Annotated in this window: 49 protein-coding genes and 1 pseudogene (1 of these 50 only partly in view); 34 read left to right on the top strand and 16 right to left on the bottom strand. The window is 63.4% G+C overall.

Annotation, left to right across the window (positions count from 1 at the left end):
• The 14 genes from ftsL to lpxC all read left to right on the top strand — a co-directional run.
• On the top strand, positions 1-227 hold the 3' portion of the coding sequence (gene ftsL, locus AC05QJ_RS26530) for a cell division protein FtsL (RefSeq protein WP_009396658.1). 67 nt of this gene lie to the left of the window's left edge; the window shows 227 of its 294 coding nt (coding positions 68-294); the start codon falls outside the window, past its left edge; the stop codon is at positions 225-227.
• Positions 227-1,960, top strand: a complete 1,734-nt coding sequence (locus tag AC05QJ_RS26525; protein WP_476748012.1) for a peptidoglycan D,D-transpeptidase FtsI family protein — start codon at positions 227-229, stop codon at positions 1,958-1,960. The genes ftsL and AC05QJ_RS26525 overlap by 1 nt, the downstream gene beginning before the upstream one ends.
• Positions 1,960-3,423, top strand: a complete 1,464-nt coding sequence (locus tag AC05QJ_RS26520; protein ID WP_476744194.1) for a UDP-N-acetylmuramoyl-L-alanyl-D-glutamate--2,6-diaminopimelate ligase — start codon at positions 1,960-1,962, stop codon at positions 3,421-3,423. Before AC05QJ_RS26525 ends, AC05QJ_RS26520 begins: the two co-directional genes overlap by 1 nt.
• A complete protein-coding gene (locus AC05QJ_RS26515; RefSeq protein WP_476744193.1) occupies positions 3,416-4,783 on the top strand; it encodes a UDP-N-acetylmuramoyl-tripeptide--D-alanyl-D-alanine ligase in 1,368 nt (455 codons plus the stop codon). Before AC05QJ_RS26520 ends, AC05QJ_RS26515 begins: the two co-directional genes overlap by 8 nt.
• The gene (mraY, locus tag AC05QJ_RS26510; RefSeq protein ID WP_476744192.1) at positions 4,783-5,865 is read left to right on the top strand and encodes a phospho-N-acetylmuramoyl-pentapeptide-transferase; all 1,083 of its coding nucleotides are present in this window, start codon (positions 4,783-4,785) and stop codon (positions 5,863-5,865) included. Before AC05QJ_RS26515 ends, mraY begins: the two co-directional genes overlap by 1 nt.
• A 5-nt stretch (positions 5,866-5,870) precedes the next feature.
• Entirely contained in the window at positions 5,871-7,217 is a 1,347-nt protein-coding gene (gene murD / locus AC05QJ_RS26505) for a UDP-N-acetylmuramoyl-L-alanine--D-glutamate ligase (protein ID WP_476744191.1), read from the top strand.
• A complete protein-coding gene (gene ftsW, locus AC05QJ_RS26500) occupies positions 7,214-8,431 on the top strand; it encodes a putative lipid II flippase FtsW (RefSeq protein ID WP_476744190.1) in 1,218 nt (405 codons plus the stop codon). The genes murD and ftsW overlap by 4 nt, the downstream gene beginning before the upstream one ends.
• Positions 8,421-9,500, top strand: a complete 1,080-nt coding sequence (murG, locus tag AC05QJ_RS26495) for an undecaprenyldiphospho-muramoylpentapeptide beta-N-acetylglucosaminyltransferase (RefSeq protein ID WP_476744189.1) — start codon at positions 8,421-8,423, stop codon at positions 9,498-9,500. Before ftsW ends, murG begins: the two co-directional genes overlap by 11 nt.
• A gap of 28 nt (positions 9,501-9,528) precedes the next feature.
• Positions 9,529-10,947, top strand: coding sequence for a UDP-N-acetylmuramate--L-alanine ligase (gene murC, locus AC05QJ_RS26490; RefSeq protein WP_476748011.1), 1,419 nt, complete (start codon positions 9,529-9,531; stop codon positions 10,945-10,947).
• Positions 10,944-11,903, top strand: coding sequence for a D-alanine--D-alanine ligase (locus AC05QJ_RS26485; protein WP_476744188.1), 960 nt, complete (start codon positions 10,944-10,946; stop codon positions 11,901-11,903). The genes murC and AC05QJ_RS26485 overlap by 4 nt, the downstream gene beginning before the upstream one ends.
• A 4-nt stretch (positions 11,904-11,907) precedes the next feature.
• Positions 11,908-12,777, top strand: a complete 870-nt coding sequence (locus AC05QJ_RS26480; protein WP_476744187.1) for a cell division protein FtsQ/DivIB — start codon at positions 11,908-11,910, stop codon at positions 12,775-12,777.
• 15 nt (positions 12,778-12,792) lie between these two features.
• Positions 12,793-14,046, top strand: coding sequence for a cell division protein FtsA (ftsA, locus tag AC05QJ_RS26475; RefSeq protein ID WP_009396676.1), 1,254 nt, complete (start codon positions 12,793-12,795; stop codon positions 14,044-14,046).
• A gap of 55 nt (positions 14,047-14,101) precedes the next feature.
• The gene (ftsZ, locus tag AC05QJ_RS26470) at positions 14,102-15,301 is read left to right on the top strand and encodes a cell division protein FtsZ (RefSeq protein ID WP_476744186.1); all 1,200 of its coding nucleotides are present in this window, start codon (positions 14,102-14,104) and stop codon (positions 15,299-15,301) included.
• Between the two features lie 112 nt (positions 15,302-15,413).
• A complete protein-coding gene (gene lpxC, locus AC05QJ_RS26465) occupies positions 15,414-16,325 on the top strand; it encodes a UDP-3-O-acyl-N-acetylglucosamine deacetylase (protein WP_476744185.1) in 912 nt (303 codons plus the stop codon).
• A 151-nt stretch (positions 16,326-16,476) separates the two neighbouring features.
• On the opposite strand, the gene AC05QJ_RS26460 is transcribed toward lpxC, so the two are convergent.
• On the bottom strand, positions 16,477-16,953 hold the full coding sequence (locus AC05QJ_RS26460; protein WP_476744184.1) for a DUF721 domain-containing protein: 477 nt from the start codon (positions 16,951-16,953) through the stop codon (positions 16,477-16,479).
• Between the two features lie 280 nt (positions 16,954-17,233).
• On the opposite strand from AC05QJ_RS26460, the gene secA reads away from it, so the two are divergent.
• The 3 genes from secA to AC05QJ_RS26445 all read left to right on the top strand — a co-directional run bounded on the left by secA (position 17,234) and on the right by AC05QJ_RS26445 (position 22,347).
• Complete coding sequence (secA, locus tag AC05QJ_RS26455; RefSeq protein WP_476744183.1) at positions 17,234-19,969, top strand: preprotein translocase subunit SecA; 2,736 nt, start codon at positions 17,234-17,236, stop codon at positions 19,967-19,969.
• Positions 19,970-20,096: 127 nt separating this feature from the next.
• Positions 20,097-21,314 carry a bifunctional glutamate N-acetyltransferase/amino-acid acetyltransferase ArgJ gene (argJ, locus tag AC05QJ_RS26450; RefSeq protein ID WP_476744182.1) on the top strand — a complete coding sequence of 406 codons (1,218 nt, stop codon included), beginning with the start codon at positions 20,097-20,099 and terminating at the stop codon, positions 21,312-21,314.
• An 88-nt stretch (positions 21,315-21,402) separates the two neighbouring features.
• Complete coding sequence (locus AC05QJ_RS26445; RefSeq protein WP_476744181.1) at positions 21,403-22,347, top strand: Nudix family hydrolase; 945 nt, start codon at positions 21,403-21,405, stop codon at positions 22,345-22,347.
• 105 nt (positions 22,348-22,452) lie between these two features.
• On the opposite strand, the gene AC05QJ_RS26440 is transcribed toward AC05QJ_RS26445, so the two are convergent.
• From AC05QJ_RS26440 to AC05QJ_RS26430, 3 genes are read right to left on the bottom strand one after another with little or no spacing between them, the layout of a single operon-like run.
• On the bottom strand, positions 22,453-23,013 hold the full coding sequence (locus tag AC05QJ_RS26440; RefSeq protein ID WP_476744180.1) for a cob(I)yrinic acid a,c-diamide adenosyltransferase: 561 nt from the start codon (positions 23,011-23,013) through the stop codon (positions 22,453-22,455).
• A gap of 3 nt (positions 23,014-23,016) precedes the next feature.
• Positions 23,017-25,053, bottom strand: a complete 2,037-nt coding sequence (locus tag AC05QJ_RS26435) for a sensor histidine kinase (protein WP_476744179.1) — start codon at positions 25,051-25,053, stop codon at positions 23,017-23,019.
• A gap of 45 nt (positions 25,054-25,098) precedes the next feature.
• Positions 25,099-26,016, bottom strand: coding sequence for a putative 2-dehydropantoate 2-reductase (locus tag AC05QJ_RS26430; RefSeq protein WP_476744178.1), 918 nt, complete (start codon positions 26,014-26,016; stop codon positions 25,099-25,101).
• Positions 26,017-26,130: 114 nt separating this feature from the next.
• Here AC05QJ_RS26430 and AC05QJ_RS26425 point away from each other — a divergent pair, with 114 nt between their 5' ends.
• The 3 genes and pseudogenes from AC05QJ_RS26425 to AC05QJ_RS26415 all read left to right on the top strand — a co-directional run bounded on the left by AC05QJ_RS26425 (position 26,131) and on the right by AC05QJ_RS26415 (position 28,990).
• Complete coding sequence (locus tag AC05QJ_RS26425) at positions 26,131-26,616, top strand: YajQ family cyclic di-GMP-binding protein (RefSeq protein WP_476744177.1); 486 nt, start codon at positions 26,131-26,133, stop codon at positions 26,614-26,616.
• Positions 26,617-26,729: 113 nt separating this feature from the next.
• Positions 26,730-27,575, top strand: coding sequence for a mechanosensitive ion channel family protein (locus tag AC05QJ_RS26420; protein ID WP_476744176.1), 846 nt, complete (start codon positions 26,730-26,732; stop codon positions 27,573-27,575).
• A gap of 159 nt (positions 27,576-27,734) precedes the next feature.
• Positions 27,735-28,990, top strand: a pseudogene (locus AC05QJ_RS26415) (MFS transporter).
• A gap of 1 nt (position 28,991) precedes the next feature.
• Here the strand turns inward: AC05QJ_RS26415 and AC05QJ_RS26410 are convergent.
• Positions 28,992-30,569, bottom strand: coding sequence for an AmpG family muropeptide MFS transporter (locus AC05QJ_RS26410; RefSeq protein WP_476744175.1), 1,578 nt, complete (start codon positions 30,567-30,569; stop codon positions 28,992-28,994).
• 43 nt (positions 30,570-30,612) lie between these two features.
• A complete protein-coding gene (locus AC05QJ_RS26405; protein ID WP_476744174.1) occupies positions 30,613-30,966 on the bottom strand; it encodes an MGMT family protein in 354 nt (117 codons plus the stop codon).
• A 144-nt stretch (positions 30,967-31,110) separates the two neighbouring features.
• On the opposite strand from AC05QJ_RS26405, the gene AC05QJ_RS26400 reads away from it, so the two are divergent.
• From AC05QJ_RS26400 to groL, 5 genes are all read left to right on the top strand, one after another.
• A complete protein-coding gene (locus AC05QJ_RS26400; RefSeq protein WP_476744173.1) occupies positions 31,111-32,118 on the top strand; it encodes a DUF481 domain-containing protein in 1,008 nt (335 codons plus the stop codon).
• A 99-nt stretch (positions 32,119-32,217) separates the two neighbouring features.
• On the top strand, positions 32,218-32,949 hold the full coding sequence (locus tag AC05QJ_RS26395; protein ID WP_476744172.1) for a HugZ family pyridoxamine 5'-phosphate oxidase: 732 nt from the start codon (positions 32,218-32,220) through the stop codon (positions 32,947-32,949).
• A 65-nt stretch (positions 32,950-33,014) separates the two neighbouring features.
• Positions 33,015-33,497, top strand: a complete 483-nt coding sequence (locus AC05QJ_RS26390; protein WP_476744171.1) for an FxsA family protein — start codon at positions 33,015-33,017, stop codon at positions 33,495-33,497.
• A 253-nt stretch (positions 33,498-33,750) separates the two neighbouring features.
• On the top strand, positions 33,751-34,044 hold the full coding sequence (locus AC05QJ_RS26385; RefSeq protein ID WP_196177224.1) for a co-chaperone GroES: 294 nt from the start codon (positions 33,751-33,753) through the stop codon (positions 34,042-34,044).
• A gap of 47 nt (positions 34,045-34,091) precedes the next feature.
• Positions 34,092-35,744, top strand: a complete 1,653-nt coding sequence (groL, locus tag AC05QJ_RS26380) for a chaperonin GroEL (RefSeq protein ID WP_476744170.1) — start codon at positions 34,092-34,094, stop codon at positions 35,742-35,744.
• Between the two features lie 176 nt (positions 35,745-35,920).
• On the opposite strand, the gene AC05QJ_RS26375 is transcribed toward groL, so the two are convergent.
• A complete protein-coding gene (locus tag AC05QJ_RS26375; protein ID WP_476744169.1) occupies positions 35,921-36,664 on the bottom strand; it encodes a phosphatase PAP2 family protein in 744 nt (247 codons plus the stop codon).
• Positions 36,665-36,846: 182 nt separating this feature from the next.
• Here AC05QJ_RS26375 and colR point away from each other — a divergent pair, with 182 nt between their 5' ends.
• The 5 genes from colR (at position 36,847) to AC05QJ_RS26350 (ending at position 40,566) form a co-directional block, all read left to right on the top strand.
• A complete protein-coding gene (colR, locus tag AC05QJ_RS26370; RefSeq protein WP_476744168.1) occupies positions 36,847-37,530 on the top strand; it encodes a two-component system response regulator ColR in 684 nt (227 codons plus the stop codon).
• The gene (locus AC05QJ_RS26365) at positions 37,520-38,812 is read left to right on the top strand and encodes a sensor histidine kinase (RefSeq protein WP_476744167.1); all 1,293 of its coding nucleotides are present in this window, start codon (positions 37,520-37,522) and stop codon (positions 38,810-38,812) included. Before colR ends, AC05QJ_RS26365 begins: the two co-directional genes overlap by 11 nt.
• A gap of 130 nt (positions 38,813-38,942) precedes the next feature.
• Positions 38,943-39,623 carry a class I SAM-dependent methyltransferase gene (locus tag AC05QJ_RS26360; protein ID WP_476744166.1) on the top strand — a complete coding sequence of 227 codons (681 nt, stop codon included), beginning with the start codon at positions 38,943-38,945 and terminating at the stop codon, positions 39,621-39,623.
• 5 nt (positions 39,624-39,628) lie between these two features.
• Positions 39,629-40,339: a lipopolysaccharide kinase InaA family protein gene (locus tag AC05QJ_RS26355; RefSeq protein ID WP_476744165.1), complete on the top strand. Its 711-nt coding sequence runs from the start codon at positions 39,629-39,631 to the stop codon at positions 40,337-40,339.
• On the top strand, positions 40,339-40,566 hold the full coding sequence (locus AC05QJ_RS26350; protein ID WP_476744164.1) for a hypothetical protein: 228 nt from the start codon (positions 40,339-40,341) through the stop codon (positions 40,564-40,566). The genes AC05QJ_RS26355 and AC05QJ_RS26350 overlap by 1 nt, the downstream gene beginning before the upstream one ends.
• Before the next feature lie 79 nt (positions 40,567-40,645).
• On the opposite strand, the gene AC05QJ_RS26345 is transcribed toward AC05QJ_RS26350, so the two are convergent.
• The 5 genes from AC05QJ_RS26345 to AC05QJ_RS26325 all read right to left on the bottom strand — a co-directional run bounded on the left by AC05QJ_RS26345 (position 40,646) and on the right by AC05QJ_RS26325 (position 48,532).
• Positions 40,646-43,693 (bottom strand): multidrug efflux RND transporter permease subunit, encoded by a 3,048-nt coding sequence (locus AC05QJ_RS26345; protein WP_476744163.1) that lies wholly within the window; start codon positions 43,691-43,693, stop codon positions 40,646-40,648.
• Between the two features lie 13 nt (positions 43,694-43,706).
• Positions 43,707-44,858, bottom strand: a complete 1,152-nt coding sequence (locus tag AC05QJ_RS26340; RefSeq protein WP_476744162.1) for an efflux RND transporter periplasmic adaptor subunit — start codon at positions 44,856-44,858, stop codon at positions 43,707-43,709.
• Positions 44,859-44,924: 66 nt separating this feature from the next.
• Complete coding sequence (locus AC05QJ_RS26335) at positions 44,925-46,022, bottom strand: DUF1513 domain-containing protein (protein WP_476744161.1); 1,098 nt, start codon at positions 46,020-46,022, stop codon at positions 44,925-44,927.
• A 2-nt stretch (positions 46,023-46,024) separates the two neighbouring features.
• Entirely contained in the window at positions 46,025-47,089 is a 1,065-nt protein-coding gene (locus AC05QJ_RS26330; protein WP_476744160.1) for an imelysin family protein, read from the bottom strand.
• 15 nt (positions 47,090-47,104) lie between these two features.
• The gene (locus AC05QJ_RS26325; RefSeq protein ID WP_476744159.1) at positions 47,105-48,532 is read right to left on the bottom strand and encodes a di-heme oxidoreductase family protein; all 1,428 of its coding nucleotides are present in this window, start codon (positions 48,530-48,532) and stop codon (positions 47,105-47,107) included.
• Between the two features lie 80 nt (positions 48,533-48,612).
• Here AC05QJ_RS26325 and AC05QJ_RS26320 point away from each other — a divergent pair, with 80 nt between their 5' ends.
• Positions 48,613-48,861 carry a hypothetical protein gene (locus AC05QJ_RS26320; RefSeq protein ID WP_476744158.1) on the top strand — a complete coding sequence of 83 codons (249 nt, stop codon included), beginning with the start codon at positions 48,613-48,615 and terminating at the stop codon, positions 48,859-48,861.
• On the opposite strand, the gene AC05QJ_RS26315 is transcribed toward AC05QJ_RS26320, so the two are convergent.
• From AC05QJ_RS26315 to AC05QJ_RS26300, 4 genes are all read right to left on the bottom strand, one after another.
• Entirely contained in the window at positions 48,862-50,202 is a 1,341-nt protein-coding gene (locus AC05QJ_RS26315) for an imelysin family protein (RefSeq protein WP_476744157.1), read from the bottom strand. It abuts the gene before it with no gap.
• 144 nt (positions 50,203-50,346) lie between these two features.
• A complete protein-coding gene (locus AC05QJ_RS26310) occupies positions 50,347-52,428 on the bottom strand; it encodes a putative bifunctional diguanylate cyclase/phosphodiesterase (RefSeq protein WP_476744156.1) in 2,082 nt (693 codons plus the stop codon).
• Positions 52,429-52,693: 265 nt separating this feature from the next.
• Complete coding sequence (locus AC05QJ_RS26305; protein WP_009394731.1) at positions 52,694-53,290, bottom strand: superoxide dismutase; 597 nt, start codon at positions 53,288-53,290, stop codon at positions 52,694-52,696.
• A gap of 191 nt (positions 53,291-53,481) precedes the next feature.
• Positions 53,482-54,081, bottom strand: coding sequence for a LysE/ArgO family amino acid transporter (locus tag AC05QJ_RS26300; protein WP_476744155.1), 600 nt, complete (start codon positions 54,079-54,081; stop codon positions 53,482-53,484).
• A gap of 173 nt (positions 54,082-54,254) precedes the next feature.
• Here AC05QJ_RS26300 and AC05QJ_RS26295 point away from each other — a divergent pair, with 173 nt between their 5' ends.
• The 3 genes from AC05QJ_RS26295 to AC05QJ_RS26285 all read left to right on the top strand — a co-directional run bounded on the left by AC05QJ_RS26295 (position 54,255) and on the right by AC05QJ_RS26285 (position 57,155).
• Positions 54,255-55,181: a LysR family transcriptional regulator ArgP gene (locus AC05QJ_RS26295; RefSeq protein ID WP_476744154.1), complete on the top strand. Its 927-nt coding sequence runs from the start codon at positions 54,255-54,257 to the stop codon at positions 55,179-55,181.
• 15 nt (positions 55,182-55,196) lie between these two features.
• The gene (locus tag AC05QJ_RS26290) at positions 55,197-56,192 is read left to right on the top strand and encodes an NAD-dependent epimerase/dehydratase family protein (protein WP_476744153.1); all 996 of its coding nucleotides are present in this window, start codon (positions 55,197-55,199) and stop codon (positions 56,190-56,192) included.
• A gap of 90 nt (positions 56,193-56,282) precedes the next feature.
• Positions 56,283-57,155 carry an ATPase gene (locus AC05QJ_RS26285; protein ID WP_476744152.1) on the top strand — a complete coding sequence of 291 codons (873 nt, stop codon included), beginning with the start codon at positions 56,283-56,285 and terminating at the stop codon, positions 57,153-57,155.
• Positions 57,156-57,165 lie beyond the last annotated feature (10 nt).

Below are 57,165 nucleotides of genomic sequence, written 5' to 3'. Positions count from 1 at the left end.
TGCTCGTTTCCTCGGTGGCGGTGTCCTACAGCGCCCACTGGAACCGGCAATTGCTCAATACCCTCTATGGCGAGCTCAACGAGCGCGACAAGGCTCAGGCCGAGTGGGGCCGGCTGATTCTCGAGCAGAGCACCTGGACGGCGCACAGCCGCATCGAAAACCTGGCCAGTGAACAACTGAAAATGCGCATTCCGGCCGCCGATGAAGTGCGGATGGTGGCGCCATGATGAAGCTCGAGGGCGCCCTCTACCCCTGGCGCTTCCGGGTCGTGCTCGGCTTGCTGGCATTGATGGTGGGCGCTATCGCCTGGCAGATCATCGACCTGCAGGTGGTCGATCGCGACTTCCTGAAAAGCCAGGGCGACGCCCGCAGCATGCGGCACATTCCCATTCCCGCGCACCGCGGCCTGATCACGGACCGCAACGGCGAGCCCCTGGCCGTCAGTACGCCAGTGACCACGCTGTGGGCCAACCCCAAGGAAATGCAGGCGTCCAAGGAGCGCTGGCCGGCCCTGGCCGTAGCGCTGGGGCAGAACCCCAAGCAACTGGCCGAGCGGCTCGAGCAGCAGGCAAGCAAAGAGTTCATCTATCTGGTCCGTGGCCTGACCCCGGAACAGGGCCAGGTCGTGCTTGACCTGAAAGTCCCCGGTGTCTATGGCATCGAGGAATTCCGTCGCTTCTATCCCGCGGGAGACGTGGCGGCGCACATGGTCGGATTCACCGACCTCGACGACCACGGTCGCGAGGGGGTCGAGCTCGCCTACGATGAGTGGCTGGCCGGCGTGCCCGGCAAGCGGCAGGTGATCAAGGACCGGCGAGGCCGCTTGATCAAGGATGTCCAGGTTACCAAGAACGCCAAGGCCGGGAAGACCTTGGCGTTGTCGATCGACCTGCGCCTGCAGTATCTCGCCACCCGCGAGTTGCGCAATGCCATCGCCGAGCAGGAGGCCAAGGCTGGCAGTCTGGTCATCATGGACGTCAAGACCGGCGAAGTCCTGGCCATGGTCAACCAGCCGACCTACAACCCCAACAACCGGCGCAGCATGTTCCCGGCTGCGATGCGCAACCGGGCGATCATCGATGTCTTCGAGCCAGGCTCGACGGTCAAGCCGCTGTCCATGAGTGCCGCCTTGCAGAGCGGGCGCTGGAAGCCGACCGACAAGGTCGAGGTCTACCCGGGCACCTTGCAACTGGGGCGTTACACCATTCGTGACGTGTCCAAGACCGAAGGTCCGATCCTCGACCTGACCGGCATTCTGATCAACTCCAGTAACGTGGGGATGTCCAAGATCGCTTTCGATATCGGTGGCGAAGCCATTTATCGCGTGATGGCGCAGTTGGGGCTTGGTCAGTACACCGGCCTGGGCTTCCCGGGCGAGCGCGTGGGCAACCTGCCGAACCATCGTGAATGGCGCAAGGCCGAGACCGCTACCCTTTCCTATGGTTACGGCGTATCGGTTACCGCATTGCAGTTGGTGCATGCCTACGCCGCACTGGCCAACGACGGCAAGATGGTGCCGCTGAGCATTCTCAAGGTGGACAAGGCGCCCGAATCTACCCAGGTGGTGCCAAAGGAAACTGCCGAAACCATCCAGCAGATGTTGCAGCAGGTGATCGAAGCGCCGCGTGGCGTGTTCCGCGCCCAGGTGCCGTCCTACCACGTTGCCGGCAAGTCGGGTACCGCCCGTAAGGCCACCATCGGCTCCAAGGGCTACACCGAGAACGCCTACCGCTCGCTGTTCGCTGGCTTCGGCCCCATGAGCGATCCGCGCTACGCGATCGTCGTGGTGATCGATGAGCCGAGCAAGGGCGGCTACTTTGGCGGCCTCGTTTCCGCGCCTGTCTTCAGCAAGGTCATGTCCGGCACCCTGCGCCTGATGAACGTTCCGCCGGATAACCTGCCGGCACCCGTACCCCAGCAGCAAGCCGACGCTGCGCCCGCCAAAGGAGGGCGTGGTTGATGACGATGCCACTGAGCAAACTGTTCGCCAACGCCAGCAGCGATCCCTTGATTCGCGAGCTGACCCTGGACAGCCGCAACGTACGTGCCGGTGATCTGTTCCTGGCAGTGCCCGGGGCCAGGGTCGACGGACGCGAGCATATCGCCGATGCTCTGAAGCGGGGGGCGGCTGCGGTCGCCTATGAAGTGGAAGGCGCCACCGTGCTGCCCATCACCAACGCTCCGCTGATTCCGGTGAAGGGCCTGATCGGCCAGCTCTCGGAAATCGCTGGCCGGTTCTACGGCGAGCCTAGCCGCCTGCTGGATCTGGTTGGCGTGACGGGGACCAATGGCAAGACCAGTGTCACGCAACTGGTCGCCCAGGCGCTCGACCTGCTGGGTCAACACTGCGGCCTGATCGGAACCCTCGGCACCGGATTCTATGGCGCACTGGAAAGCGGGCGACTGACCACGCCCGATCCGCTCGCCGTGCAGTCGACACTGAACAATCTGCAGAAGTCCGGCGCGCGCGCCGTGGCCATGGAAGTTTCTTCCCATGCGCTGGAGCAGGGTCGGGTGGCTGCGCTGGCGTTCGATATCGTGGTCATGACCAACCTGTCTCGCGATCACCTCGACTATCACGGCAGCATGGAGGCCTACAAGGCCGCCAAGGCGCGCCTGTTCGACTGGCCCAACCTGCGTTGCCGCGTGGTCAATCTGGATGACGACTTCGGTCGTGAACTGGCCGCGCAGGCGGGCGAGTCCCGTGTCATCAGCTACAGCCTGAGCGATCCCGAGGCCACCCTGTACTGCCGCGAGGCCACCTTCGATGACGACGGTGTGCGCGCCGTGCTGGTGACGCCACAAGGCGAACACATGCTGCGCAGCCGTCTGCTGGGTCGCTTCAACCTGAGCAATATGCTGGCGGCGGTCGGCACTTTGCTGGCGATGGAGCACCCGCTCGACGAGATCCTCAAGGTGACCGCGAAGCTGGAAGGCCCGATCGGGCGCATGCAGCGCCTGGGGGGCGGTGACAAGCCGCTGGTGGTGGTCGATTACGCGCACACGCCAGATGCGCTGGAAAAAGTGCTGCAGGCCCTGCGCCCCCACGCGAAGGGGCAACTGGCCTGCCTCTTCGGCTGTGGCGGCGATCGCGACCGTGGCAAGCGTCCGCTGATGGCGGAAATGGCCGAGCGACTGGCCGATCGGGTGATTGTCACCGATGACAACCCACGCACCGAGGATCCACTGGTGATCTTCGAGGATATTCGTCCCGGCTTTGCCGATCCCGATGCCGTGACCTTCATTTCCGGCCGGGGCGATGCGATTGCCCGGGCGATTGCCGATGCCACTGTGGACGACGTGATCGTGCTGGCAGGGAAAGGGCATGAGGACTACCAGGAAATAAACGGTCAGCGGCACGATTTCTCCGATCTCGTCGAAGCCGAAAAGGCGCTTGCAGTCTGGGAGGCTTCTCATGCTTGAACCCCTTTCCCTCAGCCAGCTCACCGGGCCATTGCAAGGTCGCGTGGTGGGGGGCGATGCACGCTTCGATGGCGTCAGCATCGACAGCCGCAAGATTGCGCCCGGCCAGTTGTTCGTGGCGCTGACCGGACCGCGTTTCGATGGGCATGACTACCTCGACGAAGTGGCCGCCAAGGGCGCAGTGGCGGCGTTGGTCGAGCGTGAAGTGCCAGGTGCGAAATTGCCGCAATTGGTAGTGGCCGATACCCGTGTCGCTCTGGGGCAATTGGGCGCGCTGAATCGTCGCGCCTTCACGTCCCCGGTGGCGGCGATCACTGGCTCCAGTGGCAAGACGACGGTCAAGGAGATGCTTGCGAGCATTCTGGCGACCCGCGGGCCGGTCCTGGTCACCCGGGGCAATCTGAACAATGACCTCGGTGCGCCGCTGACCCTGCTGGAACTTGCGCCGCAGCACACTGCGGCGGTCATCGAGCTGGGTGCCAACCATGTCGGCGAAATTCGCTACACCGTCGGCCTGACCAAACCTCAGGTGGCCCTGATCAACAATGCGGGTACCGCTCATGTGGGCGAGTTCGGCGGGCCGGAGAAGATTGTCGAAGCCAAGGGCGAGATCCTCGAAGGTCTGGAAGAGGGCGGCACTGCGGTATTGAATCTGGACGACAAGGCCTTTGGCACATGGAAACGCCGCGCCGGTAATCATGCGCTGCTGACCTTCGCCCTGAGCGATACCGCTGCCGATTTCCACGCCAGCGACCTCCGCCAGGACGAGCGCGGCTGCCCCTCTTTCATCCTGCATTCGCCAAAAGGCAGCGTGCCCATCCAGCTCAACCTGCTGGGCACTCACAACATTGCCAACGCCCTGGCCGCCGCCGCCGCCGCCCATGCCTTCGGTGTGTCGCTGGAAGGCATCGCCGAAGGGCTGAACACCGTGCAGCCGGTCAAGGGGCGCAGTGTGGCGCAGATGACCGACAAGGGTGTGCGCGTCATCGATGACACTTACAACGCAAACCCCACCTCTATGTGCGCGGCCGTTGATATACTCGCCGGCTTTTCCGGTCGCACCGTCCTGGTGCTCGGGGATATCGGCGAGTTGGGCCAGTGGGCCGAGGAAGGTCACCGCCAGGTCGGGGACTACGCCAGAGACAAGGTGTCCGCGCTGTATGCCGTAGGTCCGATGATGGCCCACGCGGTCCAGGCATTTGGCAAGAATGCCCGCCATTTCGCAAATCAAGCTGACCTGATCGACGCCGTTCGCGACGAGCAGGCCACCAACACCACTATTTTGATCAAGGGTTCGCGCAGCGCTGCGATGGAAAACGTCGTGGCGGCTTTGTGTGGTTCCAGCGGGGAGAAACATTAATGCTGCTGCTGTTGGCTGAGTATCTGCAACAGTTCTACAAAGGCTTCGCGGTCTTCCAGTACCTGACCCTGCGCGGGATCCTGGGCGTACTGACCGCGCTGTCGCTGGCCCTGTGGCTGGGGCCCTGGATGATCCGTACCCTGCAGATCCGCCAGATCGGCCAGGCGGTCCGTAACGACGGGCCGCAATCGCACCTGTCCAAGTCCGGCACCCCGACCATGGGCGGCGCACTGATTCTTTCCGCCATCGGCGTGAGCACTTTGCTCTGGGCCGACCTGAGCAATCGCTATGTCTGGGTGGTGTTGATCGTCACCCTGCTGTTCGGCGCCATCGGCTGGGTCGACGACTACCGCAAGGTGATCGAGAAGAACTCCCGCGGCCTGCCGAGCCGCTGGAAGTATTTCTGGCAATCGGTGTTCGGTCTGGGTGCCGCCATCTTCCTGTACATGACCGCACCGACCAGCGTGGAAACCACCCTGATCGTGCCGATGCTCAAGGATGTCACCCTTCCGCTGGGCATCGGCTTCGTGGTGCTGACCTATTTCGTTATCGTCGGCTCGAGCAACGCGGTCAACCTGACCGACGGTCTCGATGGCCTGGCGATCCTGCCGACCGTGCTGGTGGGCGGTGCCCTGGGCATCTTCTGCTACCTGTCGGGCAACGTGAAATTCGCTGAATACCTGTTGATTCCTTATGTGCCGGGCTCGGGCGAGCTGATCGTGTTCTGCGGTGCGCTGATCGGCGCCGGCCTCGGTTTCCTCTGGTTCAACACCTACCCGGCCCAGGTTTTCATGGGTGATGTCGGCGCACTGGCACTGGGTGCAGCGCTGGGCACCATCGCCGTGATCGTCCGCCAGGAAATCGTTCTGTTCATCATGGGCGGCGTGTTCGTCATGGAAACCCTGTCGGTGGTGATCCAGGTCGCCTCCTTCAAGCTGACCGGCAAGCGCGTGTTCCGCATGGCGCCGATCCATCACCACTTTGAACTCAAGGGCTGGCCCGAGCCGCGTGTGATTGTCCGTTTCTGGATCATCACCGTGGTACTGGTGCTGATTGGCCTCGCCACCCTGAAACTGAGGTAGAACGCGTGTCACTGATCGCATCTGACCACTTCCGCATCATTGTCGGCCTCGGCAAGAGCGGCATGTCCCTGGTTCGCTTCCTGGCGAACCGGGGCGTTGCGTTTGCGGTGGCCGATACCCGCGAAAATCCGCCGGAGCTGGAAACCCTGCGCCGTGATTACCCGCAGGTCGAAGTGCGCTGTGGCGAGCTGGATGTGGAATTCCTCTGCCGTGCCGACGAGCTGTATGTCAGCCCCGGCCTGGCGCTGGCCACCCCGGCCTTGCAGCAGGCCGCCGCGCGTGGCGTGAAACTGTCCGGTGATATCGAACTGTTCGCCCGCAACGCCAAGGCGCCGATCGTCGCCATCAGTGGTTCCAACGCCAAGAGCACCGTGACCACCCTGGTGGGCGAGATGGCTGCGGCTGCGGGCAAGCGTGTGGCGGTGGGCGGCAACCTCGGCACGCCAGCGCTGGACCTGCTCAGCGATGACGTCGAGCTGTACGTGCTGGAACTGTCGAGCTTCCAGCTGGAAACCACCGATCAGCTCAACGCTGAGGTCGCGACGGTTCTCAACGTCAGCGAAGACCACATGGACCGCTACAGTGGCCTGCCGGCCTATCACCTGGCCAAGCACCGGATCTTCCGTGGCGCACGCCAGGTGGTGGTGAACCGCCAGGACGCCCTGAGCCGGCCGATGCCGATCGAGGGCCAGCCATGCTGGACTTTCGGTCTGAACAAGCCGGACTTCAAGGCTTTCGGCCTGCGCGAAGAAGACGGCGAGAAATACCTCGCGTTCGAGTTCCAGAACCTCATGCCGGTGCGCGAACTGAAGATTCGCGGCGCCCACAACCAGTCCAACGCCCTGGCGGCATTGGCGCTGGGGCATGCTGTCGGCCTGCCGTTCGACGCCATGCTGGACAGCCTGCGCAGCTTCGGCGGCCTCGCCCATCGTTGCCAATGGGTACGCGAGCGCAACGAAGTGAACTGGTACGACGACTCCAAGGCCACCAACGTCGGTGCGGCCCTGGCTGCCATCGAAGGCCTGGGTGCGGATATCGACGGCAAGCTGGTGCTGATCGCCGGCGGTGATGGCAAGGGCGCCGATTTCTCGGCGCTGCGCGCCCCGATCGCGGCCCATTGCCGTGCCGTCGTATTGCTCGGCCGTGACGCCGAACTGATTGCCCAGGTTCTGGGGGACAGCGTGCCGCTGGTGCGCGTGCAGACCCTCGACGAAGCCGTGCAGCGCTGTGCCGAACTGGCCCAGCCTGGCGACGCAGTGTTGCTGTCCCCGGCCTGCGCCAGCCTCGACATGTTCAAGAACTTCGAAGAGCGTGGGCGCCTGTTCGCCCAGGCCGTGGGAGGGCTGGCATGATCTTCGGCGCCATCAAGCCCTACCCGTCGCCGCTGATCAGTGGCCGTGGCATCGACCTGGACTTCCCGTTCCTGGTCGGCTGCCTGGCGTTGCTCGGGCTGGGCCTGGTGATGATCACCTCGGCGTCCTCGGAAGTGGCCGCAGCGCAGTCGGGCAACCCGCTCTACCACATGATCCGCCACCTCATTTATGTGGGGCTTGGCGTAGGTGCGTGCATCGTCACCATGATGGTGCCGATCTCCACCTGGCAGCGCATGGGCTTCCTCATGCTGATCGGTGCGTTCGGCCTGTTGGTCGCGGTACTGATCCCCGGCATCGGCCGTGAAGTGAACGGTTCGATGCGCTGGATCGGCTTCAGCTTCTTCAACGTCCAGCCGTCGGAAATCGCCAAGGTCTTCGTGGTGGTCTACCTCGCCGGTTACCTGGTGCGGCGCCAGCAGGAAGTGCGCGAGAGCTGGATGGGCTTCTTCAAGCCATTCATCGTCCTGCTGCCCATGGCCGGCCTGCTGCTGATGGAGCCGGACTTCGGTGCCACCGTGGTCATGATGGGGTCGGCGGCAGCGATGCTGTTCCTCGGCGGGGTGGGGCTGTTCCGCTTCGGCCTGATGGTGGTGCTGGCCGTGGGCGCGGTGTTCGTGCTGGTGCAGGCACAACCGTACCGGATGGCCCGACTGATCACCTTTACCGACCCCTGGTCCGACCAGTTCGGTTCCGGCTACCAGTTGACCCAGGCGCTGATCGCCTTCGGGCGCGGCGAATGGTTCGGCGTTGGCCTGGGCAACAGCGTGCAGAAACAGTTCTACCTGCCGGAAGCGCACACCGACTTCGTGTTCTCGGTACTTGCCGAAGAGCTGGGCGTGGTCGGTTCGCTGCTGACCCTTGCGCTGTTCGTGTTCGTCACCGTGCGGGCTCTGTACATCGGTCTGTGGGCCGAGAAAGCCAAGCAGTTCTTCGCCGCCTATGTGGCTTTCGGCCTGGCGTTCCTGTGGATCGGCCAGTTCCTCATCAATATCGGGGTGAACGTCGGCCTGTTGCCGACCAAGGGTTTGACCCTGCCATTCCTCAGCTATGGCGGCAGTTCCCTGGTGATCTGCTGTGCCTGCGTGGGGCTATTGCTGCGCATCGAATGGGAGAGCCGCACGCACCTGGGCAGCGAAGAGCACGAATTCGACGAAAACGATTTTGCCGAGGAGCCGAATCATCATGGCCGCTGACGGCAAGAACGTATTGATCATGGCCGGCGGAACCGGCGGCCATGTGTTCCCGGCACTGGCCTGTGCCCGGGAATTCCAGGCGCGCGGCTACACCGTGCACTGGCTGGGAACGCCCCGCGGCATCGAGAACGAACTGGTGCCCCAGGCGGGTCTGCAACTGCACCTGATCAACGTCACCGGCCTGCGCGGCAAGAGCAAGCTGTCGTTGCTCAAGGCGCCGTTCACCCTGGTCAAGGCGGTGCTGCAGGCGCGCCGGATCATTCGTCAGCTCAAGCCGGTCTGCGTGATCGGTTTCGGTGGCTACGTGACCGGTCCTGGCGGCGTGGCCGCGAAGCTGTCCGGTGTGCCGGTGGTGATCCACGAGCAGAACGCTCGCGCCGGTACCGCCAACCGAATGCTGGTACCGCTGGCCGGTCGTGTCTGTGAAGCGTTCCCGGACACCTTCGGCAGCAGTGACAAGCGTCGCACCACCGGCAATCCGGTGCGCAGCGAACTGTTCCTGGAGCCTGCACGCGAATCCCTTGCCGGGCGCCGTGCACGGCTGCTGGTGCTGGGCGGAAGCCTGGGGGCCGAGCCGCTGAACAAGCTGTTGCCACAGGCGCTGGCACTGGTGCCGGAAGCGATCCGGCCCGAGGTGTTCCACCAGGCCGGCAGGAATCACGACCAGATCACCGCCCAGCGTTATCGCGAAGCGGGGATCGAGGCTCAGGTAGAGCCCTTTATCAAGGATATGGCCCAGGCCTATGGCTGGGCCGACCTGGTGGTGTGCCGCGCAGGCGCGCTGACCGTCAGCGAACTGGCGGCGGCTGGCTTGCCCTCGATGCTGGTGCCCTTGCCCCATGCGATCGACGACCACCAGACCCACAACGCCCATTATCTGGCTCGCGAAGGCGCCGCCTTCCTGATGCCGCAAGCGACAACTGGCGCAGCGCAGCTCGCTGAACGCCTGAACGAGGTGCTGATGCAACCGGAAAAACTCGACACCATGGCCGCCACCGCACGGCGGCTGGCCAAACCTGCTGCAACCCGCACCGTGGTCGATATCTGCCTGGAGGTGGCCCGTGGTTGAGAACCAGAAAGCCATTCCCCAACCCGAAATGCGCCGTATCCGCCGCATCCACTTCGTCGGTATCGGCGGCGTGGGCATGTGCGGTATCGCCGAAGTGCTGCTGAACCTGGGCTACCAGGTCTCCGGTTCAGACCTCAAGGACTCGCCCGTGACCGAGCGGCTGAAGTCCTTTGGCGCCGAGATCTTCATCGGCCACCGTGCCGAGAACGCTGCCAGTGCCGATGTACTGGTGGTGTCCAGTGCCATCAATACTGCCAACCCGGAAGTGGCCACAGCACTGGAGCGTCGTATTCCCGTGGTGCCGCGTGCCGAGATGCTCGCCGAGCTGATGCGCTACCGTCACGGCATTGCCGTCGCCGGTACCCATGGCAAGACCACCACCACCAGCCTGCTGGCCTCGGTGTTCGCCGCGGGTGGCCTGGACCCGACGTTCGTCATCGGCGGCCGCCTGAATGCCGCGGGCACCAATGCCCAGCTCGGCACCAGCCGCTACCTGATTGCCGAAGCCGACGAAAGCGATGCCAGCTTCCTGCACCTGCAGCCGCTGGTGGCGGTCGTTACCAACATCGACGCCGACCACATGGCGACCTACGAAGGCGACTTCAACAAGCTGAAGAAGACCTTCGTCGAGTTTCTCCACAACCTGCCGTTCTACGGGCTGGCCGTGGTCTGCCTGGACGATCCGGTGGTGCGCGAGATCCTGCCGCTGGTCAAGCGTCCGGCCGTGACCTACGGCTTCAGCGAAGAAGCCGACGTGCGTGCCATCAACGCGCGCCAGTCGGGCATGCAGACCCACTTCACCGTGCTGCGCCGCGACCGCGAGCCGCTGGACGTGTCGGTGAACATGCCGGGCAACCACAACGTGCTCAACGCGCTGGCGACCATCGCCATCGCTACCGATGAGGGCATCAGCGATGACGCCATCGTCCAGGGGCTGTCCGGCTTCCAGGGCGTCGGTCGACGCTTCCAGGTGTACGGCGAGCTGCCGGTGGAAGGCGGCAATGTGATGCTGGTGGACGACTACGGACATCACCCGACCGAAGTCGCGGCGGTGATCAAGGCCGTTCGCGGTGGCTGGCCTGAGCGCCGACTGGTGATGGTCTACCAGCCGCACCGTTACAGCCGCACCCGCGACCTGTACGACGATTTCGTCCAGGTATTGGCCGATGCCAACGTGCTGCTGCTGATGGAGGTCTACCCGGCCGGCGAAGAGCCGATCCCGGGCGCCGACAGTCGCCAGCTCTGCCACAGCATTCGTCAGCGCGGCCAGCTCGACCCGATCTACATCGAGCGTGGCATCGAATTGGCGCCGCTGGTCAAGCCGCTGCTGCGCGCCGGTGACATTCTGCTTTGCCAGGGCGCCGGTGATATCGGCGGGCTGGCGCCACAACTGTTGAAAAGTCCGTTGTTCGCTGGTGCGGTCGCCAGTCAGGGGAAATCGAAATGACTGCTGAAGCCTACGCCAAGCTGCATTCAACCCTCGCGCCGAAAGACTTCGGTCGCGTTGCCGTGCTCTACGGCGGCAAGAGCGCCGAGCGGGAAGTCTCGCTCAAGTCCGGCGCCGCGGTGATCGAGGCGCTGCAGAGCGCCGGCGTCGACGTGGTCGCCATCGACGTTGGCGATGATCTGCTGACCCGCCTGCAGAGCGAAAAGATCGACCGCGCCTTCATCATCCTCCACGGCCGTGGCGGTGAAGACGGCAGCATGCAGGGCCTGCTGGAGTGCCTGGGCATTCCCTACACCGGCAGCGGCATCCTCGCCTCGGCCCTGGCGATGGACAAGCTGCGCACCAAGCAAGTCTGGCAAAGCCTGGGCATTTCCACGCCGCGTCACGCCGTGCTGGCCAGTGAAGCCGACTGTATTTCTGCGGGCGCGGAACTGGGCTTCCCGTTGATCGTCAAACCGGCCCATGAAGGTTCCAGTATCGGTATGGCGAAAGTGAACAGCGTCGACGAGTTGGTCGCCGCGTGGAAGGACGCCGCCACCTACGATTCGCAAGTGTTGGTCGAGCAATGGATCCGGGGTCCCGAGTTCACCGTCGCGGTGCTGCGTGACCAGGTCCTGCCGCCCATTGCGCTGGGCACCCCGCATGCGTTCTACGACTACGACGCCAAGTACCTGGCTTCCGATACCCAGTACCGGATTCCATGCGGCCTGGACGCGGCCAAGGAACAGGAACTGATCGACCTCACCGCCCGCGCCTGCGAAGCCATCGGCATCGCCGGCTGGGGCCGGGTGGATGTGATGCAGGACGAGCAGGGCCGGTTCTGGCTGCTCGAAGTCAATACCGCACCAGGCATGACCGACCATAGCCTGGTGCCCATGGCGGCACGTGCGGCCGGCCTCGATTTCCAGCAGTTGGTGCTGGCGATCCTGGCGGCCAGTGTCGAGGCGCGAGGTTAAGCCCATGCAAGGCGCGATGTTACGTCATCAGCAACCCGCCACCGGCCGCAACAAGCCGGTGCCGCGTGGTGCCAGCCGGATGGTGGCCAAGGAGCCACTGTCGGCGCGCCTGCCCAAGCCGAGCTTCAGCGTCTTCAAGCGACTGTTGTGGCCGGTCCTGCTGGTCGCGGCGGGTTTCGGCGCCTACGAAGGTGCGCAGCGGCTGATGCCGTACGCCGACCGGCCGATCACCAAGATCGCCGTACAGGGCGACCTCAGCTACATCAGCCAGCAGGCGGTGCAGCAGCGAATCGCGCCCTATGTGGCAGCGAGCTTCTTCACCGTCGACCTGGCGAGCATGCGGACCGAGCTGGAGCAGATGCCCTGGATCGCCCACGCCGAAGTGCGCCGGGTGTGGCCGGACGAGGTGGTGATCCGCCTCGAGGAACAACTGCCGGTGGCGCGCTGGGGAGAGGATGCCTTGCTCAACAACCAGGGCCAGGCCTTCACCCCGCGCGAGCTGGCGAACTACGAGCACCTGCCGCAGCTGTTCGGGCCGCAGCGGGCTCAGCAACAAGTGATGCAGCAATACCAGGTACTGAACCAGATGCTGCGTCCCCTGGGCTTTTCGATCGCCCGTCTGGAACTGCGCGAGCGTGGCAGCTGGTTCCTGACTACTGGCGCCGGCAGTGCCGGGCCAGGCATCGAATTGCTGTTGGGGCGTGACCATCTGGTGGAAAAGATGCGCCGCTTCATTGCCATTTATAACAAGACGCTCAAAGAACAGATCACGAACATCGCCCGCATCGATCTGCGCTATGCCAATGGCCTTGCCGTTGGCTGGCGGGAACCGATTGCAACGCCTGCGGCCCAACCCGCCGTAGCGAAGAATTAGAGAGAGGCAGGACCCATGGCAAACGCGCATAGCGGCAAAATGATCGTCGGGCTGGATATCGGCACGTCCAAGGTGGTTGCACTGGTGGGCGAAGTCGCCGCCGACGGCACGCTGGAAATCGTCGGTATCGGCACGCACCCATCGCGCGGGTTGAAAAAAGGCGTGGTGGTGAACATCGAATCCACCGTGCAGTCGATCCAGCGCGCTGTCGAAGAGGCGCAGCTGATGGCCGGCTGCCGCATCCACTCGGCCTTCGTCGGGGTGGCCGGCAATCACATCCGCAGCCTGAACTCCCACGGCATCGTCGCGATCCGTGATCGCGAAGTCAGCACCGCCGACCTCGAGCGGGTTCTGGACGCGGCGCAGGCCGTGGCCATTCCCGCCGACCAGCGCGTGCTGCACACCCTGCCGCAGGACTACGTGATCGACAACCAGGAAGGCGTGCGCGAGCCCCTGGGCATGTCTGGCGTGCGTCTGGAAGCCAAGGTGCACGTAGTGACCTGCGCGGTGAACGCGGCGCAGAACATCGAGAAGTGCGTGCGTCGCTGTGGCCTGGAAATCGACGACATCATTCTCGAACAACTGGCCTCGGCGTATTCCGTGCTGACCGACGACGAGAAAGAGCTGGGCGTGTGCCTGGTGGACATCGGTGGCGGCACCACCGACATCGCGATCTTCACCGAGGGCGCGATCCGTCACACCGCAGTGATCCCGATCGCTGGCGACCAGGTCACCAACGACATTGCCATGGCCCTGCGCACGCCGACCCAGTACGCCGAGGAAATCAAGATCCGCTACGCCTGCGCCCTGGCCAAGCTGGCCGGTGCCGGCGAGACCATCAAGGTGCCGAGTGTCGGCGACCGTCCACCGCGCGAACTGTCGCGCCAGGCCCTGGCCGAGGTGGTCGAGCCGCGTTACGACGAACTCTTCACCCTGATCCAGGCCGAGCTGCGTCGCAGCGGTTACGAGGATCTGGTTCCAGCCGGCATCGTTCTCACCGGCGGTACCTCGAAGATGGAAGGTGCGGTGGAGCTTGCCGAGGAAATCTTCCACATGCCGGTACGCCTGGGCGTGCCGCACAGCGTTCGCGGCCTGAGCGATGTGGTCCGCAACCCGATTTATTCCACTGGCGTGGGTCTGCTGACCTACGGCCTGCAGAAGCAGTCCGACGGCGTGCCTGTGCCAGGTATCAGAAACGACAGCTATGGCGATGAACCAAAGGCCCCTGTGCTTGAGCGTTTCAAGCGTTGGGTCCAGGGCAACTTTTAAGTTTCAAAGCAGTAGTGGTAGGCGCAAAAACTAGAGAAATGAAAGGAGAGGGAAAATGTTCGAGCTCGTAGACAACGTCCCGCAAAGCCCGGTCATCAAAGTGATCGGCGTCGGTGGCGGCGGTGGCAACGCCGTCAACCACATGGTCAAGAGCAACATCGAAGGCGTCGAATTCATCTGCGCCAACACCGATGCTCAGGCCCTGAAAAACATCGGTGCGCGCACCATCCTGCAACTGGGTACCGGCGTGACCAAGGGCCTGGGTGCGGGTGCCAATCCGGAAGTCGGCCGCCAGGCTGCCCTGGAAGACCGCGAGCGTATCGCCGAAGTGCTGCAGGGCACCAACATGGTCTTCATCACCACCGGCATGGGCGGTGGTACCGGTACCGGTGCCGCGCCGATCATCGCCGAAGTGGCCAAGGAACTGGGTATCCTCACCGTTGCGGTGGTGACCCGTCCGTTCCCGTTCGAAGGCCGCAAGCGCATGCAGATCGCCGATGAAGGCATCCGCGCGCTGGCTGACAGCGTCGACTCGCTGATCACCATTCCGAACGAAAAACTGCTGACCATCCTCGGTAAAGACGCCAGCCTGCTGTCGGCCTTCGCCAAGGCGGACGACGTTCTGGCCGGGGCCGTTCGCGGTATCTCCGACATCATCAAGCGTCCGGGCATGATCAACGTCGACTTCGCCGACGTGCGCACCGTGATGAGCGAAATGGGCATGGCGATGATGGGTACCGGCTGCGCCAGCGGTCCTAACCGTGCTCGCGAAGCCACCGAGGCGGCGATCCGCAACCCGTTGCTGGAAGACGTCAACCTGCAGGGCGCCCGCGGCATCCTGGTGAACATCACCGCAGGTCCTGACCTGTCGCTGGGTGAATACTCCGACGTGGGTAGCATCATCGAAGCGTTCGCCTCCGACCACGCAATGGTCAAGGTCGGTACCGTGATCGATCCGGACATGCGCGACGAGCTGCACGTCACCGTGGTCGCCACCGGTCTGGGCGCGAAAATCGAGAAGCCTGTGAAGGTCATCGACAACACCCTGCAGGCCGCCGCTGCACAGGCTGCTTCGACGCCGGCGCCTGCGCCTGTGCGCAACGAGCAACCTGCCGTCAACTACCGTGACCTGGAGCGCCCGACTGTCATGCGCAACCAGACTCACGCGGGTGCGGCAGCGGCTGCCAAGCTCAATCCGCAGGATGACCTGGACTACCTGGATATCCCGGCGTTCCTGCGTCGCCAGGCCGATTGATGAAATTTATCAGGGGTATAAGGGTGATTGGTGTTCAGCAAAGGCCGGGTCTGCTATTATCCCCAGCCTTTGTTGATACCAGTTCGCAATCTGTGCTGAAGCGGCCAATGCCATGATTAAACAACGCACCCTGAAGAATATTATCCGTGCCACAGGTGTCGGCCTGCACTCCGGGGAAAAGGTTTATCTGACCCTGAAACCCGCTCCTGTGGATACCGGCATCGTATTTTGCCGCGCCGACCTCGACCCCGTGGTGCAGATCCCTGCCCGCGCGGAAAACGTCGGTGAGACCACCATGTCCACCACGCTGGTCAATGGCGATACCAAGGTCGATACGGTAGAGCACCTGCTCTCGGCCATGGCTGGCCTGGGCATCGATAACGCCTACGTCGAGCTCTCCGCATCGGAAGTTCCGATCATGGACGGCAGCGCTGGCCCCTTTGTATTCCTGATTCAATCTGCCGGCCTGGAAGAACAGGACGCGCCGAAGAAATTCATCCGTATCCTGCGTGAAGTGACAGTCGAGGACGGCGACAAGCGCGCCACCTTCCTGCCCTTCGACGGGTTCAAGGTGAGTTTCGAGATCGATTTCGACCACCCGGTGTTCCGCAACCGGACCCAAAGCGCCAGCGTGGACTTTTCCAGCACCTCGTTCGTGAAGGAAGTCAGCCGCGCCCGTACCTTCGGGTTCATGAGCGACATCGAGTACCTGCGCAAGCACAACCTCGCCCTCGGCGGCAGCGTGGAAAACGCCATCGTGGTGGACAAGGACGGTGTGCTGAACGAAGACGGTCTTCGTTATGAAGACGAATTCGTCAAACACAAGATCCTCGACGCCATCGGCGACCTCTACCTGCTGGGCAACAGCCTGATCGGCGAATTCCGTGGCTTCAAGTCCGGACACGCGCTGAACAATCAGCTGCTGCGCAAGCTGATCGAGGAGAAAGATGCCTGGGAAGTGGTGATCTTCGAAGATGCCAGCACCGCACCGATCTCGTACATGCGTCCGGTTGCAGCGGTATAAGTTTCGAACTCTCTCTCTAGTTTGAAGGCCACCCTCGGGTGGCCTTTTTTATTTTTCTGAGCTGCAAGCTATAAGCTGCAAGAAAAAGCGGGCATGGCGCCGGCTTGCTTTTATCTTGCAGCTTGCAGCTTGCAGCTGCTTTCCGGGCTGTTTATTCGGAGCCGGCAGACGGTCCCTTGTTGCCCTTGCCGTGGCTGGCCAGGCGTTCCAGTGCGGCCCGCAGGTTCGGGTCGGTGATGCCTTCAGCGGTGGCCTGGATGTTTTCGGCCGACTTCTCGGAAATGTCCAGTACATGGCTGCCCTTGGGGGCGACCTGTGCAGTGGGGCGAACGCTGAAAAGGATGCGGGTCAGGCTGGCGAAGGCATCGAGTTGCTGCAATTGACGCTGCAGGCGTTTTTGCTGGTAGCGCAGGCGGGTCGCCCAGTGTCCGTCGGTCACCACCAGCTTGAGCGTGCCTTCGCGCCACGAGGCAATGTGGCAATGCTCCCGAGCAGCGGGTTGCAACTGGCTTTCCAGCAGGCGCTGCAGATGCGCCAGACGCTGGGCCTGGTTGAACAATGCCTTGAGCGGGCGGGCCTCGCGCAGCAGGGTGCCGGGAGCGCGGGCGGGTGAGGGGCGGTAAGCCATGGCGATACCTGAGGGGACGATGCCGGCAATCTTAACAGATCCCCGCGGCCGGCCTGATGACGGCTGCAGCCAGTAATCTTCCGGCCCACGGGTTGAAGTTGACGAAAAAGCCCTTATTGTAAAAAAGCCCCGTCAAAGCGCTGTGCCAGCATCGTGGAACTCCACCACTTTCCTCACCATCGTTTCCGGGTAGAATGCTCGTTCGCATGCGGCCAATAAGGGCTGCACGGGCGACTCACGGGGCCGCCCTCCATCCCTATGTGTGGAAGATCCTGCCGATATGTTTGCGCCTTTGTTAAAGAAACTTTTTGGAAGCAAGAACGAGCGTGAAGTCAAACGCATGCTCAAGACGGTACAGATCGTCAATGCCTTCGAAGAGCAGATGGTGGCCCTCTCCGATGAACAGTTGCGGGCCAAGACCGCCGAGTTCAAAGAGCGCCTGGCCAAAGGCGAGACCCTCGACCAGCTCCTGCCGGAAGCCTTCGCCGTCGCGCGCGAGGCCGGCAAGCGGATCATGGGCATGCGCCACTTCGACGTCCAGCTGATCGGCGGCATGACCTTGCACGAAGGCATGATCGCGGAAATGCGAACCGGTGAAGGCAAGACGCTGGTGGCAACCCTGGGCGTGTACCTCAACGCGCTGTCCGGCAAGGGCGTGCATGTGGTGACGGTCAACGACTACCTGGCCCGCCGCGACGCCAACTGGATGCGTCCGCTGTATGAGTTCCTCGGCCTGACCGTCGGTGTCGTCACGCCGTTCCAGCCGCCGGAAGAGAAGCGTGCGGCCTACGCTGCCGACATTACCTACGGCACCAACAACGAATTCGGTTTCGATTACCTGCGCGACAACATGGCCTTCAGCATGGAAGAGAAATTCCAGCGCGAGCTGAATTTCGCCGTGATCGACGAAGTCGACTCCATCCTGATCGACGAGGCGCGTACCCCGCTGATCATTTCCGGCCAGGCCGAAGACAGCTCCAAGCTGTACATCGAGATCAACAAGCTGATCCCGCGCCTGACGCAGCACATCGAGGAAGTGGAAGGCCAGGTTACCCAGGAAGGCCACTACAAGATCGACGAGAAGGCTCGCCAGGTCGAGCTCAATGAGGCCGGTCACCAGTTCATCGAGGAAATGCTCACCCAGGTCGGCCTGCTGGCCGAGGGCGAGAGCCTGTACTCCGCGCACAACCTGGGCCTGCTGACCCACGTCTACGCCGGTCTGCGTGCGCACAAGCTGTTCCATCGCAACGTCGAGTACATCGTCCAGGACGGCCAGGTCCTGCTGATCGACGAGCACACCGGCCGTACCATGCCGGGCCGTCGTCTCTCCGAGGGCCTGCACCAGGCCATCGAAGCCAAGGAAAACCTGAACATCCAGGCCGAGAGCCAGACCCTCGCCTCGACCACCTTCCAGAACTACTTCCGTCTCTACACCAAGCTGTCCGGCATGACCGGTACGGCGGACACCGAAGCGTTCGAGTTCGCCCAGATCTACAACCTCAACGTCATGGTCATTCCGCCGAACAAGCCGCTGGCGCGGAAGGACTTCAACGACCTGGTGTACCTGACCGCCGACGAGAAATACGCCGCGATCATCGCCGACATCAAGGAAAGCATGGCCTCCGGTCGTCCTGTCCTGGTGGGTACCGCGACCATCGAAACCTCCGAGCACATGTCCAACCTGCTCAAGAAGGAAGGTATCGACCACAAGGTCCTGAACGCCAAGTACCACGAGAAGGAAGCCGAGATCATCGCCCAGGCCGGTCGTCCGGGCGCGCTGACCATCGCCACCAACATGGCCGGTCGCGGTACCGACATCCTGCTGGGCGGCAACTGGGAAGTCGAAGTGGCTTCCATGGACAACCCGACCCCCGAGCAGATCGCCCAGATCAAGGCCGACTGGCAGAAGCGTCACCAGCAGGTGATCGAGTCCGGTGGCCTGCATGTGATCGCCTCCGAGCGTCACGAGTCCCGCCGTATCGACAACCAGTTGCGTGGTCGTTCCGGTCGTCAGGGCGACCCGGGTTCCAGCCGCTTCTACCTGTCGCTGGAAGACAGCCTGATGCGTATCTTCGCCTCTGACCGGGTGAAGAACTTCATGAAGGCCCTGGGCATGCAGTCCGGCGAGGCCATCGAGCACCGCATGGTGACCAACGCCATCGAGAAGGCGCAGCGCAAGGTCGAAGGCCGCAACTTCGATATCCGCAAGCAACTGCTCGAGTTCGACGACGTGGCCAACGAACAGCGCAAGGTGATCTACCACATGCGCAACAGCCTGCTGGCCGCAGACAACATCGGCGACACCATTGCCGAATTCCGTCAGGAAACCCTCGACGCCACCATCAGCCAGCACATTCCGCCGCAGTCGCTGCCCGAGCAGTGGGACGTCACCGGCCTGGAAGCGGCCCTGGCCAGTGATTTCGGTGTGAAACTGCCAATCCAGCAGTGGCTGGACGAAGACGATCACCTGTACGAAGAGACCCTGCGCGAGAAGCTGCTGAACGAACTGCTCACCGCGTACAACGAGAAGGAAGACAGCGCCGGCGCCGAGGCCCTGCGTACCTTCGAGAAGCAGATCCTGCTGCGCGTCCTGGACGACCTGTGGAAAGACCACCTGTCGACCATGGACCACCTGCGTCACGGTATCCACCTGCGCGGTTACGCCCAGAAGAACCCGAAGCAGGAGTACAAGCGCGAGTCGTTCACCCTGTTCCAGGAACTGCTGGATTCCATCAAGCGCGACACCATTCGCGTGCTGTCCCATGTCCAGGTTCGCCGCGAAGACCCGGCCGAGGAAGAAGCCCGTCTGCGTCGCGAGGCCGAGGAACTGGCCCAGCGCATGCAGTTCCAGCATGCCGCAGCGCCAGGCCTGGAAGCCGGTGAACTGCAGGAAGAGGGCGCCGAAGTCGCCGTGGCTGCAGCACCTGCACGCAACGATCTGAAACTGGGCCGCAACGAGCTGTGCTGGTGCGGTTCGGGCAAGAAGTTCAAGCACTGCCACGGCCAGATCAACTGATCTGAATCCACTGTGTCACGCTGAAACATGAACACCGCGCCGCGACAGGTTTGCACCGTCGCGGCGTTGTTCCATCTCAAGCACCGTCGAATCGAAGACGGCATCTCTATTTTCTAGGAGCGCTTTCATGGCTGTTGGTCTTGGTCCTTTGCCAACGTTGCACCCGGTCCCCGGTTTCGAACTCGGTATCGCCTCTGCGGGCATCAAGCGCCCTGGGCGCAAGGATGTGGTGGTGATGCGCTGTGCCGAAGGCTCCAGCGTCGCTGGCGTATTCACCCTGAACGCCTTCTGCGCCGCGCCGGTGATCCTGGCCAAGCAGCGTGTGCAAGGCACCGTGCGCTACCTGCTGACCAACACCGGTAACGCCAACGCCGGTACCGGCGCCCCGGGCCTGGCCGCCGCCGAGCGCACCTGCGCCAAGCTGGCCGAGCTGACCGGCGTCGACGCCAGTGCCGTGCTGCCGTTCTCCACCGGTGTGATCGGCGAGCCGCTGCCCGTCGAGAAGATCGAAGGCGCGCTGCAGGCCGCCCTCGACAACCTGTCCGAAAACAACTGGGCTGAAGCCGCCACCGGCATCATGACCACCGACACCCTGCCCAAGGGCGCGAGCCGCCAGTTCCAGCACGAGGGTGTGACCATCACTGTGACCGGCATCAGCAAGGGCGCCGGCATGATCCGGCCGAACATGGCCACCATGCTCGGCTATATCGCCACCGACGCCAAGGTCGCCCCGGCGGTGCTCAAGGACCTGATGCTGGACGGCGCCAACAAGTCGTTCAACCGTATCACCATCGACGGTGATACCTCGACCAACGACTGCTGCATGCTGATCGCCACCGGCAAGGCCGATGTCGCCGAGATCACCGAAGCCAGCGGTCCGCTGTTCGACGCGCTGAAAAAGGCCGTGTTCGAGGTCTGCATGGAAGTGGCCCAGGCCATCGTCCGTGACGGTGAAGGCGCGACCAAGTTCGTCACCGTGCAGGTCAACGGCGGCGGTAACCATCAGGAATGCCTGGACGTCGGCTATGCCGTTGCCCACTCGCCGCTGATCAAGACCGCGCTGTTCGCCTCCGACCCGAACTGGGGCCGCATCCTCGCCGCTGTAGGTCGTGCCGGCGTGCCGAACCTGGATGTCAGCCTGATCGACGTGTACCTGGACAGCGTCTGCATCGCCAGCAAGGGCGGTCGCAGCGCCACCTACACCGAAGACCAGGGCGCCAAGGTCATGGCCCAGGAAGAAATCACCATCCGTATCGAACTGGGTCGCGGTCAGTGCAACGAAACCATCTGGACCACTGACCTCTCCCATGAGTACGTGAAGATCAACGCCGAATACCGGACCTGATCGAGACACCGGCAGGCCCGCCCACCGCAGGCGGGCTTGCCGGATCGGGTCGCAGACCCAACCGTGGATTGAAGGCGGAGACTGAACGTTGAAACGAATTCATGTAGCGGCTGCCGTCATTCGTGGCGCCGATGGCCGTATTCTCATCGCCCGGCGTGGCGAGTCCCAGCATCAGGGTGGCCTCTGGGAGTTTCCCGGCGGCAAGGTCGAAGACGGCGAAGCCGTCGAGAGCGCCCTGGCCCGTGAACTGCGCGAAGAGTTGGGCATCGAGGTGACCGCTGCGCGGCCACTGATCAAGATCAAGCACGACTACTCCGACAAGCAGATCCTCCTGGACGTCTGGGACGTCAGCGCCTTTACCGGCGAGCCCCACGGCGCCGAAGGCCAGCCGCTGGCCTGGGTGTCGCAGCGGGACCTGTCGCAGTACGAATTCCCTGAGGCCAACCGGCCCATCGTCGCCGCAGCGCGTCTACCGGGTGAGTACCTGATCACCCCTGACGAGCTGGAGACCCCGCAGATGCTGCGCGGTATCCAGAAAGCGATTGCCGGTGGGATCAAGCTGGTGCAACTGCGCGCGCCGAACATGTACGACCCCAAATACCGTGATGTGGCAGTGGACGCGGTCGGATTGTGTGCCGGCAAGGCGCAGTTGATGCTCAAGGGGCCGCTGGAGTGGCTGGGCGACTTTCCGTCGGCCGGCTGGCACCTGACCTCGGAGCAACTGCGCAAGTACGCCGCCAATGGCCGTCCGTTCCCCAAGGACCGCTGGCTGGCGGCCTCATGCCACAGCGCCGAGGAACTGGCACTGGCCGAGCAGATGGGCGTGGATTTCGTCACCCTGTCGCCGGTGCAGGCGACCCAGACCCATCCCGAGGCCCAGCCGCTGGGTTGGGATGCGGTGCAGCAGATGATCGACGGCTTCAACAAGCCGGTGTTCCTGCTCGGGGGCGTAGGCCCGAATGAGCGCGAGCGGGCCTGGCAGATCGGGGCGCAGGGCGTTGCGGGAATCCGGGCGTTCTGGCCGCAAAGCTGATGTGTATGACTTTGTGGGAGCTGGCTTGCCAGCGATGAGGCCGACAAGGACAAAGATGTTGTCTGACCGGGCCCTATCGCTGGCAAGCCAGCTCCCACATAAGCCTCAGGACCTGGCGGCAGCCTGCCAGAGGATTTCGCCAATGCCTTGCCGCCGTGCGATCAAGCGCGCCGCCACGAACAGCAGATCCGATAGCCGGTTGATATACGCCAGCCCCACACCCGCCAGCGGCTCCAGCGCATTCAACTGCTGGCAACGCCGTTCGGCACTGCGGGCCAGGCTACGGCAGACATGGGCCTGGGCCACCAGCGCCGAACCTCCCGGCAGGATGAAGTTCTCCAGCGGGCCCAGTTCTTCATTCCAGCGGTCGATGGCCGCTTCCAGCCGTTCCACTTCGATCAGGTTCAGCGCCTGATAGCTGGGCATCGCCAACTCGCCGCCAAGGTCGAACAACCGATGCTGGCAGGGCGCGAGCACTTCGATGACTTCCTCCAGACCCTGTTCAGCCAGACCGGCGAGCAGCAGGCCCAATTGGCTGTTGAGGGTGTCGACTTCCCCGATGGCGTCGATGCGGGGGTGGTCCTTGGGAACCCGGCGACCGTCGCCCAGGCCGGTCTCGCCCTTGTCGCCGGTGCGGGTATAGATCTTCGACAGGCGAAAGCCCATGGCTCATGACTCCAGTTTGCGTGGGACCGGCGATGGCGCTGGTGGCGCGGTCAGCGGCAGGCGCAGGGTGAAACAGGTACCCTGGCCCGGCGCCGACTGCACTTCCATCTGGCCCTTGTGGTTGTTGGTGATGATGAAATAAGACACGGACAGGCCCAGCCCGGTGCCCTGGCCGATTTCCTTGGTGGTGAAGAACGGCTCGAAGGTGCGCTTGCGCACGGCCTCGGGCATGCCGATGCCGTTGTCCTCGACCTGGATTTCCGCCCAGGGCGGGTTGAGCCGGGTGCGCAGGGTTATGCGGCCTGGCTCGCTGTCATCTTCGCGCAGGTGGATCGCCTGGGCGGCATTCTTCAGCAGGTTGAGCAGAACCTGTTCCAGTTCGTTGGCGGTACCTGGCACGGGGCCGAGGGCCGGATCGAACTGGCGGACGATGGCCTGGCCCTTGAAGTCGAAACCGATGGTCAGGTCGAAGTCGTTGCCGGCGATCTCCACGGCCTGGTCGATCAGCGCTGGCAAGTCGCACGGCGCCATCTGCCGGTTGCTGCGGCGGCTGAAACTGAGCATGTGGGTGACGATCTTCGCGGCGCGGGCGCCGGCCTGCTGGATGCCATCGAGCAGTTGCGGCACCTGGCGGCTTTCCAGGTACTGATTGACGGTGGCGAGATCCACGCCGGTTTCGCTGGCCTGCTCGAGGTTCTTCGGCAGCTCCGGGGACAGTCGCCGGCGGATGTTCTGCACGTTGTGCAGGATCGCCCCGAGCGGGTTGTTGATTTCGTGGGCCATGCCGGCGGCAAGACCACCCACCGACAGCATCTTTTCCGACTGGACCATCATTTCTTCCAGCGACAGGCGCTGGGTGATGTCGTCGATACGGATCACCACGCCACGGCCGCCGCCGCCCATCAGCGGGTAAAAGGTCAGGGCGTAGTGGCGGGCGTCTTCGCCGCGGGTCCAGGTCACGCGCTCGATCTTCGCCACACGGTGCTTTTCGACGCTTTCCTTGAGCTGCGGCAAGAACGGCTTGAGCGGTTCGAACGCGAGGAAGATCGGCTGGTTCAGGGCTTCGTCCAGCGGTGTGCCGGAAAGGGCGCTGGCTTCCTGGTTCCACTGGGTGACGTAGAGCTGCTCGTCGAGGGCGATCAGCGCCGAGGGCATGGAGTCGATGATGCTGTTGAGGTAGTTCTGGAAGCCCGTGAGCTTGCGTTCGATCTTGCCTCTGACCTGCACCTCCAGCTCCAGCTTGCGGTTGGTGTGGCGGGTTTCCTCGGCCAGGCCCTGGGCCTGGTCGTAGGCGTGCTGGAACTCGTCGCGGGCGCGTTTGAGTTGCTGCTCGCGGGCCTCGATACGTGACAGCATGGTATTGAAGGCTTCGGCCAGGCTGCCGATTTCGTCGTGGTTGCCGGGGCGGGCGCGCAGCGCGTAGTTCTCTTCGCGGGTCACCTGGCGTGAAAGCTGTTCGAGCTGGTAGATCGGCTGGGTGATCAGGCGCTTGATCTGGCGGGCGATGACCATCCACAGCAACACGCTGAACACCAGGATGCCGAGGCTGGCGGTGAGGGTGCCGGTGTAGAACGCCACTGGCAGTTCACTGCTGGCCACCAGCAGCAGATGGCCGGGCGGGCTGCCGGGGCGGGGCAGGCTGACCAGCTGGGTGCTGCGAAATTCCGTCAGGCGCCAGCCTTCGATATTGCGGTAGCGCTTGGGCAGGGCGATGGGCTCGCCGTGCTGCAACTGCGCGATCAGCTTGCCGTCCGAGCCATACAGCGCTGCCGCGCGCAGCGGGCTGTAGCTGTCGAGTTCGCGGAGCAGCCTGTCGGCGGCCTCAGGAGAGTCGGTGGCCTGTATTGCCAGTTGCGGGCTCGACACCAGCCGGCCAATGGTCTGCAGCGCCTGGGGCGCCATGGCTTCCTGGGAGATCCAGTAGGCGGCGCTGATAAAGGTCAGGTTGGCCACCAGCAGGATGGTGATCAGCAGCACCAGCAGGGCGGCCAGCAGTTTCTGGCCGACCGGCAGGTTTTCCAGGCGTTCGCGCAAGGGCATGTGAAGGCATGGTCCTGTGGGTGGAGGGGCAGGGTAACGCTGCCCTCAGTCGCTGGGCAATCCGTGGCTGTTCAGGTATTCGACCAGGCGCCGGTAGAGCCGTTCCAGATGGGGCAGCGCCTGCCCGTGGCGGGTCGCGACGCGGCAGGCGTGACCGAGCAGGTAGTGGATCTCGGTACGGCGGCGGTGGCGAACATCCTGGTACATCGAAGAATAGTTGGCGGCGGTGGCCTGGATCACTCGTTCCACTTCGCTGGCCAGTCCTTCGGCGGCCTGTGGCTGGCCGGAGGCTTCCAGCAGTTGCGCCAGTTCGGCGCACAGCGTGGCGACTTCGCAGTGATGCTCGGCGAGGCCGCCATTGCGGCAGTCGTGCAGAACCGTCAGCGGGTTGATGGCGCAATTGAGCGCCAGCTTGCGCCACAGGCGGGTCAGGATGTCCGGGGTCCATTGATGGGGAATGCCGGCATCGTCCAGGTCATCGAGCCAGTTCGGTGCCAGTGGCCTGGCGGGGTCGCCCAGCCAGTTGAAGCCGTGGCCGGCGAAGTTCACCTGCCAGTCGCCTTCGCGGAAGGCGCCTTCGGTGCTGGAGGCGAAGATACAGCGGGCGCGCGGAACACGGGTCGCCACTTCGTCCTGGCTGCCAAGACCGTTCTGCAACAGGATCAGTTCGGCATCGGGGCTCAGGCGGTGGGCGATGCTGGCGACGGCCTTTTCCGCGTCATAGGCCTTGCAGGCCACCAGCAGGCGCTGGATCGGGCCGTCTGCCGCGACGGTTTGCGCTTCGATGGGAAAATGACGGGCGGTGCCGTGTTCGACCAGGGTCAGCCCCCCGGCGGTTTCATAATCGCGCAGGCGCTGCTCGCTGCGAAGGAGTAGCCGGACCGGTTTGCCCGCCCGCGCCAGGCGGCAGGCCCACAGGCTGCCGAGGCTGCCGGCGCCGAGAATATGCCAGGTGCTGCTCATCAGCGTTTCCCAAGCGTTTATAATGAGCCCGCATTTTAACCGTCAAACCCGGTGCGCTCCATCGCGTTGCCCTTACAGCAGCGCCAGCGCGCCTTTTATTTTTGGGAGAAAGATATGCCGTCGTTCGACGTGGTATCGGAACTGGACAAGCACGAAGTCACCAACGCCGTGGAAAACGCCATCAAGGAACTGGACCGCCGCTACGACCTCAAGGGCAAGGGCAGCTTCGAGTTCAAGGAAAAGGACCAGACCGTGCTCCTGACCGCCGAAGCCGAATTCCAGCTGGAGGCCATGGTTGAAATCCTGCGTCTGGCCCTGGTCAAGCGCAAGATCGACGTCCAGTGCCTCGAGGTGAAGGACGCCTACGCTTCCGGCAAGGAAATGAAGCAGGAAGCCGTGTTCAAGGAAGGTATCGATAAAGAACTGGCGAAGAAAATCGTTGCCCATATCAAGGACGCCAAGCTTAAGGTCCAGGCGGCCATCCAGGGCGAGCAGATCCGCGTGACCGGCAAGAAGCGCGACGACCTGCAGGAATGCATCGCCGCCCTGCGCGCCAAGGAATTCGGCATGCCGCTGCAGTTCAACAATTTCCGCGACTGAAAGCCGGCTCCGGAACCTTGGCCATTTGATGGCGTCCGAGGCTTCTGGAGCCGCTGAATCGTTTGCGGCACCTTTTTTCACTGCTTTTGCCGCACGGCGAGGAGAATACAACGATGGATTTGAATGCCGAGGTTGATCAGTTGGTCAGGACGTCACAGACCTGGATCCCGCTGATCATGGAATACGGCAGCCGTCTGCTGCTGGCGCTGATTACCCTGGCGGTCGGCTGGTGGGTCATCAACAAGCTCACCCACAAGCTGGGCCAACTGGTCGCGATCCGCAACTCCGACAAGGCGTTGCAAGGGTTCATCAGCACCCTGGCCAACATCGTGCTCAAGGTGCTGCTGTTCATCAGCGTCGCGTCGATGATCGGTGTGGAAACCACGTCCTTCGTGGCTGCCATCGGTGCGGCCGGCCTGGCCATCGGCCTGGCGTTGCAAGGCAGCCTGGCGAACTTCGCCGGCGGCGTGCTGATCCTGCTGTTCCGTCCCTTCCGGATCGGTGACTGGATCGAAGCCCAGGGTGTGAGCGGTACGGTCGACAACATCCAGATCTTCCATACCGTGCTGCGCACTGGCGACAACAAGACGGTGATCGTGCCCAACGGCAACCTGTCCAACGGCATTATCACCAACTACAACCGCCAGCCCACCCGCAAGGTGGTGTTCGATGTCGGCGTCGACTACGAAGCGGACCTGCAGAAGGCCCGCAATGTCCTGCTCGACCTGGCCACCAACGACCCGCGGGTGCACAAGGAGCCGGCGCCGCAGGCCGTGGTCGCGACCTTGGGCGACAGCGCCATCACCGTGTCGCTGCGGGTCTGGGTCAACACGGCGGATTACTGGGACGTGATGTTCATGCTCAACGAGCAGGCGCGTGACCGTCTCAAGAACGAGGGCATCGACATTCCCTTTCCGCAACGGGTGATCCGCGTGGTACAGGAAACCGCCGCCCAGTAAGCCGGGCAGGTTTCAGCCATCGCCGGCAAGTCCCAGGTCCTGGGGCTTGCCGGCGATGTCGTTTGTGCCCCGGCATTACACTTCTTCACCTCTTCTCGCTACCGGCTCCCGGGCTTTTCTGGCATACAGGCCGGTCTGACCTCCAATGCTGGCCGAATCATGACACCCCTTATCAAGATCACACCGTTCAGGGCTTTGTGCTTTGCCCTGACCCTGGCGCTGTTCGAACTACTTACCTACCTCGGCAGTGACGTGGTGATGCCGGCCATGCCGCAGGTCGTGGCGGACCTCGATGCCAGCCCCGAATACATTCCCCATGCCCTCAATCTGTACCTGCTCGGTGGCGTAGTGCTGCAGTGGCTGATCGGCCCGCTGGCCGACCGCTACGGTCGTCGCCCGTTGCTGCTGGGCGGTTGCGCGTTTTTCTGCCTGGTTTGCCTGGCGACCTTCTGGGTCGATGGCATTGAAGTATTCAACCTGCTGCGTCTGTTGCAGGGCATCGGCCTGGGCTTTGTCGTCACGGTCAGCTACCCGGCGCTCAACGAGGCGTTCAGCGAGGCGGATGCGGTGCGGATGCGGTGCGGATGATGGCCTTGCTGGCGAACATCGCCCTGCTTTCGCCGCTGCTCGGGCCGCTGGTGGGCACCTTGTTGCTGGAGTGGGTGTCGTGGCGTTGGCTGTTCGTGTCGCTGGGGGGCGCTGCGGTGCTGGCCTGGTTCGCGTTGTACCGCTTCATGCCGGAAACCCTCGGGGTCGATCGACGGGACGGTACGCGCCTGGAGTTTCAGCCCATCCACCTGCTGCCGCTATTGGCCGGGTATGCGCAGTTGCTGGGTAACCGTCGCTTCGTTGCTGGCAGTGCCGCCCTGGGGCTGATCGGCCTGCCGCTGATTGGCTGGATCGGCCTGTCGCCGGTGCTGCTGATCCACGACGAGGGTCTCAGCACGATGGAATACGCCCTTTGGCAATTGCCGGTGTTCGGCGGGCTGATTCTCGGCAACCTGATCATCAACCGCATCGCCGACCGTTACCCGCTTACCCGTCTTGTGCAAGGGGCGCTGTGGCCATTCCTGAGCGGGCTGTTGCTGGCGATGCTGGCCACCTGGTTGTTCCCGAGTGTCATCAGCCTGGTGAGCGGACTGTCGCTCTATGCGTTGGGCCTGGGCGTCGCCAACGCCGTGCTGTACCGCATGACCCTGTTCAGCAGTGAACAGAGCAAGGGCCTGGTATCGGCGATGCTGGGGATGATCACCATCGCCTTGCTGGGCTTCGGTGGCGCGGTGATGGCGATGGTCGGTGCGGGGGCGGGCTTGCTGGAATTCGCGCTGGCTGCCGGGCTGGCGGGATTGCTGGCTCTCTGGCCGCTGTGGTTGGTACTCAGGGACAGTCGTGCGGCGCTGGCGGTGCAGCCCTGATTCAGGGCTGCTGTTGTTCGCTAACCTGGCTGTTGCCGGGCTGCTGCGGTTGTTCAGGCTGTTCCGGCTGTTTGCCGCGACGCAACTCCTGATGCCAGTGCAGGGCGATCAGGATCAGGGTCGGAACACCGAGCAGCGCGGTGATCAGGAAGAAGTCGTGGTAGCCGAATTTCTCCACCATCACCCCTGAGTAGCCGCCGATCAGCCGCGGCAGCAGCAGCATGATCGAGCTGAGCAGGGCGTACTGGGTGGCAGAGAACTTCAGGTTGGTCAGGCTCGACAGGTAGGCGACGAAGGCCGAGGTGGCCAGGCCCGAACTGAAGTTGTCGAGGGAGATGGTGACCACCAGCATTTCCAGGTTGGGGCCCATGTCGGCCAGCATCAGGAACAGGATATTGGTGGCCGCCGATGCGGCGCCGCCGATGAACAGGATCGGCAGAATCCCGAAGCGCACGATCAGCAGGCCGCCGGCACCGGCACCCACCAGCGTCATGATCAGGCCGAAGATCTTGCTGACACTGGCGATCTGGTCCTTGGTGAAACCCTGGTCGATGTAGAAAACGTTGGCCATCACGCCCATTACCGTGTCGGACATGCGGTAGGTGGCGATCAGCCCAAGCAGCAGCAGGGCCTGCCAGCGGTAGCGATGGATGAAGTCGTTCACCGGCGTCAGTACCGGTGCGAGGCCGCGACGGCCCATGGACGACAGGCACAGGCAGGTCAGTGTGATGTAGAGGATGGCGCGCAGGAACGCACGGTCTTCCAGCAGCAGGTCGAGCAGGCTCACGCCTTCGAACAGCACGCTGGCGAAATCGGTGTTGTAGAGCTGGGTGAACATCGCCGGTACCGACACCAGCAGCACGATCAGCACGAACACCGAGATCAACTGGTGGCTGAAGCCGTAACGGGCAGCCTGCAACTGGGTGCGCAGCGATACCGGCGGTTCGCGCATCAGCAGGGAGGTGATCAGCGCCGGCAGCATCATCACGCCGAACAGCACGTAGGTGCCGGTCCAGGCCTTGTGCATGTAGCTGAAGCCCGTGGAGCCGAACCACTCGGCGAAGAACAGTGCGCCCGCAGTGGCGAGCAGGGCGGCGACCCGGTAGCCGGCCATGTAGCTGGCGGCGAGGGCAGCCTGGCGCTGGTCGTCGGCGATTTCCAGGCGGTAGGCATCGACGGCGATGTCCTGGGTGGCGGACGCGAACGCGACCAGTACGGCAAGGGCGATCAACCAGGACAGGTGTTTCTGCGGATCGCAGAAGCCCATGCCGATCAGGCCGATAAGCACCAGTACCTGCGACAGCACCAGCCACGAGCGGCGCCGGCCAAGCTTGCCGAGCAGCGGCAGGCGCCACTGGTCGAGCAACGGCGACCACACCCACTTGAACGCGTAGGCCAGCCCGATGAGGCTCGCATAACCGATGGTTTCACGGGCAACCCCGGCCTCGCGCAGCCACACCGACAGCGTCGAGAACACCAGCATGTAAGGCAGGCCGGCAGCAAAGCCGAGCAGCAACAGCACCAGGGTCGACGGGCTGGCATAGGCAGCGAGCGCAGCGCGCCAGGTTTTACGGTGCATGGGCCAACATCTGCCTCAAGAATACGAACACAAAGCGCGCACTCTAACTGTTGTGATCCATCGGACGCCAGCCATGGCGCGACATATCGACGCGATTGTTGCGCAGGCTGACCCCTTCGGCGCGCAGGCGCGCCCGTTGTTCATCGCCCGAGGGCGTTCCCTGTTGCAGGCTCAGCCGACCACCGGCGCCAAGCACCCGGTGCCAGGGCAGGCGAGTGTCGCCGGGCAACTGGCTCAGGGTACGCCCGACCCAGCGGGCGGCACGGCCGAGGCCGGCAAGGTCGGCCAGCTCGCCGTAGCTCACCACCTTGCCGGGCGGGATCTGGCCGAGCACGAGATAGAGCGCCGTTCGTCGGTCTTCGGCGCGTTGTTGCGTGAGGTCATCGGGCGTTTTCATTCGTGTAGTCCGCAGCCTACGGGGTGGCTTTCGCAATACACGGTAATTGAACTCATTGGCATTGCCCCGGTCTTTCCTTGTTCTGGTGCTGGGCATCTGGATAATGCCCGACTTTTTTCGCGAACCTGAAGCTCAGTATTGCCTATGTATTCTAGAACCCTGTTGTGCCTTGCATTGGTCGGCGCGAGCGCCCCGGCCCTCGCCGATACCGTCTGGATGAAAAACGGTGACCGCCTGAGTGGCAAGATCACGGTGTTCGACGGCGGCAAACTGCTGCTGCAGACCCCGTACGGTGGCTCCATTGCGCTGGACTGGAAGCAGGTCAAGACGCTGGAAAGCGACCAGGAACTGCTGGTCAAGCAGGACGCCTACAGCGGCGAGCGGGCCAAGTCGCTGAGCGCGGCGGACGAGGGCAAAGTGACGCTGGCCAATGGCGAGGCGCCGAAGACCGTCGAGCTGGCCAGTATCCAGCAGATCATGAAGCCCAAGCCGGTGGTCGAGGACCTGGTGTGGAAGGGCAATGTCGACCTCGCCCTGGACTACAAACGCGCCGAGACCAATACCGATGACTACGACGTCGACTTCAAGACCACTGCCCGTCACGGCCGCTGGCGGCACAACGCCGAAGGCGAGTACAACCGCGACAGCAAGGACGACGTCACCACCACCAACAACTGGAGTGCCGAGTACGCCCTGGACCGCTTCATCACCGACAAGTGGTTCTGGCAGGGGCGCCTGAACTACAAGCGCGACCATATCGAAGACCTGTCGCGCCAGCGCACCGTCGGTACGGGTCCGGGTTATCAGTTCTGGGATGACGAGCTGGGCGCCTTCTCCCTCGGCTCGCTGCTCAACCGCACCGACTACGAATACGCCGACGGCGGCAAGGACAACTTCTATTCCATCGGTGTGAAGTGGGACTACAACCGTTTCCTGATCGGAAAGTCCGTCGAGCTGTTCACCAACGGCGAAGTGGGCAAGCCCTTGGGCAACGTTGCCGACTACAGCCTGGATGCCGAAGTGGGCCTGCGCTACAAGGTCACCGAGTGGGCATCGCTCAACCTCAAGGCCGAGAAAGACATCATCAGCGGTACCCGCGACAGCGACCTGGACAAGACCCGCTACACCGCAGGCTTCGGCGTCACCTGGTAAAGCCGCCTGGCGAGCCCCTTGGCATTGCGCAGTGATAATGATTAGCTTGTCGCTATCACCGCCCATGCCGGGCGGCCGGTTTTTTCCAGGAGTCCCCACGTGAGCGCCAACGCTGCCAGGCAAGCCCGAGAACTGCTGCTCAAGGAGTACCGTGGCGTACTCTCGACCCATTCCAAGTCGATGCCCGGCTTCCCGTTCGGTTCCGTGGTGCCCTATTGCCTGGATGCCGAGGGCAATCCGCTGATCCTCATCAGCCGCATCGCCCAGCACACTCACAACCTGCAGAAAGACCCCAAGTGCTCGCTGCTGGTGGGTGAGCGCGGTGCCGAAGACGTGCAGGCCGTAGGGCGCCTGACCGTGCTGGCCGAAGCGCGCAAGCTGGAATCGCCGGAGGCCGTCGAGGCGGCCGCCGAACGCTACTACCGCTATTTCCCCGACTCGCGCAATTACCACAGCGCCCACGATTTCGACTTCTGGGTGCTGCAGCCGGTGCGTCATCGCTACATCGGTGGCTTCGGTGCGATCCACTGGATCGATCAGGTCACGCTCGCCAATCCTTTCGCCGGCAAGGCAGAACTGAGCATGGTCGAGCACATGAACAGCGACCATGCCAAGGCGATCGCTCACTATGTTGCCCTGAGCGGCCTGCCGGGCACCGAGCCTGCGCAGATGGCCGGTATCGACAGTGAGGGCATGCACCTGCGGATCGGCCAGGGCCTTCACTGGCTGGCGTTTCCGGAGCCTTGCAACAATCCGACACAAGTGCGCGAGGCCTTGGTTTCCCTGGCTCACGCTGCGCAGTGGCCGCGCCGGGAGCAGGCCGAGGCTTGAAATTTCGAGCACTCGTGACCATCTGAGGTCTTACTGGAAGGATGTCTTCCGCAGAGGAACCCTCGATGCGTGCTTTTCTACTGCTTTTCCTGATTTTCCCGATTCTGGAGCTGTACGTCTTTTTCAAGGTGAGCAGCTCCATCGGCTTCTTCGCCGCGCTGCTGCTGATCTTCGCCGGCTCCGCCCTCGGCGTGCTGGTGCTGCGCGTCGCCGGCCTGGCCACCGCGCTGCGTGCCCGTGAAAGCCTCCAGCGTGGCGAACTGCCCGCCGAGGACATGTTTCATGGCCTGATGCTGGCGGTCGGCGGTGGCCTGCTGTTGATTCCGGGCTTTATCTCCGACGTCGTGGGCCTGGTGTTCCTGCTACCGTTCGTCCGTCGCCTGTTCGCCCGCAAGCTGCGCGAGCGTGCCGAGGCCCAGGCCATGCGCCAGCGTGCGTTCGCCGATGACCTGCAAGGCGGCGCGCCTCATCCGGGGGCGGGCCAGCAAGGCCGGGTTCCCCGCCAGCCGAACGTGATCGAAGGCGAGTACGAGCACCGCGACTCCTGATCGATGCGTCTGCACAAAAAACGGCCCCCAGGGGCCGTTTCTCGTTGCGTTCAACGCATTGTAAAAAAATTCCCATGCGAGCCTTGTAATCGCTTCGGTCGCCCCTATGTATGGGTCACCGCAAGGTTTCTGGGCATCCGCACCAGACAAGACAACCGTGGTTCGCCCCGCGAGTCACGACCGGCAACGCCGGAAGTATCAACCCGCCGGTATCGTACCGGCCGATGAAAACAACTATCAGGAGAGATCGACAATGAAGCTTCGTCCTCTGCATGACCGCGTCGTAATCCGCCGCAGCGAAGAAGAATCGAAAACCGCCGGCGGTATCGTTCTGCCAGGCTCGGCCGCTGAAAAGCCAAACCGTGGCGAAGTGGTTGCCGTGGGCACCGGTCGCATCCTGGACAGCGGTGAAGTGCGTGCACTGGCCGTCAAAGTGGGTGACAAAGTCGTTTTCGGCCCTTACTCGGGCAGCAACACTGTGAAAGTTGACGGCGAAGACCTGCTGGTAATGAGCGAGAACGAAATCCTCGCCGTTGTCGAAGCTTGATTCCGCTGGTTTCCCGTTACTCCAAAGTATTCAAGGATTAAACGATCATGGCTGCTAAAGACGTAAAATTCGGCGATTCCGCCCGCAAGAAAATGCTCGTTGGTGTCAACGTTCTGGCTGACGCGGTAAAAGCGACCCTGGGCCCGAAAGGCCGCAACGTAGTTCTGGCCAAGAGCTTCGGCGCTCCGACCATCACCAAGGACGGCGTTTCCGTCGCCAAAGAAATCGAGCTGAAAGACGCCTTCGAAAACATGGGCGCGCAACTGGTCAAGGAAGTGGCTTCCAAGGCCAACGATGCCGCCGGTGACGGCACCACCACCGCTACCGTCCTGGCTCAGGCCATCGTCAACGAAGGCCTGAAGGCCGTCGCTGCCGGCATGAACCCGATGGACCTGAAGCGCGGCATCGACAAGGCCACCGCCGCTGTCGTCACCGAGCTGAAGAACCTGTCCAAGCCATGCGCCGATTCCAAGGCCATCGCCCAGGTAGGCACCATCTCCGCCAACTCCGACAACTCCATCGGTGACATCATCGCCGAAGCCATGGAAAAGGTCGGTAAAGAAGGCGTCATCACCGTTGAAGAAGGCTCGGGCCTGGAAAACGAACTGTCGGTCGTCGAAGGTATGCAGTTCGACCGCGGCTACCTGTCCCCTTACTTCGTCAACAAGCCGGAAACCATGGTTGCCGAGCTGGAAGGCCCGCTGCTGCTGCTGGTCGACAAGAAGATCTCCAACATCCGCGAACTGCTGCCAGTCCTGGAAGCCGTTGCCAAGTCCGGCCGTCCTCTGCTGATCGTGGCTGAAGACGTCGAAGGCGAAGCGCTGGCGACCCTGGTCGTCAACAACATGCGCGGCATCGTCAAGGTTGCTGCCGTCAAGGCGCCTGGCTTCGGCGACCGCCGCAAGGCCATGCTGCAGGACATCGCCGTCCTGACCGGCGGTACCGTGATCTCCGAAGAAATCGGCCTGAGCCTGGAATCCGCCACCCTGGAGCACCTGGGCAACGCCAAGCGCGTCACCCTGTCCAAGGAAAACACCACCATCATCGATGGTGCTGGCGTTGAAGACGACATCCAGGCTCGCGTCAAGCAGATCCGCGCCCAGATCGAAGAGACTTCGTCGGACTACGACCGTGAGAAGCTGCAAGAGCGTCTGGCCAAACTGGCTGGCGGTGTTGCCGTGATCAAGGTCGGTGCTGGCACCGAAGTTGAAATGAAAGAGAAGAAAGCCCGCGTTGAAGACGCCCTGCACGCTACCCGTGCAGCCGTTGAAGAAGGCGTGGTACCTGGCGGTGGTGTTGCCCTGGTTCGTGCACTGTCTGCCATTGCCGACCTGAAAGGCGACAACGAAGACCAGAACGTCGGTATCGCTCTGCTGCGTCGTGCTGTCGAAGCGCCTCTGCGCCAGATCGTTGCCAACGCCGGCGACGAGCCAAGCGTCGTGGCCGACAAGGTCAAGCAAGGTTCGGGCAACTTCGGTTACAACGCTGCTACCGGCGAGTACGGCGACATGATCGACATGGGCATCCTGGACCCAGCCAAGGTTACCCGTTCGGCGCTGCAAGCAGCTGCTTCGATCGGCGGCCTGATGATCACCACCGAAGCCATGATTGCCGACGCTCCAGTAGAAGCTTCTGCTGCTGGCGGCATGCCTGACATGGGCGGCATGGGTGGTATGGGTGGCATGGGCGGCATGATGTAAGCCAGCCTCACCCTACTGCTGTGGAAAGAGCCCCGCTTGATGCGGGGCTTTTTTTTAGCTGCAAGTTGCAAGCGGCAAGCTACAAGACAAGTTGCGGTGACGCAGACTGCTCTTTCTTGCAGCTTGCAGCTTGCAGCTTGCAGCTTGCAGCTTGCAGCTTGCAGCTTATGGCTTGCTCAGTTCGTGCTGGCGACAGCTCCAGTGCTGCGCAAGGCCGGCGCCTGGCGTCGATACAGGACCAGGTAATAGCAGCCCAGCGCAATCAACCAGCAGAACACCGCGGTCCAGACGTTGTGCGAGAAGAAGTGCGCGCCCTGCAGCATGCGCCCGACGGAAAAGATCGTACCCAGGGCGAACGCCACACCCAGGGCGACCTTGGCCATCCGCGGCCGACGGTCACGCAGGGCGAAGAACAACGCGAAGAGGGTGAACCCGGTGGCCGCGTGTCCGCCTGGCCAGCAACGACCGGGCTTGTCGGTCTGTGGGCGGGCTTCGAGCAGTTTGCTGTAGGTCTCCTGGCCGCCGAACTGGCTCAGGCTCCAGGGGCATTGCACTGCAGTCACCGCCTTGAGGGGCGTGACGAATGCCGTCGAGAGTCCCAGTGCCAGCACCAGGCAACCCAGTTCGCGGCGAATCGGTTTCAGCCGGGCGAGCAGGAACGAACCGGCGAACCCGACAATGGCCAACAGGCCGAAGACGATGACCACCTGCTTGGCGCGGTCGTGGAGAATGTTTTCCAGGAAGTAGCTGTGCCGGCCGATGAACTGGCCGGCTGCCGGGTCGAACGCCAGGCGCGCCAGGTCCATGTCGAGGTCGGTCAGTTCGAGCAGCACCAGGATGACGGCGGTAACGAGCGGGACTCCAAGGACAAGCCAGGGGTTGAGCGGGCGCGAGGGGCGCAGGTCGATGTCTGCAGGCATGGGCGATCCGTAAGGTCAGGGGAGACGACCCTCGATTTTCCATGCTTCGGTATGGACCGTTCGTGAATCAGTGGTGAAAAAAACGTCAGGTGACAATATCGTTCGTTTGGCCTAGCGGCTTGTCTACTATGACCGTAAGCTGCGCCCGCCAGACAGGCACAGCAGCAGAACGAGAGGACGCCATGCGCATACTACTGGTTGAAGATAACCGCGATATCCTGGCCAACCTGGCCGATTACCTGGGGCTCAAGGGCTACACCGTCGACTGTGCACAGGATGGCCTGTCCGGTCTGCACCTGGCCGCCACCGAGCATTACGACCTGATCGTGCTCGACATCATGCTGCCCGGCATCGACGGCTACACCTTGTGCAAGCGCCTGCGTGAGGATGCCCGCCGTGATACGCCGGTGATCATGCTCACCGCGCGCGACCAGTTGGACGACCGCCTGCAGGGCTTCCGTTCCGGCGCCGACGATTACCTGCTCAAGCCGTTCGCCCTGTCCGAACTGGCTGCGCGTATCGAAGCGGTCCTGCGCCGGGCCCAGGGCGGCGGGCGTCGCAGCCTGCAAGTAGGCGACCTCAGTTACGACCTCGACACCCTGGAAGTGACCCGCCAGGGCAAACTGCTCAAACTCAACCCGGTGGGCCTGAAGCTGCTGGCGGTGCTGATGCAGAAGAGCCCTCATGTGTTGCGCCGCGAAGTCCTGGAAGATGCCCTGTGGGGCGACGATTGTCCCGACAGCGACAGCCTGCGCAGCCACGTTCACCAACTGCGCCAGGTGATCGACAAACCGTTCGAAAAGCCGCTGTTGCACACCGTTCATGGCGTTGGCTACCGTCTGGCCGAGGGCCGTGATGGAGTTTAAGCAGAGCCTTGCCCAGCGGATCATCATCGCCTTTGCGCTGATGAGCGCGCTGGTGGCCGGGGCGTTCGCGTTCGGCATCGTTGCCACGGTGCACCTGGTCGAAGAGCGTTTGATCTCCACTGTGCTCGGCGGCGACCTGCAGCGCCTGCTGCTGATGGACAGCGTGAGTGAGTGGAGCCACCGGCCGCGCCCGGACCAACTGTTCTATTACAGCGGCGGTCGCGACGACTTTGCCTTGCCGTCGGACCTGAAGCACCTGAACCCCGGTTTCCACGAGGTCTTCCGCGAGCACCTGTCGTACCACGCCATGGTCGAGGTGGTGGATGGCCGGCGCTACGTGCTGCTGCAGGACCAGAGTGATTTCGAAGAGCGCGAGCGGGTGCTGTTCGCCGTCGTGGTGGTCGGCTTCGTGCTCAGCCTGGCACTGGCGGTGTTCCTTGGCTGGGTCCTGGCGCGCCGGGTGATGGCACCGGTCATTCGTCTGGCGCGGCAGGTTCGCCATCGCGATCAGTTGCTGGGCCTGGCGCCGCCGCTGGCCCCTGATTACGCCGCAGACGAGGTGGGGCAGTTGGCGGTGGCCTTTGACGCCACCCTGGGGCGGTTGCGTGACGCACTGACGCGCGAGCGTCTGTTCACCAGTGATGTCAGCCACGAACTGCGCACGCCCTTGATGGTACTTGCCAGCTCGTGCGAGCTGTTGATGGAGTACCCGGGGCTGAACGACCGCGCGCGTTCGCAAGTGGAGCGTATTGCCCGGGCTACTGAAGAGATGCAGGAGCTGGTCAAGACCTTCCTCATGCTCGCCCGTGCCCAGCGCGATGAAGGGGCCGTGGCATCGAGGACGACCATCCGGGAAGTGGGCGATGAGCTGATTGGCGTATGGCGCGACACCATCGAGCAGAAGGGCTTGAAGCTCAAGTACGTGGTCAATGCGACCTCGTCACAGTTGTACAACGCCACCTTCCTGCAATCGGTAATGGGCAATCTGCTTCGCAATGCCGCCCACTATACCGATGAGGGGTTCATCCGCCTGACGCTCGAAGCGGACGGTTTCATGGTCGAGGACAGTGGCGTGGGGATTCCCGAAGAACAACGCGAAGCGATGTTCCAGCCATTCGTGCGCGGCGGCGAGAAGCGTGGCGAAGGATTGGGGCTTGGTTTGTCGCTGGTGCAGCGGATCTGCGACGACCAGGGCTGGGTGGTCAGCCTGACTGAAAATCAGCCCAACGGCTGCCGTTTCCATGTCAGCCTGGGAGACCGGGGCGTGGCGCAGGATGCCTGAGGAGCAGATTGGATCCCGTAATACTTTGTAATTGCTGGGGTTTTCGCTGACGCTTTTTTCACATGCGCATGACCTGACGGCAACGTTCGTCCACGTAACGTGGCGTTCATTGCCGTCTAGGAGATGCGTCATGTCCAGCCCCATCAAGCTCGAGTTTTCCGACAAGTACGACCAGCAGCACGCCCAGCAGTATTACGAGAAGCATCAGGCCAGCCTGGCGCGTCGCCTGTCTCACCAGCGCGACGAGCAGTTGGCCCGGCGGGCGTTGACGCTGGCGGGCGAGCCAGGCCTGGTTCTGGACCTGCCGTGTGGTGCCGGCCGTTTCTGGCCGTTGCTGGCGGAAAAACCCAACCGCGTGATCATCGGTGCCGACAACTCGGCCGCCATGCTGGAGACTGCCTGCCGCTCGCAGCCCGCTGATATCGTCAAACGGGTACGTCCCTTGCAGACTTCTGCTTTCGATATCGACCTCCCCGACAACGCGGTCGACAGCATTTTCTGCATGCGCTTGTTCCACCACATTGGTGAAGCGCCTCACAGGATGAAGATTCTCAAGGAATTTCAAAGAGTTAGCCGTGATAGCGTGATTCTTTCCCTATGGGTGGACGGCAATTTCAAGGCATGGCGCCGGAGGAAACTCGAAGCCCGTCGTGGCGCCGAAGGTGAAACCGGAGGTTACCAGAATCGCTTTGTGTTACCGGCGGCCACGGTCGAAGAGGAATTCAAGGCGGCAGGTTTCCGGATTCAGGAACGAATGGACTTTCTGCCGTTCTACGCCATGTGGCGTGTCTATGTATTGCGCAAGGGTTGAAAACTATGGATGTGACAGACGCGGGTCGGAACTCCGGTTCTGACCGATTCGATTATTTCTGGCAACGACAAGGCGAGTGGGTCGAAGCGCCCAACCAGCGCCGTGGCGGCGAAAGCGGCGTACAGCGTGTGTGCGACGAAACCGGCCAGATGCTCTACGCCAAGCGGCAGGTGGGGCATATCTATCGCAGTCTGTTGCATCCTTTCGGACGCCCCACGGTGTTGCGTGAGTACGAGGCGCTGCACAGTTTCGAGCAACTGGGCGTGCGAGTACCCAATATTGTGTATTGCGGCGTAGAGCGCGATGCCGACCGCCAGTGGCGTGCCTTGCTCATCAGTGAAGCCCTGGACGGCTTTGTGGAAATCGACAACTGGTATGCGGGCGGCGGGCGCGAACGCTACGACGAAGTCCTCCACGATCGATTGCTCGAAGACCTGGCGCGCAACCTGGCGCGGATGCACCTGGGCTACTGGCAGCACGGCTGTCTGTACGCCAAGCACATTTTCGTCAAGGTGGTGGGCGAGGGCGCCGATGCACGGCCCGAAGTGGCATTGCTCGACCTGGAAAAGTGCCGTCGGCGGATCAGCCGGCACAAGGCGGCTGCCAATGATCTGCGCCAGTTGCGCCGCCATTCGTCGTGGAACGACGCGGACTGGCAAAAGCTGCTCTACTTTTACCAGGTGGCGTTTGGCAGCGCTGTCAAAGGTTTAGAGTGATGAAACTAGAAATAGCTCGAAGTTTGTTTCTGGTGGGTGCCCTGGCGACCGCTACCGTTGCGGTGGCGGCCTGGGAGCAACCACGCCCCGGCGTGATCAGCGGCTCCGCATTGTCGGAACGTTGCCCATTGCCGCGGGTGGCGAAACCGCAGGTCGAGGCAAAACCCGACCACGACCTGCTGCTGTTTCTGTTTGGCATGAGCCAAGGGTTGCGCGCCCAGGGTTGACCCTGGGACGCTTGGGGCTGCTGCGCAGCCCTTCGCGAGCAAGCTCGCACACAGGGCCGCATAGCGGCCCCAGTTTATTTCAGGCAGTCCTTGTCACCTCGGGTACTTCATCCTTTCGCGCCAGCAGCGTGTACACGCAGGGCAGCACGAACAGGGTGAACAGCGTTCCCACCGACATCCCCGTCGCGATCACCGTCCCGATATCGAAGCGGCTCACCGCACCCGCGCCGCTGGCGAGGATCAACGGCACCATGCCGAACACCATCGCCGCCGTGGTCATCAGCACCGGCCGCAGGCGAATCGCCGCTGCTTCTTCGATCGCCTCGCGAGCGGTCAGGCCCTTCTGCTCGCGTAACTGGTTGGCGAATTCGACGATCAGGATGCCGTGCTTGCTGATCAACCCGATCAGTGTCACCAATCCCACCTGGGTATAGATGTTCAGGCTCGACAGGCCCAGGAACAGCGGAATCAGTGCGCCGCAGATCGACATCGGAACGGTTACCAGAATCACCAGCGGGTCGCGGAAGCTTTCGAACTGCGCCGCCAGCACCAGGAAGATGATCGCCAGCGCGAGGCCGAAGGTGATCCACAGCGCACTGCCTTCCTGCACGTACTGGCGCGCGGCACCGCCGTAGTCGAAGGCGAAACCGGCCGGAGCTTCTTCCTGGGCGATGCTGCGCACCGTCTCCAGCGCCTCGCCCATGCTGACGATCGGGAAGCCCTGGATGATCGCCGAGTTCAACTGCTGGAACTGGTTGAGCTGGCGCGGGCGGGCACGGTCGCTGACGGTGATCAGGGTCGACAGCGGCAGCATCTGGCCGGCCTGGTTCTTCACGTAGTAGTTGTTCAGCCAGTCGGGATTGTCGCGGTAGGCCCGCTCGACCTGGGCGATGACCTTGTAGCTGCGCCCGTCGATGGTGAAGCGGTTGATCTCGGCCTCGCCCAGCAGGGTTGCCAGGGTGCTGCCGAGCACGTCCATGGACACGCCCATCTGCGCCGCCTTGGCCCGATCGATATCCACCACCACTTCTGGCTTGTCGAAGGCCAAATCGATATCGAGGAAGGCGAACTTGCCGGATTTCTCGGCCCGCTCCTTGACCCGTTGCGCCACGTCCAGCAGCGACTCGTAGTCGTTCGGTGTGTTGATCACGAAGGCGAACGGCAGGCCCTCACCGGTGCCCGGCAGCGACGGCAGGTTGAAGCCGAAAATCTGCAGCCCGGCGATACCGTTGAGCCTGGCCTGCACCTCCGGCAACAGTTTCATCTGGGTGCGTTCGCGGTCGCTCCAGGGCTTGAGCAGGAAGCCGCCGATCCCCGACTGCACGCCATTGAACCCGTTGATCTGGAACGACGAGTAGTACTCCGGGAACTCCTTGAAGATTTTGGTGAATTCGTCGGTGTAGGCGTTCAGGTAATCGAGGTTGGCCGGCTGGGGCGCGGTGGCCATCATGAAGATCACACCCTGGTCTTCGTCCGGCGCCAGTTCCGAGGTGCTGAACTTGAGAAACACCGGGATCAGGCACAGCACGATGATACCGAACACGATCACCACCGGACGGGTGTCGAGGGTGGTGTGCAGCAGTGTCTGGTAACGCTGCTTGAGCCGGTCGAAGATCCGGTCCAGGCGGTGGGCCAGCCCCGTGGGGTTTTCTTCGTGGCGCAGCAGCATGGCGCACATCATCGGTGACAGGGTCAACGCGACGATGCCGGAAATGATCACCGCGCCGGCCAGGGTCAGGGCAAACTCCTTGAACAAGGCCCCGGTGAGCCCTTCGAGGAAGCCGATCGGTGCGTACACCGCGGCCAGGGTGATGGTCATGGAGACCACCGGCATGGCGATCTCCCGTGCACCCTCCAGCGCCGCCTCGAACGGCGTCTTGCCCTCTTCGATATGGCGGTGGATGTTCTCCACCACGACGATGGCATCGTCCACCACCAGGCCGATGGCCAGGACCATCGCCAGCAGCGTCAGCAGGTTCAGCGAATAACCCATCAACTGCATGAAGAACAGCACACCGATCATCGACAGCGGAATGGTCACCACCGGGATCAGCACCGAGCGGAAGGCGCCGAGGAACAGGAACACCACGACGATGACGATCAACACGGCCTCGACCAGGGTCTTCACCACTTCGTCGATGGAGGCCTGGATGAACAGCGTGGCGTCGTAGGCAATGGAGGCCTTGAGGTTGGGCGGCAGCTGGCTTTCCAGCTCGGGCATCAGCTTGCGCACTTCCTTGATCACGTCCAGCGGGTTGGCGCCCGGCGTGGCCTTGATGCCGATGTACACCGAGGGCGTGCCGTCGAAGGAACTGACCGTATCGTAGTTCTCCGCGCCCATTTCCACCCGGGCTACGTCACCGAGCAGGACGCGGCTGTCGCCGCTGGTCTTGAGCGGGATGGCGGCGAAGGCTTCGGCGGACTTGAGTTCGGTGGTCGCATTGATGCTGGTGACCACGTACTCGCCCTTCACCTCGCCGGCGGCCGAGAGGAAGTTGTAGCGGCGCACGGCGTCGGTCACGTCGCTGGCGCTGAGGCCGTAGCCGGCCAGGCGTACCGGGTCGATCCACAGGCGCATGGCGAACAGCTGGTTACCGAGGATCTCCGCTTCGGCCATGCCCGGCAGGGTCGCCAGCTTGGGCTGGATGACCCGCGACAGGTAGTCGGTGATCTGCGGGTTGCTCAATTCGCTGCTGTAGAAGCTCACATACATCAGCGCCGAGGCGTCGGCTGCCTCCTTGCTCAGCACCGGGTCTTCGGCATCTTGCGGGAGCTTGTTCTTCACCTCGTTGGCCTTGGCGAGCAACTCGGTGAACAAGCGGTCGCTGTCGGCGCCGATGCGCGCGTAGATCGAGATCACCGAGAAATTCTGCCGGCTCACCGAGGTCATGTAGTCAATGCCCTCGGCGCTCGCCAGGCTCTGCTGCATGGGCTGGGTGATGTAGCCCTGGATGGTCTCGGCGTTGGCCCCGGGGTAGGCGGTGGTCACCGTGATGAGGGCGTTTTCCATCTGCGGGTACTGGCGGATGGGCAGCTTGCTCCAGGCCTGGAAACCCAGCAGCACAATGAGCAGGCTGACCACCGTGGCCAGCACCGGACGACGGATGAACGGGTCGGTAAAAGCCATGACGCCTCCTTGTTCAGTCGGTGCCAGGCTGGCTGTGCGGATCGGTTTTGAGGGTCTTGTCCGGGCTGACGGCGATATCCGCGCCCTGGGTCAGCTTGAGCTGCCCGGCAGTGACCACCTGCTCGCCGGCCTTGAGGCCCTTGCTGATGACCACCAGACCGTCGCGGTGCTCGCCGGTGGTGACGAAACGGCGTTCGGCGATCAGTGCCGGCTTGCCCTGGGCATCGTTCTGCGCCTCGCCGTTCTCGGCTTTCTTCGGCGCCGCGACGTAGACCGAGTTGCCGTACAGGGTGTAGGTCACCGCGCTTTGCGGCACCACCACCTCGTTGCGCGGGTTGGGCAGCAGCACCTGGACACTGGCGAACATGCCCGGCAGCAGCTTGCCGTCGGGATTGGTAAGGGTGGCGCGGATCAGCACGTTGCGGGTGGCGTCATCGACCTTGGGGTTGGTGGCGCTGATGCTGGCCTTGAACGTCTCGCCGGGGAAGGCGGCGACACTGATCAGCACCTCTTGGCCGAGGCTGATCTTCGGCAGGCTCTGCTCGGGAATGGAGAAGTCGACGTAGAGGCTGCTGATGTCCTGCAGGGTGGCGATCACCGTGCCGCTGGGCAGGTATTCGCCGATATCCACCTGGCGGATGCCGATGGTGCCGCTGAAGGGCGCGGCGATGCTTTTCTTGGCCAGAGACGCTTGCAGTTGTTCGACCACCGCCTTGTTGCGGCGGAACTGCGACGTCAGGCGATCGTATTCGCCCTTGGAGATGGCCTGGCTGCCCACCAGCTGGCCGCCGCGTCCGTAGTCGACCTCTGCCAGTCGCAGGTCGGCCTGGGCGGTGCCGAGCAGGGCGGTCTCGACTTTCTGGTCGAGCTCCAGCAGCGGCTGGCCTTGCTTGACCTTCTGGCCGGACTCGAACAGCAGTTTGGTCACCGTACCGTCGGTCTCCAGGCTCAGGTCCACGCCCTGCAGCGCCTTGAGGCTGCCCACGGCGGGCAGGCGACTTTGCCATTCGAGCTCCCGCGCCTCGGTCGCCGCCACGCTGACGGCGGGCTTGGGAGCGGAGAACACCTGGATCTGCCGGTAGATGGAGAAGGCCTTGTAGCCCCCCAGTACCAGCACGATCAACAGCACGATGCCCAACATGATCAGCATGCGACGACGCAGCATAGTTCCAATTCCCTGGATGCGATGTTGCCGAGTCTACTCGTTTGCCCTACGCCGGGCGACCAGCCTTCAGACCAGATGCAAGTGGTTGTCCCACAGGCCTGACGGCAGTTGCAGTGGTTGTCCGACCAACTCGTCCTTGCGGCAGTCGTACAGGCGGCACCGGCCTTGCCCGGACGTGACCACGAAACCGTCGGCCACCGCGCCCACGCCGGCGCAATCGGGCATTGGCGCGTCGAGGCGCACGCTGGCGTCGTCGAGGTTCCAGATGAACAGGCGGTTGGCCCGTGGCGCGGTCATCGCCACCAGGCGCAGCTCGCTGTGCACGGCAACGCTGGCGGTGTACTGGGCCATGGATTGCAACTGATGCTCCGGTACCGGGAACGCCTCGAACGGCTGGCCGGGACGCTTGATAGCCAGCAGCTCGGCAGTTTCGTGGGCATCGCCCATGAACTGCTGGCAGGCGACCACGGTGCCGTCGCTGCCGATCGCCAGGTGGCGCACGCTGTTCATCTGCTGGCCGAGGGTTTCCTTACTGATCAGGCTGCCGTCGCGACGCATCAGCACCAGGCTTGGCTCCATGGCATCGAGGTTCATTTCGACCCGGCTTTCGGCCTCGGTGCGGATACCGCCGTTGGCCACCACCAGGGTTTCGCCGTCGGGCAGCCAGGAGACCTGGTGCGGACCAATGCCGTGGGTGGAGATCTCGCCGCTATGCACCAGGCGCTCGCCTTCGAAGCGGTACACGCCGAGCACGCCACGGCCCGGATCGGTGGTGTCGTTCTCGGTGGCGTACAGCCATTCGCCGCTTTTGTGGATCACCGCATGGCCGTAGAAGTGCCGGTTCGGCTGCGACACGAGGGTCTGCAACAGACGCCCGTCGCGCAGGTCGACCAGATAGCTTTCGGTTCCCGGACGGCGGGCGACAAACAAGGCGATGGGCAGTTCGGGGTGATTGATGATGTCGTGGCAACGCTGGGCTACCCGGGTGGCGAACACCTGGGTGCCGTCCAGTCGATAGCCGACCGCATAATGCTGGCCGTCCGCGTCGTCGCGGGCGGACAGCAGCAAGGGCGGCTGCTCCTTCTGCCGCAGCAGGGTCCAGCCGCCCAGGGTGATGGCGCTGAGCAGAACACTACCGAGTTTCAGGGCCTGGCGTCGCAACATGATCAGTCACCGTCGTTGGCGTTGAAGCCCAGTTGGATGTTGAGTGCCTTGGCCAGCTCGCCTTCGTGCAGGCGGTGCACCACGTTCAGGCTGTCGTAGATGGCGTTGAGCTGCTGGCGCCCGGCCTCGTCCTGGAGCAGTTCGTCGAGGGTGTGCTGGTTGCCTTCCAGCAGCTTGGCCGAGGCAGCGTAGGCGGCGTCGATCTTGTCGGCGAGGGCCTTCTGGTCCTTGCCCAGCAGACCGCGCAGGCCCTGGTTGTCGACACCGGTCCAGACGGTCTGTGCCGCGGCCAGGCTGGCGGCGATGCTCTTGAGCGACGACTGGCTGCGCCAGGCTTCGGCTTGCAGCGGCTGCGGGATGCCCTTGCTCATGCGGCCCATCGGTGTGCCGAGTTTTTTCTTCAGGGTATCCAGGGCAGTAACCTGGGCCCGCAGCAGATCGGCGATGGCCTCATGGGAGTCGGCGTAGCGATCGTTGGGGAACTTGGTCATCTGGGCGAGCATGCCTTTGCTGCTGTTCCAGTTTTTCAGGATGTCTTCGGCGAAGGTCTTCTGGTAGTCGGCGATGATCACCAGCAACGGGCAGTAGCGTGCCTTCTGCTCGGGGTTGGCCGCATCCGGCTTGCTGTCGAAGAGGATGTACTCGTAGGCGGACAGGCCGCGTACCACCACGCTGGAGTTGGCCACGGTGGCGGCGTTCACCGGCTTGTCGCCGCTGACCAGGGCTTCGACCTGGCGACCGACCAGGTTCTTCTTGTCCGGCCAGAACTGTACCTGCCAGGCACGGTTGCCCTCGGCCAGCGGGCCGATCAGCAGGGGTTGCAGCTCGGCCCAGGCTTTCTGTGCGTGAAAGAAGTCGGCACGGGCGGTTTCCAGGCTGGCCACGCCTTCGCAGTAGGCCAGGGCGCTGACGGCCAACTGGCGGTCGGCTTCGACCCAGCGGCTGTAGGTCGGCATGATCACCTGCTTGGCGATGGCGGCGGAGGTCACGGCCTGCGGGTCTTGCGGCGAGCAGGCGCCCAGCGCGAGGGCGGCGAGGCTGGTGAACAACAGCTTGGGACGGAACATGTCCGGCTCCTTCTCTTAGAGTGAGTTCAGAAACGCCAGCAACGCGCTGCGTTGCCCGGCATCGAAGGTCAAGACGTGTTGCCGGGCGGCTTCGGCTTCGCCGCCGTGCCAGAGCACGGCTTCGAGCAGGTCGCGTGCCCGGCCATCGTGGAGAAACTGGGTGTGGCCGCTGACGGTCTTGTTCAGACCGATGCCCCACAGCGGCGCGGTGCGCCAGTCCTGGCCGCCGGCGGCGAATTCGCTGCGCTGGTCGGCGAGGCCCGGGCCCATGTCGTGCAGCAGCAGGTCGCTGTACGGACGAATGACCTGGTTGGCCAGTTCCGGCTCGGCGGCGTTGGCCGAGGTGGTGAACTGCGGGGAGTGACAGCCCTGGCAACCGGCCTGGAAGAACAGGTTCTTGCCCGCCAGCACCTGGGGCGAATCGACGTCCTTGCGCGCCGGTACGGCCAGGTTGCGGGTGTAGTAGAGGATCAGGCGCAGGATGTTGTCGCTGACTTCCTGTTCGCCGTTGGCGCCGTTGCCGTTGGGCGCTTCCTTGCAGGCGGTCTGGGCCGCGGTGCAATCGTCGAACGGGCGCAGGGTGGTGGTCAGGCCCATGTCGCCGGACAGGGCGTGGACATTCTGCTGGTTGAGGTTCGGTTGTCCGGCTTTCCAGCCGAAGCGGCCGAGCACGGTCTCGCCCTTGGCGTCGTCCCATACCCGGTTCGCGCGGCCACGGATGCCATCGCCGTTGCGGTCGTCCGGATCGGCGTTGGCGAGGATGGCTTCCTCGGGAATGGCTTCGAGCAGACCCAGGCCGATCATGGGCGGCGCGATGCGGGCGGAGAACAGCGTGTCGGGGTGCATCGGGCCGTAGCCGAGCTGGGTGATGTCCAGCTTCGGCTTGCGCAACTCGACGGCGGTGCCGTCCTTGAAGGTCACGGTCACCGGGGTGTACTCGACCCGCACCTTGCCTTCCGGGACTACACCGGGGATCGCCATGTCCTGCAACTGGCCACCATAGACTGGCTCAGGAACGATGCCCATGCGCTCGATGACCTTGGCGTACTCGGGCTGGTCGGGAATCGACAGGCGCACCAGCATCGACACCGCGTTGCTGTCGCCGGGTTCCGGCGGATGCCCGCGGCCGTCGCGGATATGGCAGTTCTGACAGGCGTTGGTGTTGAACAGCGGGCCGAGGCCGTCACGGGCGGTGGTGGTGGACGGCGCGATCACCCAGGGATTGCGGAAGAAGCTGTTGCCGACGTGAAAATCCAGGCGCCGCGCGGCGCTCAGGTTGGCCGAGGGCATCGCATAGGCGTTCTGGTCGCCGCGGTTCACCGTGGTATCGCCGCCGGCACGGGCTTCGCCCGGCTCGGCCTTCGTGAAGCGCGGGGCTTCGTCGCAGGCGGCCAGGGGCAGGGCCAGCAGCAGGGGCAGACACAGGCGAAGCGGTGAGGGCATCCAAAAATCCCGGGCGGTGTAGGAAAAATCAGCCCGCAAGCTTAACAGGACGAGACGGCGTGAATAAGAGGAGTTTGCGTTTGCTGGATGAAATTGGTGTCAGCTACAAGCTTCAAGCTGCAAGCTGCAAGAAGAAGCAGGCGGCGGTGCACCCGCTTTTTTCTTATGGCTTGCAGCTTGCCGCTTGTAGCTCAGGTGTCAGCCTCAAGCCTCAAGCTGCAAGAAGAAGCAGGTGGCGGTGCAGCCGCTTTTTCTTGTGGCTTGCAGCTTGCCGCTCAAACAAAAAAGGCGACCCGAAGGCCGCCTCTCTCGTCCGTTACCGGCGCTGATCAGAATTCGTGATCGGCAGTGTCCGGGTTCAGGTCGGTGATGCCCAGCTTGCTGGCAGCCTGTTCGATGGCGCCCGTCTGCTTGACCAGGGACGCGATGGCGTCACGCACGATCTGGTTGCCGGCGGCGTTGTCGGCGGCGATCAGCTGGTCGTAGTGCTCACCCTTCAGGGCGTGGTCAACGATGATCTGGATCTTCGCTTCGGTGGCGGCCAGGTCGTCCTGCAGGGTCTTGTCGGTGGCCGGGTCAACCTTGGCGACCAGCGAGGACAGGCTCGGGCCGGTCACTTTGCTGCCGTCAGGACGGGTGTACTCGCCCAGGTAGACGTTGCGGATGCCCTTGGCGTCGTAGAAGTGCGAGTAGTGGGTGTTGTCGCTGAAGCAGTCGTGCTCGTCTTCAGGGGAGTTGGCTTCCAGGGAAACCTTCATGCGCTCGCCAGCCAGTTCGCCCAGCGACAGGCTGCCCATGCCGAACAGCATCTTGCGCAGGCCGTTGGCCACAGGCTCGGCTTCCAGGGACGCGCGGTAGTTGTCGGAAACGCCCGGTGCCCAGTTCTTGACCATTTCTTCCAGGTCGCTCACCAGCAGGTCGGTGACCGCTTTCAGGTAGGCACGACGACGGTCGTTGTGGCCGCCGGTGGCGCCGTTGCCTTCCAGGTAGTCCGAGGCCGGACGGTTGCCGGCACCCGGGCCGGTGCCGTTCAGGTCCTGGCCCCAGAGCAGGAATTCGATGGCGTGGTAGCCGGTGGCGACGTTGGCCTCGGAACCGCCCAGCTCGTTCAGGCTGGCCAGTTTCTCAGGGGTGATGTCCTTGACGTCGATCTTGTCTTCGCCAACCTGGATCTCGGTGTTGGCAATGATGTTGGCGTTGGCAGCCGGGTTGCCCAGGGCGTGCTCGTAGCTCTTGTCGACGTAGTCGATCAGGCCTTCGTCCAGCGGCCAGGCGTTAACCTGTCCTTCCCAGTCGTCAATGATGGTGTTGCCGAAGCGGAACGCCTCACTTTGCAGATAGGGTACGCGGGAAGCGAACCAGGCTTCCTTGGCGGCCTTCAGGGTGTCGTCGTTCGGGTTGGCGAGGAAGGCATCGACGGCGGTTTGCAGGGTTTTCGCGGTGCTCAGCGAGTCGCTGTAGACGGCGTAGACGATCTCGGCGTAGTGCTTGACCACGGCCTGGGCAGCAGCTTCGTCCACTGCGCCGGCGGCGGCCGGGGCGGCTGGCGTGGCGGCAGCGGCCGGTGCCTGCGCTTGCGGCGCGGCAGCCTTGTCCTTGTCATCGCCGCAGCCGGCGAGGGAGATGGCAATGGCCAGCAGACTGGCGGTGGCCAGAGGCATACGAATCATGGCGAATTCCTGCGTCGAAGGGTTGAACAGGCGTGCTGGGCACGCGAAGTGGGCGACATAATGCGAAAGATTTGCATTTTGTGTAAAGAGGGGAATGCGTAAATTGTTGGTGTGCTGTCGTCCATGGACAACCGGGGTGTCGCCTCAGAGTATCGACACCTGATTGCGTTGTGCCTGCTTGAGGAAGGCCGTCAACTCACGGGCCGGCAGCGGCTTGCTGTAGAGGTAACCCTGACCTTCGTGACAGCCCTGGGCGATGATGTAGGCTTCCTGCTCGGCGGTTTCCACGCCTTCGGCGATCACCTGCATGCCCAGGCTCTTGCCCAGCTGGATGATGGCCCGGACGATGGTGGCATCGTCGTCGTCATCGAGCAGGTCCTGGACGAAGCTCTTGTCGATCTTGATCTTGTCCAGGGGCAGCGACTTCAGGTAGCTCAGGGAGGAATACCCGGTGCCGAAATCGTCGATGGCGATCAGCGCGCCGGAGCGGCGCAGGCTCAGCAGGTGCTGGGCGGCGGTGCTGATGTCTTCCATCAGGCCGGTCTCGGTGACCTCCAGTTCCAGGCTGCGAGGTGGCAGGCGGTAGACCTGCAGCAGGTTGTTGACCACCCGCGGCAGTTCGCTGTGGTGCAGTTGCACGGTAGACAGGTTGACCGCCATGCGCAGCTCGCTGAAGCCCTGGTCGTGCCATTCGCGCAGTTGTCGGCAGGCCTGGTCGAGCACCCATTCGCCGATGGCGATGATATTGCCGTTCTGCTCTGCCAACGGGATGAACTGGTCCGGGGGAACCATGCCCAGCTCGGGATGCTGCCAGCGGATCAAGGCTTCGACGCCGACCACCCGCTGGTCGCGGTAACTGATCTGCGGCTGGTAGACGAGGTACAGCTGGTTGCGCGGCAGGGCCTCGCGCAGGTCTTTTTCCAGCTCACGGCGCCGGCGCATCTCGCTGTCGACGCTGGCGATGTAGAACTGGTAGCGGTTGCGCGAGCGGGACTTGGCCAGGGTCATGGTCTGTTCGGCTTTCTGCAGCAGCTTCTCGGTGCTGTCGCCGTCTTCCGGGAACAGGGTGATGCCGATGGTGGCGCGCAGGCGGATTTCCTGGTGGTCGAGGGCGAAGGGGGCCTCGAGGTCGTCGAGAATGCTTTGCGCCAGTTCTGCGGCTTCGTAGGGTTGTTCGATGTCGGCCTGGACCAGGGCGAACTGGTCGCCGCCCAATCGCGCCAGGGCGCCAAGACGGCCGCTGTGGGCCCGCAGGCGATCGGCCAGGGCCAGCAGCAACTGGTCGCCGGCCTGGTAGCTGAACTGTTCGTTGATGCCCTTGAAGTCGTCGAGGCCGACGCAGATCACCGCGACGCGGCGTTGCAGGCGGCCGGCGTCCACCAGAATCTTGTCCAGTTGCTGCTGCAACTGCTGGCGGTTCGGCAGGCCGGTGAGGAAGTCGTACTGGGCCATGCGCAACAGGCTGTTTTCCGCCTCGTGGCGCAGGTGGGTGTTGCGCTCGATGGAGGCCAGCAACTGGTTGGCGGTGTTGACCCACAGGCCCAGTTCGTTTTTCTCGTGACCCTTGAGCAGCGGCAACTGGTGCTGGCTGGGGCGGTCGGGGTTGATCTGGGTGAGGTGCTCGATGATCCGCGACAGCGGCTTGGTCAGCAGCCAGTGATAGACCAGATACAGCACCAGGCCCATGGCCAGGGCGCGCAAAACCCCGGACACGAAGATGATCACCGAATTGAAGAGGAAACTCTCGCCATAGGAAGCGGTGTCGAGGGTGATGTTGAGGTCGCCGTAGTACTCGCTGTACGGACCACGCCCGACCAGTTGGGTGCTGAACGAGCGCTCCTGGCCGAGGATGAGGTCGGTCAGCCAGCGGGTGCGGGTGTCCTGCAGCGGGCGGGATTTCTCCGCGAGCATGGTTTCATTGGGGTGGCCGATGGAGGCCATGCGCACCGATTTGTCCTGGAACAGGCCTTCGATGACCTGCATGCCCATTTCCCGGTCGAGGCTGTAGACCGCCTGGGTGGACGGGTCGCGGAACATGTCGAGGATGCGTGCGGCGTCGTTGGCTACGGCCTGCTGGCTCTTGTACGCATCGAACACGATCTGCGCACAGCTGAGCACCACTCCGACGATCAATGCCGACAACAGGACAACCCGGAGCAACTTGACCGACAAGCTGTTTTTGAGTTCCAGCTTCAATGGGGTTTCCTTAATCCATGCGCATGGCATCATTTTGCCATCAAAAATGGCAATCCACTATCGGCCTGTGAGCAGGAGAGGGGGCGGCCTTGTGTCTTCCTGCTACAGGGGCCCGGATGTTCCGATGGGCATTCAGGCACTGTATCGGTTGTCCTGCCTCGCGACTTGAGTACGGACGATGAAAGTTTCCCAAGGGTTTGATGTTAGCGCGCTCTGCGAAGGCGGCAAGAGGATGGCACCTGCGGCCAGACGAAAAAAAACCCGGCAAGGCCGGGTTTTTTCAGGAGTGCGCGACTCAGGCAGTGAAGGTCTTGCCTTCGAACTGCTCGGCGACGAACTTCCAGTTGACCAGGTTCCAGAACGCCTCGACGTATTTCGGACGGACGTTGCGGTAGTCGATGTAGTAGGCGTGTTCCCAGACGTCGCAGGTCAGCAGCGGGGTGTCGCCGTTGGTCAGCGGGTTGCCGGCGCCGATGGTGCTGGCCAGGGCCAGGGAACCGTCAGCTTTCTTCACCAGCCAGCCCCAGCCGGAGCCGAAGGTGCCGACGGAAGTCTTGGTGAACTCTTCCTTGAACTTGTCGAAGGAACCGAACGCAGCGTTGATGGCTTCAGCCAGGGCGCCGGTTGGCTGGCCGCCGGCGTTTGGCGCCAGGCAGTTCCAGTAGAAGGTGTGGTTCCACACCTGAGCGGCGTTGTTGAAGATGCCGCCCGAAGAGGTCTTGACGATCTCTTCCAGGGTCTTGCCTTCGAATTCGGTGCCTGGAACCAGGTTGTTCAGGTTCACGACATAGGTGTTGTGGTGCTTGTCGTGGTGGTATTCCAGGGTTTCCTTGGAAATGTGCGGCTGCAGGGCGTCATGGGCGTAAGGCAGCGGCGGCAATTCAAAAGCCATGGTGAATCTCCTAATCAGGTCTGGTGCGGTGAACGCAAGGCCGATCACGGGCGGCCGGAAGAGCGTCGGCGAGTTTGTACTCTTTGCGACGCAGACCCGGGATCATAGCACCGGGCCCACGTCTAAACCACGCAACAAGTGTATGGACAAGAGGTTCCAGAGCGGTTGCCGTCGGCGGATGAATGGCCGTCTCAGGTGAAGATCAGTTGTGCGGCCACCGCGAACATCATCACCGCCACCATCAGGTCGAGCAGGCGCCAGGTGCTGGGCCGTGCGAGCCACGGGGCCAGCCAGGCTGCGCCCAGGGCCAGGGTGAAGAACCACAGCAGCGAGGCGCTGGCGGCGCCCGCCACGTAGGCGCCGGGAACGGTCTGCTGGGCGCCGAGTGAGCCGATCAGCAGCACGGTGTCGAGGTAGACGTGAGGGTTGAGGAGTGTCACGGCCAAGGCACTGAGCAGTACGGCGCGGCGGGAGCGCAGGCCCTGGTTTTCACCCTGTTCCAGGCTCTGCTTCGAGCAGGCGCGCATCAATGCCTTGGTGCCGTACCAGACCAGGAACACCGCGCCGCCCCAGCGCGCGACCGCAAGCAGGGTCGGGTTCTGTGCCAGCACGGTCGCCAGGCCGAACACGCCCAGCGCCACCAGGATCGCATCGCACAGCACGCACAGTGCGGCCACCGGCAAGTGGTGTTCGCGGCGCAGACTCTGGGCGAGGACGAAGGCGTTCTGGGTGCCGATGGCCATGATCAGGCCGAAGGCGACGAGCAGGCCGTTGAGGTAGCTTTGCCACATGGGGGATGACTCCGGAGTTTCAGTGCGTTCCGGACCTTGTCGCTGGCAAGCCAGCGCCCACGAAATCCTGTGGGAGCTGGCTTGCCAGCGATAAGGCCCTCAATGACTGTCATTCTCTCGGCTCAAGCGCTATAAGAAAAACCAATAAACCTCATCCCGCATTAGGAAAAATGATGTTCGACTACAAGCTGCTTTCGGCCCTCGCCGCGGTCATCGAGCAGGCCGGCTTCGAGCGCGCCGCGCAGATGCTCGGTCTGTCGCAGTCGGCCATTTCCCAGCGCATCAAACTGCTCGAAGCGCGGGTCGGCCAGCCGGTGCTGGTCCGGGCCACGCCGCCGACACCCACCGAGATCGGCCGGCGCCTGCTCAACCATGTGCAGCAGGTGCGCTTGCTCGAACGTGATCTGCAGGGGCAGGTCCCGGCGCTGGACGAAGAGGGCCTGCCCGAGCGCCTGCGGGTGGCGCTCAACGCCGACAGCCTGGCGACCTGGTGGCCGCAGGCGGCCGGTGAATTCTGTGCTCGCACTCAAGTGCTGCTGGACCTGGTGGTGGAAGACCAGGAGGTCGGCCTCAAGCGCATGCGCGCCGGTGAAGTGGCCGGCTGCCTGTGCGCCAGCGAACGCCCGGTGGCCGGCGCCCGCAGCGTGCTGCTCGGCGCCATGCGCTACCGGGCGCTGGCCAGCCCTGCATTCATGGCCCGACATTTCCCCGAAGGCCTCGAGCCCCGTCGGCTGGCCCGCACGCCGGCGATCGTGTTCGGGCCGGATGATTTCCTGCAGCATCGCTATCTGGCTTCATTGGGCATCAGCGACGGATTCCTGCATCATCTGTGTCCGTCGTCCGAAGGCTTCCTGCGCCTGACCGAGGCGGGACTGGGCTGGGGGCTGGTGCCGGAGTTGCAGGCGCGCGAGCAACTGGCCAGTGGCCGGCTGGTGGAAATTCTCCCGGACCGGCCCATCGATGTGCCACTGTACTGGCATCATTGGCGCAATGGCGGGCAACTGCTTGGCCAGCTCACCGATCACCTGCTGCGCAGCGCCAGCCATTGGCTGGTGCCGTGGGATGGGCGGGCGGCGTCTGCAACATCTGAAAAGCAATAGTCAGCGGAGTGCTTCATGGGAATTCTGGTCACCGGCGCGAGCGGCTTCATCGGCGGACGCTTTGCGCGTTTCGCCCTGGAGCAGGGCCTGGAGGTTCGGGTCAACGGGCGACGTGCCGAGGGGGTCGAGCACCTGGTACGGCGCGGCGCGCAGTTCATTCCCGGCGACCTGTCCGATCCGGAAGTGGCGCGGCGCCTGTGCCAGGGCATCGACACCGTGGTGCATTGCGCGGGCGCGGTGGGCAACTGGGGGCGCTATCAGGATTTCTACCAGGGCAACGTGGTGCTGACCGAGAACGTGGTCGAAGCCTGCCTGAAGGAGCATGTTCGCCGGCTGGTGCACCTGTCGTCGCCGTCGATCTATTTCACCGGCCGTTCGCGGGTCGGCATCACCGAGGACCAGGTTCCACGGCGTTTCTACGACCACTATGGCAGCACCAAGCACCTGGCCGAGCAAAAGGTCTTCGGCGCCCAGGAGTTCGGCCTGGAGGTCCTGGCCCTGCGCCCTCGCTTCGTCACCGGTGCCGGTGACATGAGCATTTTCCCGCGCTTGATGCAGATGCAGGTCAAGCGGCGGCTGTCGATCATCGGCAACGGCTTGAACAAGGTGGATTTCACCAGCGTGCAGAACCTCAACGAGGCCCTGCTCAGTGCGATCAATGCCGGCCCCGAGGCCCTGGGCCAGGCCTACAACATCAGTAACGGCCAGCCGGTGCCGGTGTGGGATGTGGTCAACTACGTGATGCGGCGCATGTCGCTGCCCCAGGTCACCCGCTACCGCTCCGTCGGTCTGGCCTACACCGCCGCTGCCCTGAACGAAGGCGCCTGCATGCTGTGGTCGGGACGCCCGCAACCGACCCTGAGCCGCCTCGGCGTACAGGTGATGAGCAAGGATTTCAGCCTCGATATCAGTCGTGCCCGGCATTACCTGGATTACCGCCCGCACGTCAGCATCTGGGCCGCGCTGGATGAATTCTGCGCCTGGTGGCAGGCGCAACAGGGCGGCCAATGAACCTGACCCGGTACTTATGGTCGATGAGGGCGCCGCGCTAGCGGTTTATACTAGCGCCCATTTTGCTATCACCGTGGTTGAAAACTGCCCATGCGCAATGATGCTCGAGACGATTTTGATGACGTGCCCACGCTGAAAGCCGTGGAGCGCGACGATGATGATTTCGCACCGGCCGCTCACCCGCGGGCGGTGCGCAAGGCCGCGCCGAAGGCGCCGATGGTCGGGCCGCTGTGGGCGTTGCTTGGGGCTTCGTTCATCGCCCTGGGCGGTGTGGCCTGGTGGAGCTTCCAGCAGATTTCCCTGATGGAGCAGCAACTGGTGGCGACCCAGGAAAGCTTCGCCCGTATCAGCGAAGAAGCGGCGGGGCGCCTGCAGGCGATTTCCGGCAAGGTCACGGCCACCGAAACCTCGACCACCACCGAGAACGAAGCGCTGAAGTTGCAAGTGCGTCAGTTGCAGGCCAGCCTCGCCGAGCAGGGCAAGCAGCAGCAAGGCGTTGCCGGTCAGACGGGTGACTTGAGCAAGCGCCTGGAAGTGGCCATGGCCCAGGTCAGCCAGCAGCAGGCGGCCAATGCGCAGTTGCAGACCGAATTGCAGACTCAGTTGAAGACCGTGGCGGCTGAGCTGGCGGCGCTCAAGGCAGCGCAACTGGACGGCGGCAAGATCGATGCGCAGATCAAGAGCGTCGAGCAGGAGGTGGCTGGCCTGAAGGCGGCGCGGGTCGATGGCGGCAAGATCGATACGCAACTGAAGAACCAGGCGGCGGCGACCCAGCGTCTGGAACAGGACCTGCTGGTGCTCAAGAGCGAGCAGGAAAACCGTCCGGCCCCTGCTGCAGGTGCAGGGGCCGGTGCGGCGTCGACGGCAGAGTTCGATGCCTTCCGCGGGCAGATCACCCGCAACATCAACACCCTTCAGAGCCAGGTGCAGAATCTGCAGCAGCAGATCAATGCGCGGAACTGAAATGATCTGA

This window comes from Pseudomonas sp. TUM25319, from assembly GCF_056388475.1.
Note: the sequence above shows the minus strand (reverse complement) of the source record. Positions and strands in the feature narration are given on the sequence as shown.

Coding starts and splice junctions, on each gene's coding strand:
- ftsA (WP_009396676.1), top strand. CDS start 12,793: ATGGCAAACGCGCATAGCGGCAAAATGATCGTCGGGCTGGATATCGGC.
- AC05QJ_RS26310 (WP_476744156.1), bottom strand. CDS start 52,428: ATGCCATGCGCATGGATTAAGGAAACCCCATTGAAGCTGGAACTCAAA.
- lpxC (WP_476744185.1), top strand. CDS start 15,414: ATGATTAAACAACGCACCCTGAAGAATATTATCCGTGCCACAGGTGTC.
- AC05QJ_RS26360 (WP_476744166.1), top strand. CDS start 38,943: ATGTCCAGCCCCATCAAGCTCGAGTTTTCCGACAAGTACGACCAGCAG.
- murG (WP_476744189.1), top strand. CDS start 8,421: ATGGCCGCTGACGGCAAGAACGTATTGATCATGGCCGGCGGAACCGGC.
- AC05QJ_RS26435 (WP_476744179.1), bottom strand. CDS start 25,053: ATGCCCTTGCGCGAACGCCTGGAAAACCTGCCGGTCGGCCAGAAACTG.
- ftsW (WP_476744190.1), top strand. CDS start 7,214: ATGATCTTCGGCGCCATCAAGCCCTACCCGTCGCCGCTGATCAGTGGC.
- AC05QJ_RS26305 (WP_009394731.1), bottom strand. CDS start 53,290: ATGGCTTTTGAATTGCCGCCGCTGCCTTACGCCCATGACGCCCTGCAG.
- AC05QJ_RS26420 (WP_476744176.1), top strand. CDS start 26,730: ATGGATTTGAATGCCGAGGTTGATCAGTTGGTCAGGACGTCACAGACC.
- secA (WP_476744183.1), top strand. CDS start 17,234: ATGTTTGCGCCTTTGTTAAAGAAACTTTTTGGAAGCAAGAACGAGCGT.
- AC05QJ_RS26390 (WP_476744171.1), top strand. CDS start 33,015: ATGCGTGCTTTTCTACTGCTTTTCCTGATTTTCCCGATTCTGGAGCTG.
- argJ (WP_476744182.1), top strand. CDS start 20,097: ATGGCTGTTGGTCTTGGTCCTTTGCCAACGTTGCACCCGGTCCCCGGT.
- mraY (WP_476744192.1), top strand. CDS start 4,783: ATGCTGCTGCTGTTGGCTGAGTATCTGCAACAGTTCTACAAAGGCTTC.
- AC05QJ_RS26425 (WP_476744177.1), top strand. CDS start 26,131: ATGCCGTCGTTCGACGTGGTATCGGAACTGGACAAGCACGAAGTCACC.
- AC05QJ_RS26480 (WP_476744187.1), top strand. CDS start 11,908: ATGCAAGGCGCGATGTTACGTCATCAGCAACCCGCCACCGGCCGCAAC.
- AC05QJ_RS26405 (WP_476744174.1), bottom strand. CDS start 30,966: ATGAAAACGCCCGATGACCTCACGCAACAACGCGCCGAAGACCGACGA.
- AC05QJ_RS26350 (WP_476744164.1), top strand. CDS start 40,339: ATGAAACTAGAAATAGCTCGAAGTTTGTTTCTGGTGGGTGCCCTGGCG.
- AC05QJ_RS26400 (WP_476744173.1), top strand. CDS start 31,111: ATGTATTCTAGAACCCTGTTGTGCCTTGCATTGGTCGGCGCGAGCGCC.
- AC05QJ_RS26315 (WP_476744157.1), bottom strand. CDS start 50,202: ATGATTCGTATGCCTCTGGCCACCGCCAGTCTGCTGGCCATTGCCATC.
- AC05QJ_RS26345 (WP_476744163.1), bottom strand. CDS start 43,693: ATGGCTTTTACCGACCCGTTCATCCGTCGTCCGGTGCTGGCCACGGTG.
- murC (WP_476748011.1), top strand. CDS start 9,529: ATGCGCCGTATCCGCCGCATCCACTTCGTCGGTATCGGCGGCGTGGGC.
- AC05QJ_RS26335 (WP_476744161.1), bottom strand. CDS start 46,022: ATGTTGCGACGCCAGGCCCTGAAACTCGGTAGTGTTCTGCTCAGCGCC.
- AC05QJ_RS26525 (WP_476748012.1), top strand. CDS start 227: ATGAAGCTCGAGGGCGCCCTCTACCCCTGGCGCTTCCGGGTCGTGCTC.
- AC05QJ_RS26285 (WP_476744152.1), top strand. CDS start 56,283: ATGCGCAATGATGCTCGAGACGATTTTGATGACGTGCCCACGCTGAAA.
- AC05QJ_RS26325 (WP_476744159.1), bottom strand. CDS start 48,532: ATGCCCTCACCGCTTCGCCTGTGTCTGCCCCTGCTGCTGGCCCTGCCC.
- AC05QJ_RS26295 (WP_476744154.1), top strand. CDS start 54,255: ATGTTCGACTACAAGCTGCTTTCGGCCCTCGCCGCGGTCATCGAGCAG.
- AC05QJ_RS26385 (WP_196177224.1), top strand. CDS start 33,751: ATGAAGCTTCGTCCTCTGCATGACCGCGTCGTAATCCGCCGCAGCGAA.
- AC05QJ_RS26330 (WP_476744160.1), bottom strand. CDS start 47,089: ATGTTCCGTCCCAAGCTGTTGTTCACCAGCCTCGCCGCCCTCGCGCTG.
- AC05QJ_RS26375 (WP_476744169.1), bottom strand. CDS start 36,664: ATGCCTGCAGACATCGACCTGCGCCCCTCGCGCCCGCTCAACCCCTGG.
- AC05QJ_RS26410 (WP_476744175.1), bottom strand. CDS start 30,569: ATGCACCGTAAAACCTGGCGCGCTGCGCTCGCTGCCTATGCCAGCCCG.
- AC05QJ_RS26485 (WP_476744188.1), top strand. CDS start 10,944: ATGACTGCTGAAGCCTACGCCAAGCTGCATTCAACCCTCGCGCCGAAA.
- AC05QJ_RS26365 (WP_476744167.1), top strand. CDS start 37,520: ATGGAGTTTAAGCAGAGCCTTGCCCAGCGGATCATCATCGCCTTTGCG.
- groL (WP_476744170.1), top strand. CDS start 34,092: ATGGCTGCTAAAGACGTAAAATTCGGCGATTCCGCCCGCAAGAAAATG.
- ftsZ (WP_476744186.1), top strand. CDS start 14,102: ATGTTCGAGCTCGTAGACAACGTCCCGCAAAGCCCGGTCATCAAAGTG.
- AC05QJ_RS26520 (WP_476744194.1), top strand. CDS start 1,960: ATGACGATGCCACTGAGCAAACTGTTCGCCAACGCCAGCAGCGATCCC.
- AC05QJ_RS26300 (WP_476744155.1), bottom strand. CDS start 54,081: ATGTGGCAAAGCTACCTCAACGGCCTGCTCGTCGCCTTCGGCCTGATC.
- AC05QJ_RS26430 (WP_476744178.1), bottom strand. CDS start 26,016: ATGAGCAGCACCTGGCATATTCTCGGCGCCGGCAGCCTCGGCAGCCTG.
- AC05QJ_RS26460 (WP_476744184.1), bottom strand. CDS start 16,953: ATGGCTTACCGCCCCTCACCCGCCCGCGCTCCCGGCACCCTGCTGCGC.
- AC05QJ_RS26355 (WP_476744165.1), top strand. CDS start 39,629: ATGGATGTGACAGACGCGGGTCGGAACTCCGGTTCTGACCGATTCGAT.
- AC05QJ_RS26515 (WP_476744193.1), top strand. CDS start 3,416: ATGCTTGAACCCCTTTCCCTCAGCCAGCTCACCGGGCCATTGCAAGGT.
- AC05QJ_RS26290 (WP_476744153.1), top strand. CDS start 55,197: ATGGGAATTCTGGTCACCGGCGCGAGCGGCTTCATCGGCGGACGCTTT.
- AC05QJ_RS26340 (WP_476744162.1), bottom strand. CDS start 44,858: ATGCTGCGTCGTCGCATGCTGATCATGTTGGGCATCGTGCTGTTGATC.
- colR (WP_476744168.1), top strand. CDS start 36,847: ATGCGCATACTACTGGTTGAAGATAACCGCGATATCCTGGCCAACCTG.
- AC05QJ_RS26440 (WP_476744180.1), bottom strand. CDS start 23,013: ATGGGCTTTCGCCTGTCGAAGATCTATACCCGCACCGGCGACAAGGGC.